The following is a 55,641-nucleotide window of genomic DNA, read 5'->3' as shown; positions in this document are numbered from 1 at the left end:
CGGAGCCATCGGCGATGGCAGCACCGATGACACTGCAAAGATTCAGGCCGCCATCAACTACCTGGGCACCGTGAGAGGCGGCGAACTTTACTTTCCGCCAGGCCGCTACAAGATCAGCGCACAGCTGACGGTTGGTTTCAGCGACATTCGCCTCATCGGCGCTGGTCGAGGCGACTTCCACTACACAGGAACGAGTCCGGTCGCCGCGACGGAGCTCATCTGGGCTGGCGCGGCCAGTGGCGTGATGGTCCGCTTCACGCCGGCAGGCTCCCAATGGTTGTCGGGCTGCGCTCTGGACGGGATCTACTTGAACGGAGGCGCGGGGGTCCAGCGTTGCCTGGAGGTCTATTCGAGTTTCGGTGGCCGCTACATCGTGACCGGCCAAAGCTTTCTCCAGTCGCTGTTTTCGCTCGGCTGCTCGTCCAGCATCACGGAAACCGCGGACAGCATGCAGAACTACATCGAGGTTCGCGGCAGCGCTGCCGGCAATGCGGCGCTCCTGCAATTGACCGGCATCTCGAATGCGAACTCGTGCTTCAACCGCATCGGCATGGTGGATGGCAACTACGAGCATGGCACGGCGATCCAGCTGTACAACTGCGACAACAACGTGTTCGAGCACATCCGCCTCTATCGCCAACCGGGTGCCATGGGCGTGGGCATTGCATTCAACGGCGGCGTGTTCAACCAGGAGGCTCGATCGAACCTGATGATCGATTGCTCACCTGGCGAGGGAGGCGTGGTGGCAAATGGGACGGGGCCTGGCGTAGCGTCCGCGTCCAAGGACAACTACATCTTGCTGTACGACACGCCCAACGCCGCGCCTTTGCCGAGCTATGGCGTCGGTGCATCGCTCTGGTACGGGACTTTCGACAGCAAGTTTCCGTGCGTCATCGCACGTGCCAACTCAGGTGTGTACGGGGTGGGACCGGCCGACGTGTCCTTTCCTTCGGAGGTCCAGGATCTGCAGAACAGCTTCTCCTCCACCGCATTCACCGCACCCAAGCCCGGCAACTATCGGGTGAAGTGGACCCTTGCCCACACGGCGGGAGTCACGCCCAGAGACAAGTGGCTGATCAACATCGTCACGCCCTCCGAGACCGTGGGGTTCATCTATGCGGTGATCGACGCCCGCGACAACAGCGTTTCGAATGAGGCGCTGGTCAGCCTGCGTGCCGGCGAAACGGTTCGGCTGCGAATCTCCAGGGCGGATGGTTCCGGCGTATTTCCGGTGGTAACGGACAACACCTACAACCGCTTCGAAGTGAACTACGTGTCCCAGGGCTTCTGAGCGCGCAAAGGGCCTCACCACGCAGGCGCGCGGCGCCCTTCCTCGACCAGGAATTCCACCAGCGTCGGCAGCGAGGCCCCCATCGACCGACGGGGCTGCGTGCGCATCACATAGCCCCACGAGCCGGGCATGCGCAGGCCCGGCGTCAGCGCCACCAGCCGGCCGCGCGCCAGTTCCTCGTCGACCAGCGGCGCACGCCCCAGCGCGATGCCCACGCCCGCCGCGGCGGCCGCGACCACGGTGCTCAGGCCGCTGAGCACCAGCGGTTCCTGGCTCGCGCTCTCGGGCAGGCCCAATCGGGGACGCCAGGTGCGCCAGTCGGTCTCGGGGCTGTCGATATGCTTCTCCTCGAGCCAGCGGTGGCGCGCGAACACGCGCGGGTCGTCGCGCTCGCCGGGCTCGACCAGCGCGGGGCTGCACACCGGCACCACGGTCTCGGTCATCAGCGGGATGTCGCCGGGCGCCGCGAGGTGCGGGCCCAGCGCGCGCACGTGCAGGAACGCGAGATCGATGTCCTGCGCGTCCCAGGCGGGATCCTGGCTGGCGTGCAGGAACAGCTGGATGTCGATGTCGGGATGCAGCTCGATGAAGCGCCCGATCCGTGGCGCCAGCCACAGCGCCGCCAGCGACGGGTTGGCCGAGATGTTGAGGCTGTTGCGCCGCGTGCCATGGGCACCGGCGCGGGTGTTGCGGCATGCCGTTTCGAGCAGGGTCAAGGCCTGTTGCACCGACACCAGCAGCGCGGCGCCGGCCTCGGTGGTCCGCGCGCGACGCACCGTGCCGCCACGATGCAGCAGGGTCACGCCGAGGTCTTCCTCGAGCGCGCGCAGCTGGTGGCTGATGGCGCTCTTCGTGACATGGAGTTCGGAGGCGGCACGGCTCAGGCTGCCCAGGCGGGCGACGGCTTCGAAGGCGCGCAAGGCAGCCAGTGGTGGCATGGGGCGGGGTGGAGCGGCAAAGGGTGCAATCTATCTCAACCCAGGATTGAAAAACCATCGCTTTCGCCGCCCCGCGCGATGCATGACGATGACGGCCCGACAGGAAGAACTGATCGCACCACCATGTATTTCGATATTCGGCTTTGGCAATTGACAGCGGGCCTGCGCCTGCAGATGGCGGGCGGCATCCTGCTCGGCCTGCTGGCGCTGGCGGCCGGCATCGCGCGCTACGTGTTCCTCGGCCAGTTGCTGGCACGCGTGTTCGACGGCGCGCCCTACGGCGACTGGATCGCACCGGCCGCCTGCGTGGGCGCGATGGTGCTGCTGCGCGCGCTGTTCGACCATCTGCGCACGGTGCAGGCCAACCGCGCCTCGGCCGAGGTGCAGCAGGCGCTGCGCGCGCGGCTCTACGACCGCATCGTGGCACTGGGCCCGGCCTGGTTCGCCAACCAGCGCACCGGCGGCGTGATGTTGACGGTGGTCGATGGCGTGGAGCAGCTGCAGACCTTCTTCGGCCAGTACCTGCCGCAGGTCGTGATCGCGGCCGCGGCGCCGTTCGCCATCTTCGCGGTCATCGCCTTCTGGGACCTGCCGACCGCGCTCGTCTTCCTGGCCGCGGCACTGTTCGCGCTGTTCGGTCCCATGGCCGTCCACATGCTCGACAGCCGCGCGAGCCTGGCGCGCACGCGCTCGCTCAACGAATTCGGCGAGGAGTTCCTCGATGCGATGCAGGGCTTGCCCACGCTGAAGGCCTACGGCCAGGGCAAGGCCTGGGGCGAGCGGCTGGCGGCCCGCGCGCGCAAGCTCTCGGACAACACCTTCTGGGTGCTGTCGGTGAGCCTGCTGACGCGCGGCATCAGCGACCTCGGCGTCGCGCTGGGCGCGGCGCTGGCGCTCACGGTGGGCGCCTGGCGCGTGACGGCCGGCGACATGAGCGTGGAAGCCCTGCTGATCGTGCTGATGGCCGGCACCGAGATCTTCCGTCCGCTGCGCGAGCTGCGCTCCGTGCTGCACCGGGGCATGCTGGGGCAATCGGCCGCGGCGAGCATCCATGCGCTGATGGATGCAAAAGCGCCGACCGCTTCGCCTGAAACACGGTCGAACGCCGCCGGGCCCGCGTATCTCGCGCCCACCATCGAATTCGACGCCGTGGCCTTCTCCTATTCGCCGCAGCGCGCGGCCCACCAGGGCCTGTCGTTCCGCATCGCGGCCGGCGAGCGCGTGGGCATCGTGGGCCCGAGCGGGGCCGGCAAGTCCACCATCGTGCGGCTGCTGCTGCGCGAGTTCGTGCCGCAGTCGGGCACGGTGCGCGTGGGCGGCCACGACGTCAACGGCCTGGCCACGCAAACCCTGCTGGGCCACATGGCGCTGGTGAGCCAGGACATCACGCTGTTCCACGGCACGCTCGACGACAACCTGCGCCTGGGCCGGCCCGATGCCACCCACGAGCAGGTGCGCGCCGCGGCGCGGGCCGCCAACATCGACGACTTCATCATGGCGCTGCCGCAGGGCTACGCCACCCAGGTCGGCGAGCGCGGCCTGCAGCTCTCGGGCGGCCAGCGCCAGCGCGTGGCGATCGCGCGTGCCCTGCTGCGCGACGCGCCGATCCTGATCCTCGACGAGGCGCTGTCCTCGGTCGACACCGAGAACGAGGCGCTGATCCAGCAGGCGCTGGACCGCCTGATGGTCGGGCGCACCACGCTGATCCTCGCGCACCGGCTGGCCAGCATCATCGGCGCCGACCGCTGCCTGGTGCTCGATCAGGGGCGCGTGGTCGAGGAGGGCCGCCATGCGGTGCTGATGCAGCGGCAGGGCCTCTACCACCGCCTGATGCACGAGCAGGCCGTGGGCCTGGCCGGCGCGGCGCCCGCACCCGTCGAAGCGCAGGCCGCATCGGTGCGACGCATTGCCGCGGAAGAGGAGGGCGATCGCGGCCACGCGCTACGCCCGCTCGATGCCGACGCCGAGCAGGTCGGCTGGAAGGCCACGCTCGCCACGCTGCTGTCGGTGGTGCGGCCCTGGCGCGGCACGCTGATCGCCACCATCGTGTTGGGCGTGGCGCGTGTCGCGGCCTTCATCGGCGTCGGCGTGCTCAGCGCACTGGTGGTGGCCGCGATCCGCGACGGCCGCGACACCTCGGCGCTGATCGTCGGCCTGCTGGTCGCGGCGCCGCTGGCCGCGCTGTTCCACTGGCTCGAGTCGTGGCTGGCCCATGCCATGGCCTACCAGTTGCTGGCCGACATGCGCGTGAAGCTCTACGACAAGCTCGAGCGACTGGCGCCGGCCTACCTGCTGCAGCGCCGTTCGGGCGACCTGGTCGCGCTGGCCACGCACGACGTGGAGATGGTCGAGTACTTCTACGCCCACACCATCGCGCCGGCCATCGTCTCGGTGCTGGTGCCGCTGTCGGTGCTGGGTTTCCTCGCGCTCTACAGCTGGCCCGTGGCGCTGGCGCTGCTGCCGTTCCTCGCCTATGCGCTGGTGTCGCCGATCCGGGGCCGCCGCCAGGTCGATGCGCTCGGCGACCGCGCCCGCCATGCGCTGGGCGAGATGAGCGCCCATACCGCCGAGACCATCCAGGGCCTGGCCGACCTGACCGCCTTCCAGGCCACGGGCCGCCGCCGCGCGCAGTTCCTCGAGGTGGCGGACCGCAGCCGCGCGCGGCGCCTGGACATCCTGAACGACCTGTCGCGCCAGACCGCCTGGTTCGAGATCGCGATGGGCCTGGGCGGCCTGGCCGTGGCCGTGGTCGGCGCGCTGCAGGTCGCGAGCGGTGCCTTGCCGGCCGGCATGTTGCCGCTGCTGGTGCTGATCGCGCTCGCCACCTTCCTGCCGGTGTCGGAGATCTCGCAGGTCAGCCGCCAGCTGGCCGACACCATCGCGGCCACGCGCCGCCTGCACGTGGTCGAGAACGAGCCCGAGCCCGTGGTCGACGGCCCGCTGCCGCCGCCGGCCGCGGGCCGCGGCCTGTCGCTGGCCTTCGAGCGCGTCTGCTTCGCCTATCCGGGCAAGGCGCAGGACACCCTGCACGAGCTCGGCTTCGAGGTGCCGGCCGGCGCCACCGTGGCCGTGGTCGGCGCCTCGGGCGCCGGCAAGAGCACCGTGGCCAGCCTGCTGCTGCGCTTCTGGGATCCGCGCCAGGGCCGCGTGAAGCTCGACGGCGTGGACGTGCGCGAGCTGCGGCTCGACGGCCTGCGCGAACGCGTCGCGCTGGTGTCGCAGGACACCTACCTGTTCAACGACACGCTCGAGGCCAACATCCGCCTCGCGCGCCCCGATGCCAGCGGCGAGGAACTGGCGCTCGCGCTCGACCGCGCCGCGCTGACGGACTTCGTGCGCACGCTGCCCGAGGGCCTGGCCACGCGCGTCGGCGAACGCGGGATGCAGTTGTCGGGCGGCCAGCGCCAGCGCATCTCGATCGCGCGCGCCTTCCTCAAGAACGCGCCGGTGCTGATCCTCGACGAGGCCACCTCGCACCTGGACACGCTGTCGGAGCTGCAGGTGCGCGGCGCGCTCGATGCGCTGATGCGGCACCGGACCACGCTCGTGATCGCGCACCGGCTGTCGACCATCCGCGACGCCGACCTGATCCTGGTGCTGGAGCACGGCACGCTGGCGGAGGCCGGCACGCACGACGAGCTGCTGCGCCGGCAGGGGGTGTATGCGAAGCTGGCGAGCCACCAGGGCGCGAGTGCCGAACCATCGCAACGGGCGCGGGCATGAGGGTGCGCGGTCCGGCCCGCGGCGGGCTTCATAAGCCGCGCCTATCGCCCCATCCGATCAAACGATTGGCCTGAAATCGCGCGCTGCGAAACCATCTCCTCCGTGCAGCGATGTGCTGCCGCATCAACCAGGAGATGACTTTGACCAAGATTGTTTGCGTGCTCTACGACGACCCCGTGACGGGCTATCCCACCACCTACGCCCGCGACGACCTGCCGCACCTGGAGCGCTATCCCGACGGACAGACGCTGCCCACGCCGCGGCGCATCGACTTCCAGCCCGGCACCCTGCTGGGCAGCGTCTCGGGCGAGCTGGGCCTGCGCAAGTACCTCGAGGCCAACGGCCACCAGCTCGTGGTCACCTCGAGCAAGGACGGCGCGGACAGCGTGCTCGACCGCGAGCTGCACGACGCCGAGATCGTGATCTCGCAGCCCTTCTGGCCCGCCTACATGACGGCCGAGCGCATCGCGAAGGCACCCAAGCTCAAGATGATCGTGACCGCGGGCATCGGCTCCGACCATACCGACCTGCAGGCCGCGATCGACCGCGGCATCACAGTGGCCGAGGTCACCTACTGCAACAGCAACAGCGTGGCCGAGCACGTGGTGATGATGACGCTGGGCCTGGTGCGCAACTACATCCCTTCGTACAACTGGGTGGTCAAGGGCGGCTGGAACATCGCCGACTGCGTGGCGCGCTCCTACGACCTCGAGGGCATGCAGGTGGGCACGGTGGCCGCCGGGCGCATCGGGCTACGCGTGCTGCGGCTGCTCAAGCCCTTCGACGTGAAGCTGCACTACCTCGACCGCCACCGCCTGCCGGAATCGGTCGAGAAGGAACTCAACCTCACGCACCACACCAGCCTCGAGAGCCTGACCAAGGTCTGCGACGTGGTGACGCTGAACTGCCCGCTGCACCCGGAGACCGAGCACATGATCAATGCCGACAGCCTGAAGAAGTTCAAGCGCGGCGCCTACCTGATCAACACGGCGCGCGGCAAGCTGTGCGACCGCGACGCGATCGCCTCGGCGCTCGAGAGCGGCCAGCTCGCGGGCTATGCGGGCGACGTGTGGTTCCCGCAGCCCGCGCCGGCCGACCATCCGTGGCGCACGATGCCGCACCACGGCATGACGCCGCACATCTCGGGCACCAGCCTGTCGGCGCAGTCGCGCTATGCGGCCGGCACGCGCGAGATCCTCGAGTGCTACTTCGAGAACCGGCCGATCCGCAACGAGTACCTGATCGTGCAGGGCGGCCAGCTCGCGGGCGTGGGCGCGCATTCGTACAGCGCGGGCAATGCCACCGGCGGCTCGGAAGAAGCCGCGCGCTTCAAGAAGTAGCACCTCGTGCTCTCGACGACCGCGGCGCCTCGCAAGGAGGCAGGCGCGCCGCGGCGCGACCGGATCGCCAGCATCCTGCTGGCGGGCCTGGGCGCGTTCGTGGCGCTGGCAACGGTGGGCGCGCTGGCTGCGACCACGCACGACGCCTGGGTGATCGGTTCGTTCGGCGCCAGTTGCGTGCTGCTGTTCGGGTTTCCCGATGTGCCGTTCTCCCGTGCGAAGAACGTGATCGGCGGCCACCTGCTGTCCTCGGCGGTCGGCCTGCTGTTCCTGCACCTGCTGGGGCCGGGCTGGTGGGCCATGGCCGCGGCCGGCGCCTGCGCGGCGATGCTGATGATGGCCACCGACACGGTGCACCCGCCGGCCGGCAGCAACCCGGTCATCATCTTCCTGAGCCAGCCGGGCTGGGACTTCCTCGTGCTGCCGACCCTGGCCGGCGCCTGCGTGCTGGTGCTGCTGAGCCGGCTGTACCGCTTCGCGATCCGCTGCCGGGCCGCGAGACGGGCTGCGTGACCGCCTCGGGCGGCCGCCGCCCGAGGCAGTGTTTCGAAATGGAACAACCGGCCTTTTCACCGCGCGGACGCCGCACCCGATGTATTCTGGCAAGCACAACGCAATCCTGCGACAACGGCTCATCAGGAGACATCGGCATGCGCGACTACCTGCAGTTCTATATCGACGGCCATTGGGTCGACCCCGCCACGGCAAAGAGCATCGACGTGATCAACCCCGCGACCGAGAAGCCGGCCGGCCGCATCTCGATGGGTTCGGCCGCCGATGTCGATCGCGCGGTGCGCGCCGCTCGCGCCGCCTTCGGCGACTATTCGCGGACCAGCGTGCAGGAGCGCATCGCGCTGCTCGAGCGCATCGTGGCCGAATACAAGAAGCGCTATGCCGACATGGCGGCGGCCATCACCGAGGAGATGGGCGCGCCCGCCGCACTGGCCAGGGACGCCCAGGCCGCCATGGGCCTGGCGCACCTGCAGACCGCGCTCGAAGTCCTGAAGACCTACAGGTTCGACGAGGCGCGCGGCACCACCCTGCTGGTCAGGGAGCCGATCGGCGTGTGCGGCTTCATCACGCCCTGGAACTGGCCCGTCAACCAGATCGCCTGCAAGGTGGCGCCGGCGCTCGCGGTGGGCTGCACGATGGTGCTCAAGCCCTCGGAGATCGCGCCGTTCTCGGCGGTGATCTGGACCGAGATCCTGGATGCGGCCCAGGTGCCCGCCGGGGTCTTCAATCTCGTCAATGGCGACGGGCCGACCGTGGGCGCCGCGATCTCCAGCCATCCGGAAGTCGACATGGTGTCGTTCACGGGCTCCACGCGCGCCGGCATCGAGGTGGCGCGCAACGCGGCCCCCACCGTCAAGCGCGTGCACCAGGAGCTCGGCGGCAAGTCGCCGAACATCATCCTCGAGGACGCGGACTTCAAGCGCGCCGTGACGGCCGGCGTGCGCGGCGTGATGGGCAACTCGGGGCAGTCCTGCAATGCGCCCACGCGCATGCTGGTGCCCAATGCGCGCATGGCCGAGGCCCTGGCCATCGCGAAGGAAGCGGCGGAGGCCACCACGGTCGGCGATCCCGCCAGCGGCGCGGCCCTCGGCCCGGTGGTTTCGGCCGCGCAATGGGACAAGATCCAGACCTTGATCCAGAAGGGCATCGACGAAGGCGCCACGGTGGTGGCCGGCGGTCCCGGCAAGCCCGCGGGCCTGGAGACCGGCTACTACGTCAAGCCCACGGTGCTGGCCCAGGTGAACAACCAGATGACGGTGGCGCGCGAGGAGATCTTCGGCCCCGTGCTGACGATCCTCGGCTACGACACGGTCGAGCAGGCCATCGAGATCGGCAACGACACGCCCTACGGGCTCGCCGCTTACGTATCGGGCACGGACCCCGAAGCGACGCGAAAGGTCGCTGCGCGCCTGCGCGCCGGACAGGTGAACATCAACAGCGCGGCCCTGGACCTGAGCGCGCCGTTCGGCGGCTTCAAGCAGTCCGGCAACGGACGCGAATGGGGCGATCACGCGTTCGGCGAATTCCTCGAGGTCAAGGCCATGCTCGGCTTCGCGCCGAAGGCCGCGGCCTGAGCCTGCAGTACCCGGCACACCTGCCCGCGGCATCCACGTGCACAGGGCAGCGGGTGCTTCCCGCCGCGAAATCAAGGAGGAGGCCGAAGGCCGGGGACATTCGCGGAGGGAAGTACCCGCTGTCCTGTGCACGCGCCCCGAACAGCAGGCCGAACCTCACTGCCGTTCCTGAACGAACCCGATGGCGATCGCCACCTCCATCCGCCGCGGCGGCTTCTCGAACGGCGCGCCGGCCTGCGCCGCCCGCATGGCACTCTCGTCGAGCACCGGGTAACCGCTGCTCTTCGCCACCGCGAGCGAGCCCGACAGGATGTTGCCTTCCTCGGTCAGCGTGAAGCGGATCGTCGGCGCGCCGACATAGCCGGCCTCGCGCGCCTCGACCGGATAGACGAGCTTGCCCTGGATCGCCTTGCGCAGGCCCGCGAGGTACTTGCGCAGGGCATCGGCGCCGTCGTCGCGCGCGCGCACGGTCTGCTGCATGCGCTCTTCCTCGGCGGCATTCGCGACCGGCGGCGGCGCGGCCACGGGCGCCTGCGTCGGCGGCTCCGGCGGGGCGCGCACGGGTTCCTCGACGCGCGCCACCTGCACCGGGCTCGGTGCGGCCTGGCGCGGCGCCGGTGCCCGCTCGCGTGTCTCCTTGCGCGCCACCGGCTTCGGCTGCGGCGCCGCAGGAGGAGGCTCGGCCGGCCGCGCCACCTGCTGCTGCTCGACCTGGCGGTTGCTCACCATGCCCAGCAGGTCGACCACCAGCTGCTCGCGCGGTGGTGGCGACGCCTCGGGCCGCGCGCGCACCAGCCACGGCAGCACCAGCGCCGCGTGCAGCAGCACCGAGAGGCCGAGACCGATGGCGAACCTCATCGCGGCGCCGGCTCCGTCTGCACCGCCACCTTGGCGAAGCCCAGCTGCTTGAGCACATCGGCCACGTCGATGAAGCGCTGCAGCTGCACCGTGCGGTCGGCGCGCAGCAGGAAGGGCGTCTGCTTGTCCATCGCGGCGAGCCGGGTCTTGAGCGCGTCGGCATTCAGGGCCTCGCCGCCGAAGTGGATGGTGCCCGCCGCATCGATCACGATGGTCTGCGTCTGCGAGGTGTCCGAAGGGCTCGCGCTGGCCTGCGGCAGGTTGACCGGAATCCGCCCGCTCGCGATGAAGCTCGAGGTCGTCAGCACGATGGTGAGCAGCACCAGCATGATGTCGACGAAGGGGAGCATGTTCATGCTGTCAATCGGCTTTTCGGTCACGCGCGATCTCCCATTCGAGGATCAACACCTGCACCTTGCGCAGCAGCGTGTTGTAGAGCACCACCGACACCAGCGCCACCCCCAGGCCCACGGCCGTGGCCTTCAGCGCGAGCGCGAGGCCGACCATGATCTTCCCGGTGTCGATGGAGGCGTCCTGCCCCATGTTGTAGAAGGTCAGCATGATCCCGAACACCGTGCCCAGCAGGCCCAGGTAGGGCGCGTTGCTCGCCACCGAGGCGATGACGAAGAGCTTGCGCGTGAGCAGCAGCTCGAGCGACTTGATGTCGCGGATCGCGTGCGTGTCGACGCGGCTGTAGAGCCAGGCGCGTTCGATGCCGATCGCGACGACGAAGACGCTCAGCACCACCAGCAGTCCGATGACGCCGTAGTCGATGGCGCCGGCGAGCCAGTTCATGTTCATTCCGTGGTCCTCCTCGATGCTTCAGAACAGCACGCCGGCCTGCACCAGCACGCGCGTGCGGCCCTCGCGCGCGATCTCCTGCGGGCGTGACCCGATGGCGCGCGCGACCTGCAGCCGCCCGAACAGCGCGCCGTAGCGCGCCTGGTAGCCGATGCCCACGTCCGACAGGCGCACGCCGTTGCGCGTCGTGTAGTCGGCGTTCTGCAGCCAGGCGCGGCCGAGGTCGGCGAAGACGCCCACCGAATGCGTGAGCCCCTCGGGCGCCGGCAGCGCATAACGCACTTCGGCATTGAGCAGGTAGCCGTTGTCGCCGCTTACCCACTCGCGGTACGCCTTCACGCCGTTGGGGCCCGAGATGCTCATCTGCTCGCTGCCATCGAGGTTCTTGTTGCGCAGCGCCTTCTGCAGGCTCAGCGCGCTGCTCGCGGTCCAGCCCTTGGCGAATTCCACGTTGGCGGCGAGCCGCAGGTTCAGGTGCGCGAAGTCGCCGGCCGTGTTGGCGCCGGCCCGGTTGAGCGCCGCCTGCGCGGGGTTGTCGATGTCGAGGTGGCCGTAGCTGAATCCGGCGACGACGCTGGTGTAGCCCGGTCGGCCCAGCAGTTGGCCCCAGCGCTCGTGCTGCACGGCGAAGGTCGCGGCCCGGGTGGTCTTGCGGTCGACGCTCTCGACGGCACCCACCTCGTCGCGCAGATGGCGCTGCGCGAGGTTCAGGCTCAGCGACAGGTTCTGCTCGCGGCTGCGCAGCAGCGGATAGCTCAAGGTGGCTTCGACCGTGCGTGCCCGGCCCCTGGCCTCGAGGTCCTCGTAGTCGCCGCCCAGGTGGTAGGTGGTGCGCGCGGCGGCCAGTTCCAGGCGCAGGCCGCTCGCGGTCAGCGGAAAGCCGTAGGCCACGCGGCCGTTGTCGAGGCCGCCGCCCTCGGTGCCCATCAGGTTGAGGCTCAGCCGGTCGGCGATGCCGAAGGGCGAGTTGATGTCGAGCCCCGCGCTCAGGCGGTTCTTGCCCGTGTAGAGCGAGCCCTGGTTGTCGCCCAGTACATAGCCGCTGAAGCGCTTGCGCTCGCCCACCTCGACATCGAAGTCCGAGGTGCCCGGGGCTTCGCCGGGCGAGATCGTGAGGCGGGGCAGGGTGGCGCCGGGCATGTCGCCGACCAGCAGCATCGCGCGCTCGAGCTGCGCGCGCGAGACTGGCTGGCCCGCCTGCAAGGGCGCGAACGCATCGGCCACGGTCGTCTCGTGCACCAGCGAGCGGTTTTTGAGCGTGAGCTTGCCGTAGCTGCCGATCAGGACCCGGACCGTCAGCGTGCCGGCGCTCGCGTCCTGCCGCGGCACGTAGGCGCGCGCCACGAGGTAGCCGCGGTCGCGCAGCAGCGCCGTGATCCGGCCCGCGGCCTGCTCGATCTCGGCCATCGACAGCGCGCGGCCGCGGTAGGGATCGAGCGCGGCCCGCAGCTCGGCGGGCGGAATCTCGTCGGCGCCCTCGACCTTGAAGTCGCGCACCGTCAGCGTCTCGCCGGCCGGCAGGGCGAGCGGCCGCTCGGGCTGCTCCACGATCACCGGCGCGGGCGGTTGGCGCGGGGTGCCCAGCGGACGCGGCGGCTGGGCTTCGCGCAGCGCATCGCCGCTGCCGTAATTGGGGATGGGCGCCACCTGGGCATGGCCACTGGTGGCGAGCGAGCAGAGCACGGAGAAGGCGGCGAGCGCGGGATGCGCCCGGCGTGAGGACGAGACGGGACGAAGGGGGTTCATGTCGCAACGGGAACGAAAAGGAGAAGGGGGAGGCGGGACCGGCCATGCCGTCCCGCCGCGGGGCGGCGATGTCAGCGCGGCGGCGCCGCGGGCGCCTTGGCGCCTTCGTCCTCGAGTTCGAACACCTTGCCGTCGATCTCGATGCGTTCCACGTTGGCGGAGAAGCTGCGCCGATCGGCGAAGACGATGTTGTCGGCCAGTGCCGCGGCCCGTTGCGTGAATCCCGCTGTCGTCTGGGTCGCGGGGCGTTCCGGTTGGCGCTGGGCCTCCGAGGTTGCGGCGGCCGCGAGACGCGAACCCGTTTGCGCGCGTTCCTGCAGCGCCGCCGCGCGCGCGGCGGCTTGCGCGGCGGCGACGGCGGCCGCCTGCGCTTCGGCGGCGGCCTGTGCCGCGGCCTCGCTCGATGCTCGGGCGGCCGCCTCCGCCGCGGCTTGCGCTGCCGCGGCCGCGCGGGCCGCCGCCTCGGCCGCGGCCTGGGCCGCTGCTTCGGCCGCCGCATCGCGGTAGGTGCTGTTGGTGATGGTGCCCGAACCCGTGTTGTTCCCGATCAGGCGACCCGTGGTGTCGTTGCCGTGGATCACCGACCCGGTGGCGTGCGAGTTGTCGATGTCGCCGCCCTGCATGCGGCCCACCAGTCCGCCGGTGAAGTCGTAGTCGGCGCCGCCCGTCACGTTGCCGCTGGCACGCGAGTTGAGGATCGAGCCACCGTCCATCTGCCCGACCAGGCCACCGGCCGCGTAGGAGCCGAACACGTTGCCGCTCGAAAAGGAATCCGTGATGAGGCCCGCGTTGCCGCCGACCAGGCCGCCCGCGATCTCGCCCCTGACGTTGCCCGTGGCATGCGATCCGGAGATGGCGCCGCTGTTCGAACCGACCAGGCCGCCCACGCCCGCGCTGACCGGCCCGCCGTTGACGTCGCCCGTGGCATAGGAATTGGTGATGCTCGCATCGGGCCCTCCGTTGCTGCCGACCAGCCCGCCCGCCGAAGCACCCGAGGCCGTGACGGTGCCGCTGGCATGCGATCCCGAGATGGTGCTGCCGTTGTTCCAGCCGACCAGGCCTCCGATGTTCTGGGAAGCGTTGCTCGCGCCGCCTGTCACGTTGCCGCTGGCGTAGGAGTCGACGATGCGTGCCCCGCCGAGGTTCTGCCCGGCCAGGCCACCGACGTTGGAGTCGCCGCCCTTCACGTTGCCCGTGGCATGGCTGTTGGTCACCACCGCCGTGGCGCCGCTGTTGATGCCGACGAGGCCCCCGACCGAACTCGTGTTGTCCGACACCGACACGTTGCCCGTGGCGTGGGAGTCCTCGATCGCGCCGTTGAGATTGCCGCCGACCAGTCCGCCGATGTTTCCGTTGAGCAGGCCGGTGCTGGTGTCGGTGACCACCGAGACGTCTCCGGTGGCGCTGGAGCGAAGAATCTTGTAGGTCGCGCCGAAGTTCCTGCCCACCAGTCCGCCGATGTAGCTGAAGCCCCCCGCGTAGCGTGTCGATGCCGTCACGGCAGCGGTCGAGAAGGAGTCCGAGACGATGCCGTTGCCGACGATGAACTCCCCGGTTTCGAGGTTGAAGCCGCTCCCGTTGTAGCCCACCAGGCCACCCACGTTGACGACGCCCTGCACCTTTCCGGTGACGTAGGCGCGGCTGATGGCGCCGCCGAAGTTCTCCCCGACCAGTCCGCCGACCCGGCCATAGCCGCTGACGTCGACGCCGAGCAGGCCGATGTCGCGGATCGCGCTGCCGACCTGCGCCGTGCCGACCAGTCCGACCGGCGTCTGCAGATAGTCGTCGTGCACCGGCTCGATGATCCTCAGGTTGCTGATGGTGTGGCCCAGGCCCGCCAGCGTGCCCGACAGCGAAGACACGACGGCGCTGCCGTAGGTCTTGCCCGCCGCATCGAGATTGCCCGCGAGCGCATAGCGGCCCGCCGCCACACCGCCCGCATCGTCGATCTTCTCCAGGTCACTCATGCTGTGGATCAGCGTGTAGGCCTGCCCGTTCATCGCGAGCGTCGCGTCGGCACCGCTCAGCGTGACCGACGCGCCCTGGCCCCCATCGATGCGGTAGTCGCCGCCGTAGTTCAGCTTCAGCCCCGCGCGCGCACCCGTCGCCGCGATCGGCGCATCGATGCGCACGTCGTTGGCCGCGGTCAGCGTGAGCGCGGTGTTGGCCGACCAGTTCACGGCCTGTTCGATGTACAGATGGCCATCGGCGCCGTTCCCGCCCGTCGATGAGATCGCCACGTTGTTGCGGCCCAGTTGCCTGCCGAGCTGGGCACCGCTGATGTTCGCGCCAGCGCCGACGGTGAAGGCATCGGAAGCCAGCGTCCATGTGCCGGTGTCGCCGTTCGCGGCCTGGGTCGTGACAACGGCGTCGTCCGACACGCGCACGCTGCGGCCCGAGGTCTCGACGGTTCCGCCGCCGCCGGTCGCGGGCGAGGAGGCATCGAGCGTTCCGCCCACGTCGACCGTGCCGCCATCGGCGCGCAAGGCGATGCGGCCCTTGAGATCGTCCATCGTGCGCGCCTGCACGATGCCGGTGTTGTTGACCTGGCTGCCCAGCAGATCGTCGGCCGCCTTCGCTGTCAGGATCACCGTGCCGCCGTCGGCCTGGATCGCGCCCTTGTTCTCGACCAGCGCGCCGAGCGTGCCTTCGTCGATGCTGAGGCTCACCAGCGAATCGCCATTGAAGTTGAGGCTGATCTTCTCGCCGCTGCCCAGCGCCACCGTGCCCTTGGTGGCGACGATCACGCCCTGGTTCGACACCGAGCGCCCGAGCAGCGCTACATAGCCGCCCTGAGCCGCGGTGAGCGTGCCCATGTTGATGACCGAGCCGCTGCCGCCATTGCCGCGGAAAACGAAGCGCCCGGCATCGAAGTCCGCGTCGCTGATGTCCAGCGTGCTGGCCACGAGGCCGGCCGTGTTCACGCTGCTGCCACGGGTGAAAAGCACGCCATTGGAATTGACCAGGAAGACCTTGCCATTGGCATTGAGCGCGCCCTCGATCACGCTGCGTTCATTGCCCACGACGCGGTTGAGCGTGATCGCCGAGGCATTGGGCTGGTTGAAATTGACGGTTTCGCCGGCGGCGATGCCGAAGCCCTGCCAGTTGATGCTCGCGCGCTGCGTGCTCTGGTCGATCCGCGTCACGCTGCCAATCTGGCCGATGGTGGCACTGCCGCTGGTGACCGTGCCGCCCTGCGGCGCGGCCATTCCCGGGAATGAATAAGAACAAAGCAATGCGTAAATCGCCGCGCATACTTTCGAATTCAATTCGAAGTGGGGTCTTCTGGATTTTTTCGTGAGTCGCTTCATTCGTTCACCTGTCTCGTTATATTTCTGAGAGTATAGCGTCCGTGATTTTTTTGGCGCAATAGAACGTTTTTAGCTCGCATATGACATCAATTCGATGTTCATGCATTACTCGAATGCTATGCAACCTATATGCAGCTCTATATAGCGATAAAGACTCACGGACAACCATTCATTCAATTCTTCGAGGAGATAACGTGAAAAGACTTCCGGTCAAGAAAATTGCATTGAGCGTGTCGGCATCGGTGCTGATGCTGGGTACATCCGCCACCTGGGCGCAGTCGATCACCGTGGCGGTGGCCGCGAATTTCCAGGGCGCGATGGTCCAGCTCGTCAATGCCTTCGGTGCCTCGGGCCTGCCGTTCTCGGGCAGCAGCTTCACCGTGACCTATGGCGCGACGGGCGATTTCCAGACGGCGATCAACACCGCGCTGGCCGCGCCCGGCGGCACCACGCCCTACGACCTGTTCTTCGCGGCCGACGACACCACGCCGGCCGCCCTGCGCACCGGCCATCCCACCGTGGTGCAGGTGCCGTTCCGCTATGCCGAGGGCAAGTTGATCCTGTGGTCCAAGTACGGTCCGAACGTGAGCACCAGCGGTTCGAGCGGCTTCACCAATCCCGCGAGCTACGCCTACGCGAACGGCCAGGTCGCGATCGCCAACCCGGTCACCGCGCCGTACGGCACCGCCGCGCAGCAGGTGCTCAGCCGCGTCAACGCGATCACCTACCCGGGCGGTGCCTACGACGCCAAGTTCGCGCAGTACACGACCATCGGCACCACCTACACGGCGGTGAATGCGAGCACCAGCGCCACGACCTATCCCAATGTCGGCTTCGTCGCCAAGTCCCAGCTGTGCGACAGCAGCACCGGCGCCATCCGCACGCCGCTGACCGGCACCTACTTCGAGTACACGCCGGCCACGGTCAACGGCAACCCGCCGCATGACCGCCTGCTGCAGGACGCCGTGGCGATCCGCGGCCGCGCGGGCTCGACCAACGCCGCGGTCGACGCCTTCATCGCCTACGTGGGCAGCACGGCCGGTCGCGCGATCATCCTGAAGAACTGCTACATCTAGGGCAGGAGCATCGCCGGCGGTGTTCGATCGGGCATCGCTGTATTTTGTAAGATACAGCGATTGCCCCGATCCAGGCAGACGGATACCGCCGATGACCATGATGCTTCCCGAATTGCTCCGATCCGCCGTCACCGAGGCGGGGTTGCCGTTGGCGGCCCTGCGGCGCGCACGCTCGCTGTCGCAGCGCGCGGTCCGGCAGATCGCGTCCGGCATCCGGCCCGGCCCGGCATGACGCATGCGCAGGCCACGGCCCTGGCGGCGACGACGCTGCAGGCGCTGGAGATGGAGCGCAACTGGCATCCGGTCGCGATCCGCTTCGGCGAGGACACGCTCAAGACCGCCAGGGACGCATCCGACCCGGGCCGCGTGCTCGGCGAACAGGACATCTTCTTCATCGACATCGGCCCCGTGTGGGAAGGCCACGAGGGCGACGCCGGCGAGACCTTCGTGGTCGGCGGGGATCCCCAGATGGAGGACTGCGCGAGAACCGTGCGAGCGATCTGGCATGAAGTGGGTTCGCGCCTGCGCACCGAGGGCCTCGATGGCGAGACGCTGTATGCGTACGCGACGCAGCGTGCGCAGGCGAGGGGATGGCGCCTCAACCTGGGCCTCCACGGGCACCGTGTCGGCGACTTCCCGCCTGCGATTCCCGCGGCCGGGCGCGATCCGGGACTCTGGGTGCTGGAGATCCAGATCGCGCATCCGACGCGCCCGTTCGGCGCGTTCTACAAGGACCTGCTCATCGCGGACGAAGTGGTGCACGAAGCCATCTGCTAGCGCGGCCCGCCCGATGACGTCCACCCTTCCCACGCCCCCGAGGCGGCGACTCGAAGCCAGCGCGGACACGGTCCTGTCGCTGATCCAGGCGCAGGCCTTCGAACACGCGCTGCGGGCGTTGAATGCGGCGGTTCCGCACCGCTTCACCGCCATCTTCAAGCTGCAGGGCGACGAGGTCAGGAACGTGCTGCTGATCGACAAGCTCGGGCAGCCCCGGCCCGAACGCTTCGCCGTCTTCCCGCTCGCGGACAGCTTCTGCCGGTTCGTGCTGCGCGACGCCTTCCTTCATGTCGAGGACTCCACCCGGGAGGCCCTGCTGGACGGCAGTCCCTACCAGGGCGTGATCCGCGCCTACCACGCCGTCGCGTTGACGCTGCTCGATGCGCGGGTGGTCGGGACGCTGAGCCACTTCGACACCGTGCCGCGCAAGCTCGACGACGGGCATTTCGGCCTGCTCGTGCTGGCCGCCCGCGCGCTTCCCGAATACCTGGTGGATGCGGACATCTGGGACTGATTCAGCCGAAGGTGAAGGCGAAGGCCTCCACGCCCGGATCGAGGAACTCGATCTCGAAGCGCCGGTCGGCCACCGCGCCGCGCTGGCGCACCAGCTGGTAGAGACGCTGGCCGTCGACCACGCCTTTGCCCTGCGCGTCGATGTCGATGCCGTGGTCCTCGCCCGGCGGCTTGCCGTCGATGGTCACCTTGATGCGCACGGGATGTCCCGGCGCCGTCGATCCGAGCACCAGGTGCAGGTCGCGCGCATGGAAGCGGTAGGCGATGCGCCCCCGCGCCTTGTCGAGCACCGCGCTTTGCCCGCCCACGGTCCAGTTGCCGCCGAGCGCCCACTGGTTGGCCTCGAGCCGGGACGGCGCCGTGTAGGCGTGCGCCTTGCCACGGACCGGACCGCCGGGCGAGACGAAGTTCTCGGCGCGGTCGTAGCCGATGTAGGTCTCGGGCGATCTCGGGTTAGCGCTGTCCGCCGCGGCCTGCGCACCCTGCGCCTCGACCTGGACGAGGCCGCCCGGCATCGTGCCCCGGCCCGCTTCGGCCAGCAGCTGCCGGATCACCTGCTCCGACTCGTCGTAGGCACCTTCGCCGAAGTGGTGATGGCGGATGCGTCCCCGCGCGTCGATGAAGTAGTGCGCGGGCCAGTACTCGTTCTTGAAGGCGCGCCAGATCGCATAGTCGTTGTCGACCGCCACCGGGTAGTCGAGCTTCAGGTCCTTCACGGCCTTGCGCACATTGTCGAGCTTCTTCTCGAACGCGAACTCCGGTGCATGCACGCCGATCACCACCAGGCCCTCGTCCTTGTACTTCTCGGCCCAGGCGCGCACGTAGGGCAGGGCGCGCAGGCAGTTGATGCACGAGTAGGTCCAGAAGTCGACCAGCACCACCTTGCCGCGCAGGGCCTCCATGCTCAGCGGCGGCGAGTTGAGCCATTGCACGGCGCCGTCGAGCGAGGGGGCGGGACCTTCGGCCGGCAGCGCCGAGGCGGATGTGCCTTCGGCCCGCATCGCGGCGTTCGCGGCCATCATCGCGTTGGAGCCCGCCATCATCACGGTGGAATCGGGCCCGGTCGTCGCCAGCGGCGCTTCATCGCCGGACGGCGCGGCCTCCCTGGGCCGCACCCTGTCGATCAGCGCCTGCTCGACCGACGAGGTACCCGCCAGCGAGAGCTGCGCCAGCACACCGGTGTCCAGCCCCAGCGCGATCGCCGCCACGCCGCACAGCAGGGCCGCGCCGATGCCGCGGCGGATCCATTCGCCCGCGCCCAGCGACTGCTTCATGGCCTTGAACAGGCGACCGCCCGCCAGCAGCGCGCCGGCCAGCGAAGTGGCGGCGCCCGCCGCATAGGCCAGCAGCAGCAGCGAGGTCCGGACGCTGGCACCGCCGAGCGCGGCGCCGGTCAGCACCAGCCCGAGGATCGGGCCCGCGCAGGGCGCCCACAGCAGGCCCGTGGCGACGCCGAGCAGCAGGGAGGTGCCGAAGGCGGAGCGCGGCGCGCCGTCAGCGCCGGCCTCGGCCGAGGCGGACAGCCGCTCGCCCCAGCCCACGAGCGGCCGCGCGAGCCGCTCGGACAGCCCCGGCAGCAGCAGCGCCAGGCCGAACAGCGCCATCAGCACGATCGCGACCATGCGCCCGTACTGGTTCGCCTGCACGGCCCAGCCGCCGCCGACCGCGGCGAGCGAGGCCACGCCGGCGAAGGTCAGCGCCATGCCGATCAGCAGCGGCAGCCCGTTGCTCATGAACGGCCGGTCGCCGCGCGCGAACACGAAGGGCAGCACCGGCAGAATGCAGGGGCTCAGGATGGTCAGGACCCCGCCCAGGTAGGCGACGACGAACAGCAGCATGGTGGAGGGCCAGGGTGCGGGGAATCGGGATCAGGCGGCGCCGGGCGCGAACTTCATCGCCAGGCCGTTCATGCAATAGCGCAGGCCCGTGGGCTTGGGGCCATCGTCGAACACATGGCCCAGGTGGCCGCCGCAACGGCGGCAGTGCACCGAGGTGCGCGTCATGCCGAAGGAGCTGTCGCTCTTCTCGCCGACGGCATTCGGCAGCGGCTGCCAGAAGCTGGGCCACCCGGTCTTGCTGTCGAACTTCGTCTTCGAGGAGAAGAGCTCCAGCGCGCAGCCCGCGCAGGCGAAGCGGCCCTCCCGGTGTTCGTCGTTGAGCGGGCTGCTGTAGGGCCGCTCGGTCCCGTCCTGCCGCAGCACCGCGTACTGGTTCGGCGTGAGCAGCTTGCGCCATTCGGCGTCGGTTCGGGTGACCTCGAACTTGGCCGGTTCCGCGGCGTGCGTGGCGCCGGTGTGCCAGCCCCAGGCAGCGGCCACCGCGGCCGCCAGTGTCGAGGCCGAGGCCCCGAGGAAGAAACGACGATCCGGACGATGGGTCATGACAACTCCTGGACGATGAGCGGCGGATGCCGCCCTCGATATGTACTCGTGAATATAACGAAGCAGATGCGGGGCGCCAGGTTGGCGCAACGCCGCCGCTTCGAACGCTAGTTCGGTTGCCAGGGGCAAATGGTTACGCCCCCGGGCATCCACTTCGCCCGGCCGCCCGGGCCTACCCCTTGAGTTCTTCGCCGATCTGGCGCCGCATCTCGTCGGCCAGCGGATGCAGCACGTTCGCCTCGTTCGCCCCCACCACGCCATAGCCCAGCCCGCGGTCGGCCCAGGCATAGCCCGCGTGCGGGCCGTCGATCCGCTTCATGGTCGGCGTGTCCTGGTCGACGGCCATCGGCCGCACCATCAGCGCGAGCCGCGTGGCCCGCGCATCCTGGTAGATGAAGAGGCCGGCCGGGCCGTGCTCGGTCATGACCAGGCGGCCGCCCACGAAGCCGTAGCCCGCGGCCGCGAGATCGGGGATCGCGACCTGGCGTCCCAGGCGCGACGAGACCCAGCCGACGAGCTCCGCGCGCTGCGCGGGACCCATCTCCACGGGCCGGCTGGCGTCGGAGGCATAGGTCTCGTAGCCGCGCGCCGCTTCGCGCCCCAGCGCGAAGATGCCGCCGGCCTCGTTCGCCTGCACCCCGCGCAGCGACCATCCCGCGCCGCCGCCCACGCCGAGCGCGAGCACCAGCGCCGCGGCCATGCCCCACGGCCATCGGCGCGAAGGCGTGCGCCCGACATCGCGCGCCTGCCGGTCGTGCTCCGCCACCATGCGCGCGAGATTGAGCGACGGCGGCAGCGGCTCCTCGGCGATGGGCGCCAGCGCCTCGCGCAGTTCGCGCCGGTGCCGCGCATGGGCCTCGACCTCGCGTGCCGCCTCGGCATGCTGCCGCAGGTAGTCCTGCACCTGGGCATGGCGGCGCGGGTCGAGCACGCCGTCGACGTAGGCATGCAGGTCTTCTTCGAGGATGGGGCGGGCGTCGGGTGGATCGACGTTCATTTGAGTCTCCGCAGGTGGGGGCGTGCCGAATGCTCGGCATGCGACGGATCGGCCGGTGGCATGGCCTCGACGCCGTCGAGCATGCGATGCAGCCGCTGGCGCGCGCGGGCCAGGCGCGACATGACGGTGCCCACCGGAATGCCGAGCGCCGCGGCGGCTTCGGCATAGGACAGGTCCTCCACGGCGACCAGCAGCAGCACCGCGCGCTGGTCTTCCGAGAGTCCGTCGATCGCGCGCATCAGCTCGTGATGCCGCACGCGATGCTCCTGCTGCGCGGGCATGCCCAGCGCCTCTTCGTCGATCTTGTCGATCTCGTCGATGGCCAGGTGCAGGCCGCGGCGCGACTGCTGGCGCATGCGCTGCACCGCGAGGTTGTGCAGGATCGCGAAGACCCAGGACCGCGTGTCCTCGGCCTCGCGCCGCTGGGCCCAGCGCGCGATCACGCGCTCCAGGCAGTCCTGCACCAGTTCGTCGGCCGATTCGCGGTCCCGCAGCAGCGCGCGCGCATAGCGCCGCAGGGCGGGAATCATCGGCTCGACGAGCAGGATCAGGTCGCTCATGGATGCGCGTGGCGGTGGATCGCGAAAGGGCCCGGCGCCATCAGAGGTCCTGGACCTGCACCGGGGCCGCGGGCTTGCCGCCGACCTGCGGCGCGATCACCAGGTAGCGCCGAGTATCGCCCGCGGCGCCGTCCTTCACCTGCTGGCGGATCGGTCCGATGGCATTCACGATGGCGGCGCCCGCCGGGTTGGTCATGAAGCTGGCGAGCGGCTGCAGCGTGCCGCTGCCGTCGGGCTTGTCGGCCAGCGCGAGCACATAGGGCTGCTTCGGCTCCAGGCCGGTGGCCGAAGCCTGCAGCACCTGCAGCAGGCCCTGGTCGAAGAGGGCCACGCTGGTGGGCGCGCCAGCCGCGGCCGCCTGCCTGCGCGGCCCGGCCGCCACCAGCGAGAGGTGGGCGACCTGGCCCGCCAGTCCCGGCGGCTGCAGGCCCTGCATGCCGTCGCCCGCATCGGCCGGCACCGCGTTCGGCACATAGGCGATCGCCTGCGGCGCCTGGCCGATGGGCACGTTCGCGACCACGGTGTGGGTGGCCGTGTCGATCGCGGCCAGCGCATCGGCGTTCTCGAGTCCCACGTAGATGCGCTTGCCGTCGCCCGAGGGCCACACGCCGTGCGGCAGCTTGCCGACGGGAATGGTCGCGACCTGCGAGAAGTCGTCGGTGCGGAACACCTTGACCTGGTTGAGGCCGCCCACGGTCACGTAGGCGAAGCTGCCCTTGGCGGTGGTGGCGAAGTTCACGTGGTTGGTGATCGGCCCCGTGTCGAAGGCCTTGATCGGCGCGAACGGCGGCTTCGCATCGAACACCATCGTGCGGCCGATGTCCTTGAGCGTGAGCCAGACCTGCTTGCCGTCGGGCGTGGCGGCGATATTGGGGCAGAACGGGCTGTCCTGCTTCATGCGGCCCACGACCTGCTTGCTGGCCGTGTCGATCACCACGGTCTCGGGATTGAACGAGGAGCAGATGTAGCCGTACTTGCCGTCGGGCGAGAAGATCTGCATGCCCGGGCCGTTGGGCGTGGCGATGCGCGTCTTCTCCTCGAAGGTGGCGGCGTCGAGCACCGCCACATGGCTCTCGCCGCGCACCGTGACCCACACCTCCTTGCCGTCGGGCGTGTAGAAGGCCTCGTGCGGCGAGCGGCCCACGTAGGTGGTGTGCTTCACCGCATTGGTCGCGGTGTCGATGAAGCTCACCGAGTTCGAGCCGATCGACACCACCGCGAGCGTGCGGTGGTCGGGCGAGAAGCCCATGCCGTGCACCAGCACCTGGCCGCGGTACAGCGGACTGAAGTTGCCGGGCGCCGGATCGCCGAGGCGGATCACGCCCAGCAACCTGTTGTCGACGGGATCGGTGACCGACACCGTGTTGGAGAACTGCTCGGCCGCGTACACGCGGTCGCGGTGGCTCATGGGGATGTCGGCCTCGGCGGCGGCGCGCGGCGCCTGGCCGGCCTGCGCGCAGGCGGCCGAGGCCAGCAGCGCGAGGGCCGTCAGCCAGCGGGGGAAGCGGGGGGAGGGGCGGTTCTTCATGCGTGCTCCAGGAAAAAGATGGCGTGGGCCCGGCGTCCCTCAGGGACGAACGGGCTGCGTGGGTGCGGGCGTGGAAGGCGGCAGCGGCTGGTCGAGCGCCAGGCGCATGGCGGCGATCTCCTGCTGCTGCTCGACGATGATTTCCTGCGCGATGCGGCGCAGCTGCTCGTTGCCGCCGTGGCGCAGCTCGGCCTGCGCCATGTCGATCGCGCCCTGGTGGTGCGCGATCATCATCTCGGCGAAGTCGCGGTCGACGTTGCCCGAGGGCTTGATGTCCATGCCGGCCATCATCCGGGCCATGGCCGCGTCGTTCTCGGCGGCGAATCCCGCCTGCGCCGGATCGCGGGAGCTGCAGACGTCCATCAGCCGGGCCATCAGGCCGGCATCGCCCGCCATGCCGGGCGATGGCCCGCGCAGGGCGCCGAAGGCGGCCGCCGCGCCCGCGAGGGCCACGGCGCCGAGGGCCAGGACGCGGGCTCGCCGCGGGCGGAAGGAAGGGGTCGTCTGCATCGTTCGTCCTCGAAGAAGAGGGGCTGTTGCAGACGTAGACGCCGCCGCGCGCGGCTTATTCCATGCGATGCGATATTTCTTCGGGCCCGCCTTCGGCCATCTCCGACGCCACGCAGTGCGCCACGAAACGCTGCAGGTTGCCCGACAGCCGCTTGCGGGCGTGGTGCACGAGGTAGAAACGGCGCGCGAGTTTCGGCAGATCGGTCTTCAGCACGACCAGGCGGCCCAGCGTGACCAGGTCCTCGACCGCGCAGCGCGACAGGCAGGCCAGGCCCAGGCCCTCGACCGCGGCCTGCTTGATCGCCTCGGTGCTGCCGAACTGCATCTCCTCGCGCAGATGGTGCAGCTTCGGCAGCAGCGCCTGCTCGACGGTCTCGCGCGTGCCCGAGCCGACTTCGCGCAGCAGCCAGGACGCCTGGCGCAAGGCCTCGAGCGGCACGCCCGCGCCGCTCCCCGCGGGTGGCGGCGCGCTCGAGGGCGCGCAGACGATCACGAGCTCGTCCTCGAGCCAGGGTTGCACGCGCAGGTCCGGTTCGTGGCAGGGCCCTTCGATCAGGCCGATGTCCACGTCGAGCCGCGCCACGGCCGCCGCGACCTCGCGCGTGTTGCCGATCCGCACGTCCACGCTGACGGCCGGCCAGGTGCGCCGGTAGCTCGCCACCAGCGCGGGCAGCAGGTAGTTGCCGATCGTGGTGCTGGCGCCGACCCGCAGCCGGATCGCCGGTGCCTCCACGGTGCCGCCCACCGGCCCCATGCCGAACTGGGCCTCGATGTCCTGGACGTCGTCGAGCGCCGCCCGCGCGCGCGGCAGCAGTGCCCGCCCCACGTCGTTGAGCACCAGCCGCTTGCCGACCCGGTCGAACAGCCGGGAGGACAGCAGCCCCTCGAGTTCGTTGAGCGCGCCGCTGATGGCGGACTGGGACAGCGCGATGCGGGCCCCGGCCGCCGTCGTGGTGCCCGTTTCCGCGACGGCGATGAAGATCTGGAGTTGGCGCAAGGTCAGGCGCATGGGCCTCTTTATATCTGTTCGACAGATTGTTTATAGCGAAACTATCTGTTTGCCGGTTATGCAAGCGGCGGCCAAAGTTCGCTTCATGCCTCCCGAAGCCGACCTCCTGGCGCGTTCCGCCAGCACCGCATCTCCCCCGTCGCATTCCGCCGCGAGCACCGGCAGTCCGCCCTGGCGCGCCTGGCTGCCCGGCCTGGCGTTGACCGCCGCCATCGCGGCGCTCGCGATGCAACTGGGTCGGCAGGACTGGTTCCAGGCCCGCGGCATCAGCGCCCTCACGCTCGCGATCGTGCTGGGCATGCTGGTCGGCAACACGGTCTACGGGCGTGTCGCGCCTGTCGCCGCCGCCGGCGTGGGGCTCTCCAAGACCCGCCTGCTGCGGCTGGGCATCGTCCTGTACGGCGTGCGGCTGACCTTCCAGGACATCGGCAACGTGGGCTGGGCCGGCTTCGCGATCGACGCGCTGGTGCTGTGCAGCACCTTCGGCATCGCCTGCGTCCTCGGCACGCGCGTCTTCGGCCTCGACCCGAAGACCGCCATGCTGATCGGCGCCGGCAGCTCGATCTGCGGCGCCGCCGCGGTGATGGCCACCGAGCCCGTGGTGCGCGGGAAGGCGGAGCAGGTCGCCGTGGCCGTGGCGACGGTCGTCGTGTTCGGCACCGTGGCCATCTTCCTCTACCCGATGCTCTACCGGCTCGAAGCCGTGCATGCCCTGGTGCCGATGACGCAGTCCGGCTACGGGCTGTTCGTCGGCTCGACGGTCCACGAGGTGGCGCAGGTCGTGGCCGCCGGACGGGCCGTCGGCGAGCAGGCCGCCGACACGGCCGTGATCGCGAAGATGGTCCGCGTCATGATGCTGGCGCCGTTCCTCATCGTCCTCTCGGCGTGGCTCTCGCGCCGCCCGGGCGGGTCCGACATGGCCGGCACCCAGGGCACGAGCGGCATCGTCATTCCGTGGTTCGCGCTCGGCTTCGTCGCGGTGGCCGGTTTCAACTCGCTCGCGCTGCTGCCGCCCGCGGCCATCGACCGGATCGTCGACATCGACACGGTCCTGCTCTCGATGGCCATGGCCGGCCTCGGCCTCACGACCCACGTGTCGGCGATCCGCAAGGCGGGCGCCAGGCCCCTGGCGCTGGCGGCGCTCCTGTTCGCCTGGCTCGTGGTCGGCGGCCTCGCGATCAACGCGGGCGTGGCACGGCTCTGGAGCTGAGCCGCGGCGCGGCGCGCTTCCGAAGGCGCATCACAGGGGATAGCGTGGCGCGGCGTCCTTGACCGTCATCCACTGCCACTGGGTGAACTCCTCCCAGTTAGCGGGCCCGCCGATGCTGGTGCCGTTGCCCGAGGCGCCGACGCCACCGAAGGGATTGACCACCTCGTCGTTGACCGTCTGGTCGTTGATGTGCAGCAGGCCCACGCGCAGTTGCTCGCCGATCGCCATGGCCCGGCCCACCGATCTCGAGATGATGGCGGCCGAGAGCCCGAAGTCGGTCTGGTTCGCGAGCCGCACCGCTTCCTCGTCGCTGTCGAAGGGCGTGATCGAGGCGACCGGGCCGAAGATCTCCTCCTCGAACGCCGCCATGCCCGGCTTCACGCCCGACAGCACCGTGGCGCCGAAGAACAGCCCCTTCGCCTCGCCGCCCGCGGCGAGCTTCGCGCCCTGCGCGACCGAGCGATGGACGATGTCGCTCGCATGGTCCACCTGGCCCTGGTTGATCAGCGGGCCCATCGCGACCTGTCCGCTCGCGGGATCGCCGACCGGCAGGTTGTTCGCCTTCTCCGCCATGCGCCGGGTGAACTCGTCCGCGATCTTCGAATGAACGAGCACGCGCCCGGCCGACATGCAGATCTGCCCCTGGTGCAGGTAGACGCCCCAGGTCGTGTTCGCGATGGCGAGGTCCATGTCCGCGTCGTCGAGCACGATCAGCGAGTTCTTGCCGCCGAGCTCGAGCGACAGCTTCTTCAGGTGCTCGCCGGCCACCTTGCCGACGCGACGGCCGGCGGCGGTCGAACCGGTGAACTGGATCATCCCGACGTTCGGGTCCTTGCACAGCGCCTCGCCGGCATCGCCGCCACCGGGCAGCACGTGGAGCACGCCGGCGGGCAGGCCCGCGTCCTCGAACAGCCGGGCGATGCTGAAGCCGCCGCACACCGAGGTCCGCGGATCGGGCTTGAGCACCACCGCGTTGCCGACCGCGAGCGCCGGCGCCACGGCTCGCATGGCCAGATACAGCGGAAAGTTGAATGGCGAGATCACGCTCACCACGCCGATGGGACGGCGGCGCGCGATGCTGAGCCGCCCGGGCTCCGAAGGCAGCACCTGGCCCTGGGCCTGCGACGGCATCGCGCTGGCCTCGTGCAAGGCCTTGATGGTGACCGCGAGCTCGAACTCCGCCTTGGGCCGGATCGAGCCGCTCTCGCGCACCAGCCAGTCGACGATCTCCTCGCGGTTCGCGCCGGCGAGTTCGGCGGCCTTGCGCAGCACGGCCGCGCGCTGGTCGTAGGGCGTGGCGGCCCAGGCGGCCTGGGCCGCGCGTGCATCGGCGGATGCCGAGGCGATGTCGTCGGGCGATGCGATCGCCACGGCGCCGAGGGTGCGGCCGGTGGCCGGCTCGATCACGTCGCTCGATTTTCCGAGGGCCCGCCAGCCGCGGCTGAAGGCCTTGCTGTTCCAGGTCGTCGACGCCAGCCATGGGCCGGCGGCATCGGGGGTGGTGGTCATGGGGAAGGTCCTTCCTGGATGAGGATCGGGGATCGGGCAGGCGCCGGCAAGGCGACGCCTGGAAGAGGGTGCGTCAAATCATTGAGCAGCACCCCGAGCTTCGCTCTAGGAGATTCCCCCATACCGTCGGCCACCATATCTCTATATTCAAAAGAATATAGCGACGGCCGATTTCTTCAGCCGGTCGCGACGACGGGCCGCATCAGCCCGATGGCCTCGCGCGCCAGCGCATCGATCGAATCGGTCAGCACCACATCGAACTCGCCGCGCCGGGCCGCCGGCACGGCCAGCGGCAGCTCGGTGCAACCGAGCACCACCGCGCGGGCGCCTTGCCGCGCGAGCGCACGAATGCCTTCGGCCACGGGCGCGAAAGCCTCGTCGATGCGGTTGGCCTTCACGGCCGCGATCGCGGGCACGCACAGGCGCCGCACCTCCTCGGTGGAGGGTTCGATGGGCTGGTAGCCCGCGTCACGCAGGTGGCGCTGGTACAGCCCCATCGCGATGGTCGCGGGCGTGCCGAGGATGCCGACCTTGCCTTCGGTCACGCCCTGGCGGCGCAGGTCTGCCACCACGGCCTCGACGATATGCAGCAGCCGGGTCGGGCTCGCGGCCTGCAGCTGGTCGAACCACAGATGGGCGGTGTTGCACGGGATGGCGATGCAGTCGGCGCCTCCGGTCACCAGCGTGTCGATGCCGCGCAGCATGCCGGGCAGCGGGCTCGGCCCCTGGCCGAGGAAGGCCGAGGAGCGATCGGGAATGGCGGGGTCGTTGCACAACAGCACCGGGATGTGCTGCTGGTCGTTGTCGGCCGGCGTGAGCTGCACCATGCGCAGCGCGAAGGCGGCGCCGGCCAACGGGCCCATGCCGCCGAGCACGCCCAGCCGCCGCGGTGCGCTCATCACGTGGCGGCTCCGTCGCGCCAGGCCCGCGCGAGCCGGGCCGAGAGTTCGGCCGCCGCCTCGCAGGGATCGATCACGGGCACGCCCGCCGCGGCTTCGAGCGGGGCGCGCAGCTCGGCCATGCCGGCGCAGCCGAGCAGCACCACGTCGGCGCCATCCTCGTCGACCAGCAGGCGCGCCGCCGCGATCATCGGCGCCAGCGCATGGGCGGCGTCGCCCGACAGGTGCACCGGCAGGTCGAGCGGCCGTTCGGCCACGACGCGCTCGCGCACGCCCAGCGCCTCCCAGTAGCGCAGGTGGCGCGGGATGGCGGCACTCGCGATGGCGATCACGCCCACGCGCGCGCCGCGCGCCATGGCGGCACGCATGCCGGCCTCGCCCAGGCCGACGACCGGCCGCTCGCTGCGCGTGCGCGCGGCGGCGATGCCGGGGTCGCTGAAGCAGGCCAGCACGAAGGCATCGGCCTCGGCGGCATGCGCGGCCACATCGTCGGCCGCGAGGCGCGCGCCCAGCTCGAAGTCGTCCTGCGTGACGATGCCGGGCGGGCCGTCGTGCGCGGTGACGCAATCGAAGTCGCATTGCGCGGGCGGCACGGTGGCGCGGAAGGCGCGTGCCACGGCCTCGGTCACCGAGACGCTGCTGTTCGGGTTCAGCACGCGCACGCGCGGCAGGGTGGCGTGCGTGTTCATGCCTTGTCCTCCCCGAGGCCGATCAGCGCCTTCAGCACACGGCCGTGCGGGCGCTGCGCGGGCGCCACCGGGGCTCGGCGCGCGAGGTCCGGCGCGCCGCGGCGCAGGTACTGGCCGCTGCCGCGCTCGGCATGCAGCGCGCCATCCTCGATCACCACGCGCCCGCGGCTCACGACCACCTCGGGCCAGCCCTGGATGGTCCGGCCCTCGTAGGGCGTGTAGCCGGCGTTGTCGTGCAGCATCGCGGCGCTGATGGTGGTCTCGCGCTCGGCGTTCCACACCGCGATGTCGGCGTCGGCGCCCAGCGCGATCGCGCCCTTGCGCGGCGCCAGGCCGTAGAGCCGGGCGTGGTTGGTGGCGGTGAGCGCCACGAACTGGTGGATGTCGATGCGCCCCTTAAGGAAGCCTTCGCTGAACAGCAGCGGCAGGCGCAGCTCGATGCCGGGCACGCCGTTGGCCATTTCCTTGAAGGTGGTGGCGTCGCCCTTGGGCAGCTTGCCGGTCTCGTCGAAGCGGTAGGGCGCGTGGTCCGACGAGTAGGTGGCCAGGGTGCCGTCGATCAGGCCGCGCCAGATGGCTTCCTGCGCATCGGCATCGCGCGCGGGCGGCGAGCAGCAGAACATCGCGCCCTCGAGGCCCGGGCGGTCCATGTCGTCCGCCGTCAAGAACAGGTACTGCGGGCAGCTCTCGGCCAGCACGTTGGCACCCAGGGTCTGGGCCTGGCGGATCACTTCCACGGTGTCGCCGCCGGCCACGTGCACCAGCAGCAGCGGCACGTCGACCAGCCGCGCCAGCGCGATGGCGCGGTAGGCGGCCTCGGTCTCGGCCAGCGGGTCGTGCGCCACGCCATGGAACTTCGGCGCGGTGTGGCCGCGGTCGATCAGGCGCTGCGCGATCCAGCGGATCATGTCGTTGTTCTCGGCATGCACCATCACGAGTGCGCCCTCGGCCCGCGCCAGCGCGAGCACCTCGAGCAACTGGTAGTCCTCGAGCTTCATGCGGTCGTAGGTCATGTAGACCTTGAGCGAGGTGATGCCGTCGCGGATGGCCGCGGGCAGGTCGGTCGAGAGCGTGGCGTCGTCGGGGTTGGCCAGGATCAGGTGGAAGCCGTAGTCGATCACCGCCTTCTCGGCCGCGCGTTGGCTGTAGTCGGCCAGCACCTCGGGCACCGACATCTCGCGGTGCTGCGCCGCGAAGGGAAGGATGGTGGTGGTGCCGCCGAAAGCAGCCGACACGGTGGCCGAGTAGAAGTCGTCGGCGCACATCATGCCCATGCCCGAGCGCTGCTCGACGTGGCAATGGCTGTCGATGCCGCCCGGCAGCACCCAGCGGCCGGTGGCGTCCACGTCGCGGCGGCCCGGCGGCAGCGAGCCGCCGATGGCGGCGATGCGGCCGTCGCGCACGCCGAGGTCGCCCTCGACCACGCGGCCGTCGGTGACGATGCGCCCGCCGCGGATCGTGAGGTCGAAGGGTTCTTCGCCGATCAGCGAAGCGATGGTGGTGTCCATGAGGGGTTCCGTGCGCGCGTTCAGACCAGCGGCTCGCCCGCGCCCGTGCGCTCGACGATCAGGCGGTAGTGCTCGGGGCGGCGGTGCTTGGCGAAGTTGAACACGTGCTGGCGGAAGTACTCGCCCAGCGACATGTCGGCCTTCACGCAGATCACCTCGTCGTCTTCCGTGAGCGAGCGCGCCACGATCTCGCCCGTGGGCGCGACGATGGCCGAGCTGCCGATCATGTGGTGGCCGTCTTCCGAGCCGCACTTGGCGGCCGCCGCCACCCAGATGCCGTTCTGGTAGGCATTGGCCTGCAGCGACACCAGGTGCGTGGTGGTGCGCAGGTGCACCGGCTCGTTCCAGTGGATGTTGAGCGAGGGCGTGTTGTAGCCCAGCACCACCACCTCGGCGCTCTGCAGCGCCATCACGCGGTAGGTCTCGGGCCAGCGCCGGTCGTTGCACAGGCACATGCCGAAGCGCGTGCCCATGGTGTCGAAGACGCGGAAGCCCAGGTCGCCGACCTCGAAGAACTTCTTCTCCAGGTGCTGGAACGGCGCCTCGGGCTTGTGCTCGGAATGGCCGGGCAGGTGGATCTTGCGGTACTTGCCGACGATGGCGCCCGCGCGGTCCACGATGATCGCGGTGTTGTAGCGCGTGCCCTCGGGCGTCAGTTCGGCATAGCCGAGGTAGAAGCCCAGGCCGAGCTTCTTCGCCTCGTCGAACAGCGGCTGCACCTGCGCATTGGGCATGGCCGGCTCGAAGAAGCGGGCCTCGGCCTCGGCCTCATCCATCCAGTAGCGCGGAAAGAAGGTGGTGAGCGCGAGCTCGGGGAACACGACCATCTCGGCACCGCGACCCTTGGCGTCGCGCATCAGCTCGACCATGCGGCGCACGACCGCCTCGCGGGTGTCCGCCAGATGTACCGGGCCCATCTGGGCGACGGCCAGGCCCAGGGTACGTTTGCTTGTCATCATTGCTTCCTCAATCAGCGTTGGTGGTTGTAGTGGACAGGCGCCTCAGGCGGCCTTGGGGTTGGGTCGGCGCTGGCGTTTCTCCAGCCGCCCCAGCAGCACGACCAGCGGCCACAGCAGCGCGAGATAGATCAGCGCGGCCAGCACGATGGGCGTGGGGTTGTAGAGCATCGATTGCGCGGAGCGCGCGGCATACAGCATCTCGGGCACCGACACCACGCTGGCGATGGTGGTGAGCTTCACCACCTCGATCATGTTGCTCACGAGGTCGGGGAACACGTTGCGCACCGCCTGCGGGATCTCCACGAACAGCAGGCTGGCCGGGCGGCCCATGCCGGTGGACAGCGCGGCCTCGCGCTGGCCGCGCGGCACCGACTCCAGGCCCGCGCGCAGGATCTCGCCGAAGTAGCTCGAGTTGTTGAGCATGAAGCCCAGCGCCACGCAGGCCATCGGCGAGAGCTCCATGCCGAGGTAGGGCAGGCCGGTGTAGAGGAAGATCAGCAGCACCAGCGGCGGGAAGGCGCGGAAGAAGTCGATGTAGACCACGAGCAGCGCGCGCACCAGCCGGTTGCGGATCACGAAGCCGGCCAGCGCCAGCACCATGCCGGCCGCCAGCCCGAGCGGGATCACCCAGGCCGACAGCAGCAGCGTGTTGAGCAGGCCCTGCAGGATGTAGGGCCCGACCTCGCGCACCACGCCGAGGTTGAAGAAGTACTGGAGGATGAGTTCCATGGAGGGCTCCGTTCGGCGGCGTCAGTGGCGGCCCGCGCCGTGGCGCCGCTCGATGTAGCGCCCGGCGACCACCACGGGCAGGAAGATCACGAGGTAGCCCAGCGCGCCCATCATCAGCGGCGTGGGATTGCCCGCGAAGCTGGTGGCCGAGGTGGCCTGGTTCAGGATCTCGTTGAGCGCGGCCACCGAGCCGTAGGCCGTGCCCTTGGTGATGGCGATCACGCGGTTGGTCAGCGGCGCCACCATCAGCCGGCACGACTGCGGCAGCAGCACGTGCACCATGGCCTGCGTGTGGCTCAGGCCGGTGGAACGCGCGGCCTCCATCACGCCGCGCGGCTGCGACTCGATGCCGGCCCAGAACACTTCCTCCGAAAAGGCCGCGAGCACCAGCGTCAGGGCCAGCCAGGTCGAGGCGAAGGCGCCGAGCGACACGCCCAGGAAGGGCAGCGCGTAATAGAGCAGGATGATCAGCACCAGCGGCGGCAGCGCGCGCAGGATGTCGACCAGCGTCGACACCAGCAGCGGCAGCCCGCGCACCGGCAGGCTGCGCAGGTAGGCCAGCACGATGCCCAGCGCCAGGCCGGCGGCGATCACGGCCAGGCCCAGCTCGATCGTCACGCGCGCGCCGTCCAGCACCTGGGGCAGGTAGCGCGCGGCGATGTCGCCGTTGAAGAAGGTGAAGACGAGCTTGTCGAACTGCATGCGGCGCTTCCGGTCGGTCGCTCAGAGCGCGCGGCTGCCGATGCTGGCGATGAAGGCCGCGGTGCGCGCATGCACCGGCGCCTCGAACACCTGCGCGGGCGAGCCCTGCTCGACGATGACGCCGCCGTCCATGAACACCACGCGGTCGGACGCCGCCTTGGCGAAGCCCATCTCGTGCGTCACCACCACCATGGTCATGCCGTCGGCGCGCAGCTCGCGCATCACCTGCAGCACGCCGCCGACCATCTCGGGGTCGAGCGCGCTGGTCGGCTCGTCGAACAGCACCAGCGCGGGCTTCAGCGCGATCGAGCGCGCGATGCCCACGCGCTGCTGCTGGCCACCCGACAGCTGGGTGGGGCGCACGCGCGCCTTGTGTTCCATGCCGACGCGCGCGAGCGCCTCCATGGCGCTGTGCTCGGCCGCGTCGCGCGCCATCTTCTTGACCTTGCGCAGCGCCAGCGTCACGTTGCCCAGCACGTCGAGGTGCGGGTAGAGGTTGAAGGCCTGGAACACCATGCCCACGCGCTCGCGCAACCGGTTCAGGTTGGCGCCGCGCGCATAGATGTCATGTCCTTCCACGCGCACCTCGCCGCGGCTGGCGTCCTCCATGCGGTTGCAGCAGCGCAGCAGCGTGCTCTTGCCCGAGCCCGAGGGCCCGATCACCGAGACCAGCTCGCCCGCCTGCACGTCGAGGTCGATGCCGTTGAGCACGGGAACGCTGCCAAAGGATTTGTGCAGGTTGCGGACTTGCAGGAGCGGGGAAGACGTCACGGCGATGCTCGGCTTGTGGGGGACTGGGTGAACGGGAAGGGCAGGGACGCGCTTACTTGCAGACCGGCTTGGCGCTCGTGGCCTCGTAGCCGAACAGGCCCGGGATGCCGTGGCCGGCCGGCGAGACCACCGTGGCCGAGTCGGCCGCCGGCTCGGCGCCGAACCACTTCGTGTGCAGCTTCTGCAGCGAGCCGTCGAGCTTCATGCACTTGAGCACGTTGCTCACCTGGTCGCGCCCGGCCTTGTCGTCGATGCGGAACGGAATGGCCCAGACCGAGCCGGTCTTGATGACGAAGGTGGTCTTGATCGCCGGCGTGCTCTTCACGGCCCAGGCCGAGGGCGTGACGCCCGCCAGGTTGGCGTCGCCGCGGCCCGAGATCACGGCCTGCACCGCGTCGGCGTTGGTGCCGTAGACGGCGATCTCGTAGCCGTACTGCGCCTGGTTGTTGCGCGCCCATTCCTCGGGGCCCGAGCCCTTGTTCACGGCGATGGTCTTGCCCTTGAGGTCTTCCAGGCGCTGGATGTCGTTGCGATCCTTCTTCACGACCAGCGTGAAGTTGTTCTCGAGGTAGCCCTCGGTGAAGAGCACGGACTTCGCGCGTTCGGGCGACACCGTGGTCGGCGCCATCAGGAAGTCGAACTTGCCCGCGTTGAGCGCGGGGATCAGCGCCGAGTACTGCGCGCCCTCGATCTCGATGCGGCGGCCGAGACGCTTGGCGATCTCCTCGCCGAGCTCGACGTTGAAGCCCTGATAGCCGCCGCTGAGCTTGGGGAAGGCATGCGGCGGGAAGTTGGGATCGACGCCGGTGCGCAGCGGCGCGGGCTGGGCGGCGGCGCCACCCGCGATGAGGGCGAAGGCCAGCGGCGCCAGCAGGGACTTGAGGTGACGGAACATGGGCTTTTCTCCAGAAATAGTCGCGGTCGGAACGGCGGGGTTCGCGGGGTGCGAACTGCATCGCCGTGGTGTGCGGCGGCCATGCGACGAATTATTTCGAGCGGGAAAAGCGGCGTCGATTGATGCTTTGTGCGGCGTCCTTGCGCGTGGGTTAACACCTGGCCTCGGGCTGGTGCACCATGCTGGCGCACGCCTACATGCGGTGCGAATCGCATGCTATTGGGGCATTCCCTGGCCCGCGGCGGCGGGCCCGCCGGTCAGTCCTCCTGCACCTGCGGCGCGGCGAGCCCGCGCTGCATCAGCACGCTGCGCAGGGTGCGCGCGAAGGCTTCGGCGGCCGGCGAGAGCGGGTCGGTGCGCAGGTGCACGAGGTGCGCGACCAGCGGCTCGATGCCTTCCACCGGCAGGATGCGAAAGCGCGCGTCGGGCCAGGCCTGCAGCGAGAACTCGTCGACCAGCGCGATGCCCGCGCCCAGGTGCGTGAGCGCGCAAGCGTTCTGCGGCGAACCCACCTCGAGCATGGTGCGCGGCACGTTCTCCTGCGAGGCGAAGAAGTGGCGCACCAGTTCGCCGAAGGGCGTGCCGCGCGGGTACGACATCAGGTCGTAGGGCAGCAGGTCCTGCGCGCCGACCGCGTTGCGCGCGGCCAGCGGATGCGTGCGCGGACAGATGCACACGATGCGGCAGCGCGCGACCGGCATCGTGATGAGGTTCGGATGGTCCACCGCCTCGAGCGAGATGCCGAGGTCGAAATGCCGGCTCAGCAGGCGCTCGCGCAGCAGGTCCTGGTTGAGGCACTTGAAATGCACGCGCGTCTCGGGGTTGGCCTGGTGGTAGTGCGCGATCGCCATCGGCACCAGCATGTGGCCGATGCCCGGGCTCGACACCACGCTGATCAGGCCCGAGCGGCGCGCCGAGAGCTCGTGCGTGAGGTCGCTGATGCGCTGCACGCCCTGGTAGACGTCCTCGACCTCGTGGTACAGGCGCCGCGCCTCGGCCGTGGGCGACAGCCGGCCCTTGATGCGCATGAAGAGCGGAAAGTTGAGCTGGGTCTCGGTGTGCGAGAGCACCCGGCTCACGGCGGGAACGGACACATGCAGCAGGCGGGCGGCATCGCTCACGGAGCCGGTGGCCATGATGGCCCGGAACACTTCGATTTGGCGCAGATTCATGGCGCGGAACTTTAGCGCTACATCGCGCCGCCCCTGGAACCGCGCCGCGGCCGGCTACTCCTGCAGCGCCGCCTGCGTGTGCTCGATGTGCTTCTCGAGCAGTTCCACCGCCAGCGGGATGTTCTTGGCGATGCAGGCCTTGAGGATCTGCGAATGCTCGGACTGCGAGGACTTGCGCCCCACCTTATGCGACTGCAGGGCGCGCAGGTGGCGCGCGATGCCGCGCACGCTTTCCTCGATCATCCTGAGCAGCTTGTCGCGCCCGCAGGGGCGGTAGAGCGTCAGGTGGAACTCGAGGTTGAGGTCGGCCCACTCTTGCGGCGATTCGCTGCCGTCGTAGCGCGCGATGATCTCGCGCGCGGCGCGGTGGTCGGCGGGGCGCAGGTGCGGGATCGCGAGCTTGAGCGCGCGGGTCTCGAGCGCGATGCGGATGTCGAGCGCCTCGACCAGGTCCTTGATCGACTGCGACGCGACGGTCGAGCCCGCGTGGGCGCGGTGCTCGATCAAGCCCTCGGCCTCGAGCCGCTTCAAGGCCTCGCGCACGGGGATGCGGCTGACGCCGAAGCGCTCGGCCAGCGCCTGCTGCTTGAGCTGCACGCCGATCCCCAGTTCGCCGCTCAGGATCAGTTGCCGCAAGGATTCCGTGACGGAATCGGCCGAGAGGATCTGCTCGCCGGTCGGTGCCTGGGCCACCATTCGAACTCCCTTGTTGTCTTCGCCATGAACTGCGGGGATTCTACGGAAGATCCCATTTCGGATCCCTCGGACGAGGGGGCCGGGACATCCTGTATAGCCGGCGGCCGCGGCAGCGGTTAAAAATGAGATCCTGAATTGGATCCAATATGGAACGCTTCTTGCTCGCCGTTTTTCCTGAAGTTCGGAAGGGGCCTGCCAGGCGACGAATGTGTGCGTTGCGCCCCACATTGGATCCAATCCTGAATTCAATCATGGAGCCATTTGTAGGTATTTGCCCTTGATTTGCCCTCGTGCCCGTTGCGGTGGAAGCGAATGGCTGCCTAACATCTGTACCTGTCTATACATCAGTAGACAAAGCCCAATCATCTTTCTGGAGAGTTCATGTCCGAGTCGAGTTATCTGAGCGGCGCCTGCGTTTGGTCGGGTGCCGAGATGGGCCAAAACGATCGGTGGGTCAAACAGTTTCCCGCCGTCGTTCTGGATCAAATCGATACTGCGTTGCAAAAGACCGAGGGCCTCGACTGGCGCCGGATCGACCGCCAGAACTTCCCGCTGCCCGATGCCAAGGCCTTCTTCGACGAGGTGCGAGAAGAACTCGAGAACGGCTCGGGCATGGTCAAGATCCGCGGCCTCGAGGTGGGGCGCTACCAGCAGGAAGAGCTGCGCCGCATCTGGTACGCGCTGGGCGCGCACCTGGGCACGCCGATGTTCCAGAACTACCGCGGCGAGGTGATGCGCGAGATCAAGGACGAGGGGATGGGCGTCGGCGCCAAGCTCTACGGCGCGACCGTCGACGAGCATGGCAAGCAGTTCCTCTCGTCGGGCGCGCGCACGCTGTCGCCGGGACAGCTGCGCTTCCACACCGACCGCTGCGACGTGGTCGGGCTGCTGTGCGTGCGCCAGGCTTCCGAAGGCGGCGTCAGCAAGCTCGCGAGCAGCGCGACGGTCTACAACCGCATCCTCGAGCGCCGGCCCGACCTGCATGCGCTGCTGTGCCAGCCGATTCCGCGCAGCCGCTTCGGCGAGGAAGCCGGTGGCGAGCACGTGGCCTACGACCTGCCGATCTTCGGCGTGCGCGACGGCAAGCTCACGAGCCACTTCTCGCTGACCTACATCGAGAATGCGCAGATGCTGCCCGGCGTGCGCAAGCTCGGCGAGGCCGAGCACGAAGCCATCCAGTTGCTGATGCAGGTGGCCGAGGAGGAATGCTTCGAGATGCGCTTCGCGCCCGGCGACATCCAGCTGCTCAACAACCACGTGATCTACCACGGCCGCACCGCCTTCAAGGACAACGTGCAGACCGGCGAGGACCGCATGCTCATGCGCCTGTGGCTCTCGGTGCCCAATTCGCGCGCGCTGCCGCCCGACCATGCCGTGCTGTGGGGCGATGTCGGTTCGGGCAAGCCGCACGGCGGCATCGCGCAGCCCGCGGCGGCGCTGCCCGCCTGAACCCGCGCCCTGGCCGGCGCCCGGCCAGGCCCTGGATCCCTGTCTTCGCCGCAGGACCTCCTTTGCAAGGGGGTGCTGCCTTCTGCAACTTGCGTGCGTTCTCGCTGGAGGTTCCCATGAATGGATGGATGCGATGGCTGGCCGTGGCTTTCATGGTCTGCACGGCCGGTGCCGCGTCGGCGCAGGACTGGCCGAGCCGGCCGATCCGCTTCGTCGTGCCCTGGCCGCCCGGCGGACTCAACGACACCATCGCCCGCGCGTTCAACGACCGCGTCGGGCAGGCGCTGGGGCAGCCGGTGGTGCTGGACTTCAAGCCCGGTGCCGCGGGCCGCATCGGCGTGTCGGACGTGGCGCGCTCCGCGCCCGACGGCTACACCGTCGGCATGGGCAACCTCGGGCCGCTGACGATCCATCCGGTGCTCTACAAGCAGATGCCCTACGACGTGAAGAAGGACCTGCTGCCGATCGCGATGTTCGCCGCCTCGCCGCTGGTGCTGGTGGTGCCCGTCACTTCGCAGTTCAAGTCGGCGCGCGACCTGGTCGAGGCGGCGCGCGCGAAGCCCGGTGCCTACAACTTCGCCTCGGTGGGACTCGGCAGCCCCGCGCACCTGACCTTCGAGCTCGTGAACGCCAAGGCCGGCATCCAGATCGTCCACGTGCCCTACAAGGGCACCAACGAAGCCCTGCCCGCGGTCATCGCGGGCGACGTGCACGCCACCTTCGACACGCTGTCGAGCCTGCAGCCCTTCATCAAGGCCGGCAAGCTGCGGCCGCTGGCCGTCACCACGGCCGAGCGCGTCGCGCAGTTCCCCGACGTGCCGACGCTCAAGGAGCTCGGCCTGCTCGACGACCCCGTGCTGTCCTGGTATGCGCTGATCGCGCCGGCGCGCACGCCCGCCGCGATCGCCGCGAAGCTGTACAAGGCCTATGGCGATGCCGCTCAGACCCCGGAGATCCAGAAGCTGCTGGCCGCGCAGGGACTGATCTACCTGCCGATGTCCTCGGCCGAATTCCAGGCCGGCATCGACAAGGAGACCGCCCGCTGGGGCCGGATCATTCAAGACCACCGCATCGAAGTCACGCCCTGAACGCCACGCACACCGCCGCCCGGACCGCTTTTTTCCCTCGATTCCAACCAACCCAACGGAGCCCCGACATGACATCCCCCAAGCGCCAGCGAACCACGTCCCACGCCAGGCCCATCGCCTCGGTACTCGCAGCCCTCCTCGTGAGCGCCGCCTCGTTCGCGGCTTCCGCGGCGCCGGACTACGGCAAGTGCGAAGTCACGGGCCAGCGCGGCTCGGTGAAGCTCGAGACCGTGGTGCCGGGCGCGCTGTCCGTGCGGCCCGTGCTGCCGTCGCCGGGCTGGTGGAACGGCGACTCGATCGACACCATCAAGGACGGCTTCGAATACTGCATGGCCGCCAACATGGCCTACCGCGCCGGCCTCGACAAGGTGGTGGTGGTGAACCGCTCGTTCGCGCAGATCCTCACGGGCCAGGCGCAGGGCTTCGACATCGCGCTGAGCCAGATCACCATCACCGACGAGCGCAAGAAGGTGGTGAACTTCACCGAACCCTACTTCAGCTCGGACCAGGGCATCCTCGTGAAGGCCGGCGTCAAGGTCGACAAGGAGAGCATCAGGAAGCTGCGCCTCGGCGTGAAGCAGGGCACCACCATCCTTGGCTACCTCGCCGACAACGTCAAGCCGGTGGAACAGCCCAAGGTCTTCGCCGAGGCGGCCCCGATGTACGCGGCGCTGGCGGCCGGCCAGGTCGACGCCGTGCTCTACGACACGCCCAACCTGCTGGCGCGCGCCAAGCAGTCGAACGGCCTGTTTGAGGTGGTCGGCCGCTACGACACGGGCGAGCGCTGGGGCGGCCTCGTCAACAAGGACTCGCAGAACATGGCGACCTTCAACAAGCTGATCGACGAGATGAAGCGCGACGGCACCTTCGCCCGCCTGGCGAACCAGTACCTGACGCCCAGCCTCGGCGCCGATCCCACCAAAGTGCCCGTCTTCTATCCCTGAGACCCGACCATGAACAGTGCAACCCAGCAATCCGCCGGCCTGCCTTCGCCCGTCGCGGGGCAGGAGCGCCGCCTGAACATCGGAGGCATGCCGAAGGTGCCGCTGATGCTCTTCCTCTTCGCGCTGGCGGGCGTGATCCTGGTCGTCGCGGCCAGCTGGTACACCCTGCAGTCCCTGCGCGAGGCCCTGCGGGGCAGCGCCTGGGACGGCTGGTGGATCACGGCCGGGGCCGGGGTCCTCGCGCTCGCGTCGCTGGCCGTGGTCCGGCCGCTCGCGCGCGCCTTCCAGCGCTGCCGCGGCGTGCGCGCGGCGGCGGGCCGCATGGACATCGTGGCGGCGCGCATCGAGCGCTCCGACGCCTGCGTGCAGAGCTGGATCGCGCTCGGCCACACGCTGGCGCAGTTCCTCGTGGTGCTGGGCTTCCAGTTCCTGCTGGCCAACAACCAGGCGGTCGCCAAGACCTTCTTCCTGGTGCCGCTGATCGTGAAGACCTTCCCGCTGGTCCTCGATGCGTTCTGGGTCAACGTGAAGATCTTCCTGATCGCCGAGGTGCTGGTGCTGGTCTGGGGCCTGATCGTGGCGCTCGCGATGTTCGCGCCCGGGGCTGCCGGCAAGCCACTGCGCTTCATCGCCACGGCCTATGTCGACGTGTTCCGCTCGATTCCCGCGGTGCTGGTGATCTACCTGGTCGGCTTCGGCCTGCCGTTGACGGGCGTGCCCATCCTCAAGGACCTGTCGCTCACGACCTATGTGGTGATCGCGCTGACCCTGACGGTCGGTGCCTACGTGGCCGAGATCTACCGCGCGGGCATCCAGAGCGTGCACTGGAGCCAGACGGCCGCCTCCCGGTCGCTCGGGCTGTCGCACATGCAGACGCTGCGCTTCGTGGTCGTGCCGCAGGGCGTGCGCCAGATCATTCCGCCGCTGCTCAATGCCTTCATCGCGCTGCAGAAGGACACCGCGCTGGTCAACGTGGTCGGGGTGGTCGACTCCTTCAACCAATCGATGATCGTGGCCTCCAACTACTACAACCTGTCGGCCGCGACCACCGTCGCGCTGCTCTTCATCGTCATCTCCATCCCGCAGACGCGCTTCGTGGAGCGCATGGCCCGCCGCGATCGCGCCCGCATGCGCGCTGGCAACGCATAAACCGAGTCCCCACACATGTCCTTCATCGAGATCAGGGAAATTTCGAAGTCCTACGGCGAGCTGCCGGTGCTCAACCGGCTGGCGATGGCGGTCGAGGAGCACCAGGTGGTGAGCCTGATCGGTCCCTCGGGCTCCGGCAAGTCGACGCTGCTGCGCTGCATCAACGGGCTGGAGCCCATCGACGCGGGCGAGATCCGCGTGCACGGCGACCGCATCACCGGGCCGGGCGTCGACGTCAACTCGCTGCGGCGCGACATCGGCATCGTGTTCCAGGGCTACAACCTGTTCCCGCACATGACCGTGCTGCAGAACGTGACGCTGGCGCCGATCCAGGTGCTCAAGCAGTCGAGGGAAGAGGCCGAGGACCGCGCGATGGCACTGCTCAAGCGCTTCAGCCTCGCGCACAAGGCCAGGGAATATCCCGACCGCATGTCGGGCGGCCAGCAGCAGCGCGTGGCGATCGTGCGCGCGCTGGCCATGGACCCGATGGTGCTGCTGCTCGACGAGATCACCTCGGCGCTCGATCCCGAGCTGGTGTCGGAGGTGCTCAACATCGTGCGCGACCTCGCCAACGAAGGCATGACCATGCTGCTGGCCACGCACGAGATGGGCTTCGCGCGCGAGGTCTCGTCCAAGGTCTGCTTCCTGTGCGACGGCGTCGTCTGCGAGGAAGGGCCGCCCGAGCAGATCTTCGGCGACCCGCGGCAGGACCGGACCCGTTCGTTCCTGCGCAGCATCAAAGAGGCGAAGCGCATCTAGATGAGCGACCGAAGCGCCCGCCGGCCGCGCCGCGACGCTCCGGACGAGGAGGGCGGCCGTGGCATGCTCGAGGGAATGACGACGACCCTGCACGAGCGAATCAAGGCCCATGTGACGCAGGGCATCCTCGACGGCACCTGGCAGCCGGGCCAGCGGCTGCCTTCGGAGCTGGAGCTGGTCACGCAGTTCGGCGTCTCGCGCATGACCGTCAACAAGGCGTTGCGCGAGCTCGCGAACGCGGGCCGGATCGTTCGCGTGGCGGGGGTCGGCACCTTCGTGGCGGAGAAGAAGCCGCAGTCCACCCTGCTGCAGATCGCCAACATCGCGAGCGAGATCCGGGCCCGCGGCCACGAGCACCGGTGGCGCGGCCTGTCGCGCGAGCGCGTGGCGGCCGCGCCCGACATCGCGGCCTGGCTCAACATGCTGCCGGGGCAGTCGATCTTCCGGCTGCAGAGCGTGCACCTCGAGAACGGCGTGCCCGTGCAGCTCGAGGACCGCTACGTCAACCCGAAGATGGCGCCGGCCTTCCTCGACCAGGATTTCTCGGACATCACGCCGGGCGAATACCTGCTCTCGCTGGTGCAGGCCGATCTGGTCGAGCATGTGGTCGATGCCGTCATGCCGACGGCGGAGCAGGCGCGCATCCTCGAGATGAAGCCCACCGAGCCCTGCCTGCAGCTGACGCGGCGCACCTGGCTGCGCGAGGTGCCCGTGACCTGGGTGCGCTGCCTGAACCCGGCCTCGCGCTACAGCCTGGGCAGCCGGTTCCGGCCCTCGCCCTGAAGCCCGCCGGACCGGGACACGCGATGCGACTCGACGAACAGGTGCAGGCGTGGCTCACGCGCACGCCCGGGCTGATCGAGACCCTGTTCGACCGGTTGCCCGACGTGCTGTTCTACGTCAAGGACCAGCAGGGCCGCTACCTCTGGGCCAACCAGACGCTGATCGACCGCGCCGGCCTGCAGGACGGCGAGAGCGTGGCGGGCAAGACCGCGGACCAGCTGTTCCCGGCCTCCGGCCTCAGCACGGTGGCGCAGGACCTCGAGGTCATCGACAGCGGCCGGCCGATGCGCGAGCTGTTGCGCATGTACCAGACCTGGCGCGGCGACCGCTACTGGTGCCTGAGCTCCAAGTTCCCGCTGCTCGATGCCGACGGCCGCATCGTCGGCCTGGCCGGGCTGTCGCGCGACCTGCCGCGCCCCAACGAGCGCCATCACAGCTACCGGCGGCTGCGGCGCTTCCTGGATTTCATCGACGCGGGCCTCGACGGACCGGTGCTGATCGCCGAGGCGGCCGCCCATGCCTCGGTGTCGATGGACACGCTGGCGCGCCTGGTGCTCGAGGTCTTCCACGTGACGCCCAAGCAGTTGCTGATGAAGAAGCGCATCGACAAGGCCTGCCAGCTGCTCGAGGAGACGCCGGCCTCGATCACGGAGGTGTCGGCCGCCTGCGGCTATGCCGACCACAGCGCCTTCTCGCGCCAGTTCAAGGTGGCGACGAACATGACGCCGGCGCAGTACCGCGCCTCGCGCCGCGACTATGCAGAAAACCGCAACCCGGCGCGCCGTGCGTTCTAGCTGCGCCTGAGCCCGGCGCTCAGAATTCGCGGCATGAACTGCCTGATCGTTTATGCCCACCCCGAACCCGCATCGTTCAACGGCGCACTGAAGGACGTCGCTGTTCGAGAGCTCGAGCGCATGGGCCATTCGGTGGTCGTCAGCGATCTCTACCGCATGGGCTGGAACCCGGCGCTGGGCCCGGCCGATTTCGAGGGCGGGCGCGCGAACGCCGACTATCTCGATCTCTCGCGAGAGCAGGAACATGCCTTCGCGGCCGGCACGCAGCACCCCGCGGTGGCGGCCGAGCAGGCGAAGCTGGCGGCGGCCGACTTCGTGCTGCTGCAGTTCCCGCTGTGGTGGTTCTCGATGCCCGCCATCCTCAAGGGCTGGGTCGACCGCGTGCTGAGCCGCGGCTTCGCCTACTCGGCGGGGCGAAAGTACGAGACCGGGCATTTCAGGGGCAAGCGCGCGATGCTCAGCATCACGACCGGCACGGCCTCCACGCTCTACGAGCCGAACGGCATCGACGGCGATCTCCATCACGTGCTCTGGCCGATCCACAACGGCATCCTGGCCTATACGGGCTTCACGGTGCTGCCGCCCTTCGCCGCCTGGATGCCCGCGCGGCTGTCGCCGCGGGAGCGCCAGGCCTGCCTCGATGCCCATGCCGAGCGCCTGCGCGGCATCGAGCGCATCGAGCCGCTGTTCTTCCATCCCTGGAGCGACTACGACGAATCGCAGCGGCTCAAGCCGGGCGTGGTGGCGCGCTCGGGCGTGCAGTGGAATCCGCGCGCCGGCCAGAGTTTCGAGGACTCGGCGTCGGCCAATGCCTGAGCGTACTGTGCAGGAAACCCGCATGTCCTCCGCCCAATCACCGCGCGTCGACATCGTCGGCGGCGCCATCATCGGCAGCTTCTGCGCCTGGTCGCTGCGCCAGGCCGGCTTCGCGGGACCGATCACCGTGGTCGAGAAGGATGCCTCGTACCAGTTCTCGTCGACGGCGCTGTCCGCGGCCTCGATACGCACCCAGTTCGGCACGGCCGCGAACATCCGGATGAGCCTCTACGGCGCCCGGATGTTCCGCGACATCAAGGCCGTGTTCGGCGACGAGGCAGACATCGGCTACCGCGAGCGCGGCTACCTGATCCTCGGCGGCCACGACCAGGTCACGCAGCGGCTGGAAGCCGTGCGCATGCAGCGCAGCCATGGCGCCGACATCCGGGTGCTCGATCCCGGCGAGCTGGCCGCGCGCTATCCGGGCGTGGACTTCGGCGACGTGGGCATCGGAACGCTGGGCGTGCAGCACGAAGGCTGGTTCGATGCCTGGAGCCTGCTGTCCGAGGTGCGCCGCGCGGCGCGTCGGCTGGGCGTGGACTACGTGGAGGCGACGGCCAGCGGCTTCCGTACCGACGGAGCGCGCGTGAGCGGCGTCGAGCTGTCGAACGGCGAAGTGCTGGCCTGCGACTTCTGCGTGCTGGCCGCGGGCGCGCTCTCGGGCCGCCTGGCCGCCTTGCTGGACATCGCGCTGCCGGTGGTGCCGAAGAAGCGCACCGTGTTCTCGTTCAAGACGCCGTTCAAGGCGAGCGAGCTTCCGATGCTGTTCGATTCGAGCGGCATCTGGGTCCGGCCCGAAGGGGAGGGCTTCATCGGCGGCATCCAGCCCCCGGCCGAGATCGACGGGGACGCCGACGGCGACTTCGAACCGCACCACGACCTGATGGAGTCGCTGTTCTGGCCCCTGCTCGCCAAGCGCATCCCGGCCATGGAAGAACTGCGCCTGCAACGCGCCTGGGCCGGCCACTACGAGGTCAACACGCTCGACCACAACGGCGTCGTCGGTCCGCATGACGAGCTCGGCAACCTGATCTTCGCGACCGGCTTCTCGGGCCATGGCGTGATGCACGCGCCGGCGGTCGGCCGCGGCGTGGCCGAGCTGATCACGACGGGCGCGTTCCGCAGCATCGACATGAGTCCCCTGGGCTGGGCGCGCATCCGCAGCGCCACGCCCTTGTTCGAATCCATCGTTTACTGAAAAGGAGATCGCCATGAGACTGGCAGGCAAGGTGGCAGTGGTGACGGGCGCCGCGCGCGGCATCGGGCGCGCGACGGCGGAACGGCTTCTGGCCGAGGGCGCGAAGGTGGTCGTGTCGGACATCGACGCCCAGACCCTCGAGAAGACGGCCGCCGAGATCGGCCCGGCCGCCAACGTCTTCGCGGTGCGCGCCGACGTCTCGAAGAAGAGCGAGGTGGTCGGCCTGGTCGAGGCGGCGGTCCGGCATTTCGGCAGCCTCGACATCATGGTGAACAACGCCGGCATCGCGCCGGTGGTGGAGTTCCTCGATGTCACCGAGGAGATGCTCGACCGCGTGCTCGACGTCAATCTCAAGGGCGCTTTCTACGGCACCCAGGCGGCGGGCCGCGAGATGGTCGCGCGCGGCAAGGGCGGCGTGATCATCAACATGTCCTCGATCAACTCGGGGCTGGCCAATCCCAACGTCGCGCCGTACGCGATCTCCAAGGGCGGCATGAACCAGGTGACCTCGACCGCGGCGGTGGCCTTCGCGCCGCACGGCATCCGCGTGGTCGGCGTCGGGCCCGGGACCATCATGACCGACATGGTGGCCGGCGCCTTCGTGCAGAGCGCGGGCAACCATGCCATCCTCTCGCGCACGCCGCTGGGCCGCTATGGCCAGCCCTCCGAGATCGCCTCGGTGGTCGCCTTCCTGGCCAGCGACGATGCCTCCTACATCACCGGCGAAACCATGTACGTGGACGGTGGCCGGCGCGTGCTGAACTACGTGGTCCCGGTCAAGGGCTGAGCGATGGCGCATCCCTTCGCCAAGCTGCATCACCTCTGCATCGTGGTGCACGACATCGACCGGACGCAGGCCTATTACGAGGCTATCGGCATCGGCCCCTGGACCGAATACCCGCCGCTGGCCGAATACGAGGAACTCGAGGCGCCCAGCAAGCCCGGCTTCCTCGCGCTCAAGTACCGCGTGTGCAACCTGCCGACCGTGCAGCTCCAGCTGTGCCAGCCCGGCGACGAGCCGACGCCGCAGCGGCTGCACCTGGACAGCAAGGGCGAGGGCGTGTTCCACGTCGGCTTCGAGGTGCCGGACGCCGATGCCGCGCAGGCGCAGGCCACGGCGCTGGGCTTGCCAGTGCTGATGCGCGGGCGCCGCGCGAACCGCACGGGCTTCACCTACTACGACAGCGCCGACGGCGCGGGCGTCACGCTGCTCACGCGGGCGACCCACCATCCGGGCAAATAGCAGCGAGGAGCGGGCCATGCGGATCGATCTGAATTCCGACCTGGGCGAGGGCTATGGCCCGTGGACGATGGGCGACGACGCGCAGATCCTCGACTGCGTGACCAGCGCCAACATCGCCTGCGGCGGCCATGCGGGCGATGCGGAAACCATGTACCGCACCCTGCGTCTGGCGGCGGAGCGCGGCGTGAACGCCGGCGCCCATCCGGGCTACAACGACCGCGAGGGCTTCGGACGGCGCGTGATACCGATGCCGCCCGCCGAGATCGGCCGCATGGTCGTGGCGCAGGTCGGCGCTCTGGTGGCGATGGCCCGGCTCGCGGGCACCGCGGTGCGCTACGTCAAGCCGCATGGCGCGCTCGGCAATCTCGCGGCCGCGGACATGGGCGTGGCCCAGGCCATCGTTTCGGCGCTCGAAAAGATCGGCCCCGCGCTCGCGATCCTCGCCATCTCGGGCACCTGCCTCGAGCGGGCCGCGCGCGCACAGGGGCTGCGCGCCTTCTCGGAGATCTTCGCCGACCGTGCCTACCAGCCCAATGGCCAGTTGGTGCCGCGCGGCCAGCCGGGCGCGGTCCTGCACGATGCCGAGGCGGCCGCGGACCGGCTGATCGGCTTCGTGCGAACCGGGAAGATGCCGGTGCAGGGCGCCGACCCCATCGCCTTGAAGGCCGACTCGGTCTGCGTCCATGGCGACAACGCCGAATCGGTCGAGATGGCGCGGCACATCCGCCAGCGGCTGACGGCCGAAGGGATCGTGCTGGCCCCGTTCCTCGGATAGCCGCCGGTATGTCGACGCCGGAATGGCCGCGCTATGTGCCGGTCGCGGACCACTCGCTGCTGGTGTCCTTCGCCGATGCGATCGCCGACCCGGCCAGCGCCGCGGTGCTCGCGCTCGACCGGGCCCTGGCCCATGCGCCGCCCGAGGGCCTGCTCGAATGCATCCCGGCCTTCGTCAGCCTGTTGATCGTCTTCGATCCCCTGGTCACCGATCACGCGCGGATCCGGGAGGCGGCCGAGACGCTGCAGCGCGATCCGCCGGCCGGCCCGCCGGCGGGAGAAGCGCGCGAGGTCGAGGTCTGCTACGACGACGACTTCGCGCCCGACCTCGAAGCGGTGGCACGGGCTTGTGGCCTGGGCATCGACGCGGTGATCGACCTCCACCTGCGCGGCGACTACCGGGTGCGCATGTACGGCTTCGCGCCGGGCTATGCCTACATGTCGGGCGTGCCGCCGCGGATCCAGGTGCCGCGCAAGCCCTCGGCCCTGCGCGACATCGCCGCGGGCAGCGTGCTGATCGCGGGGCCGCAGTGCCTCGTCACCACGCTGCAGATGCCCACGGGCTGGTCGATCGTCGGCCGCTCGCCCACGCGCATCCTGACGCGCGACGACAGCGCGCCCTTTCTCTTCGGCGTGGGCGACCGCGTGAAGTTCAAGCGCATCGGCCGCGCGCAATACGAAGCCAGGCTGGAGAACGAAAGCCATGGCTGAAGCCAGGCTGCGCGTGCGCGCCTGCGGCCCGCTGGTCACGTACCAGGACGGCGGCCGACCGGGCATGCTGCGCTTCGGCGTGCCCGCCTCGGGCCCGATGGACCGGCTCGCGCATGCCGCGGCCCATGTCGCGCTCGGAAACCCGGCGGATGCCACCGCGATCGAGATCTCGCTGGGCGGACTGGAGCTGCTGTGCGAAGCGGGCGAGGTGAGCTGCGGCATCGCCGGCGGCGAGTTCCAGGCCCGCCATTCGGGCGCGGCGACGGGTTCGTGGTGCGTGCGAACGCTGCGCGCGGGCGACACGCTGTCGATTCGTCCGGGCCGCTGGGGCAGTTGGGCCTACCTGGCTTTCAGCGGCGAGCCGGTGTGCGAGCGCTGGGCCGGGCACAGCGCCACGCATTCGGCATCGGGTCTCGGCGGCGGCAGCTTGGTGCCGGGCGCCGAGATCGTGTTGCGCAATACGCAGGTCGTGCAAGAACGCGAGGGAGACCGCATAGCGCCCGCGCTGGCCGATCCGCGCCCGCTCGTGCGCGTCGTGCTGGGGCCGCAGACCGACAGCTTCGAGGCCGCCTCCGTCGCTGCGTTCCTCGAAGCGGGCTTCTCCGTCACGTCCGCCCGCGACCGCATGGGCATGCGCCTCGCGGGGCCGACGCTGGCCTTGAAGGATGCCTTGTCCATTCCCTCCGAGCCGATCGTGCGCGGCTCCATCCAGGTCGGTGGCGACGGCGTGGCCTCGGTGCTGCTGGCCGACCACCAGACCACCGGCGGCTATCCGAAGATCGCCACCGTCCTGTCCTGCGACCTCGATGGCCTGTCGCAGCTCCGGCCCGGCGACGGGCTGGGCTTCCAGGCCGTGGACCCTGCAGAGGCGATCCGGCTGGTGCGCCTGGAAGCGCCGCCGAGAAGCCGCTTCCTGCAGGCGATGGCCCAACCGCCGGGCAGCCTGCCGGACCGCCTGATGGCCGAGAACCTGATCAGCGGCGTCGTGCTGGCATAGCGCGCCTCATGCGCCGAGCCAGCGGCCCTCGGGCCAGGCACCGGCATCGATCGCGCGCCGCGCCTCCCGCGTGAGCACGTCGACCGCGCAGCGCACATGCCGCGCGATCGGCCGGTTGACGGGCAGGGCCAGCACGACGGTCCGGCGGATGCCGGGATCGGCCAGCGGCGCGCCCCTGAGCTTCTGCGTGCGCAGGTCCTCCGCGACCGCGATCGGCGGCAGGATGGTCAGGCCATGGCCGCCGAGCACCAGGCTTCTCTGCACGCTCAGCGCATTGGTCTCGGCCGACAGGTCGAGCGTCACCTGGGCCACGGCGCAGGCATGCTCGACCAGCGTGCGGATGCCATGCGGCGCGCTCGGCAGCACCAGCTTGTGGCCCGCGAGTTCGGCCAGCGCCACCGGCCGGTCGGGCCGCAGCTTGCTGCTCTTCGGGCCGATGACCCACAGCGCCTCCTCGATCAGCGGCGTGGTCTGGATGTTGGGCGAGCGCTCCGCGCCATAGAGCAGCGCGGCATCGACCTCGCCCGATTCGAGCCAGCGCAGCAGCGTGCCCGCGTAGCCCATCGCGATGCGCACGCGGATGCCCGGGTAGTCGGCCGCCAGCGTCGCCACCAGCGGGCTCGAGAGGATGTCGATGGTGCTCGGCAGCAGCCCCAAGGTGACCAGCCCGCCGATGCTGTTGTCGACGGTGCCGATCTCGGCCCGGGCCCGGTCCAGCTCGAGCAGCGCGCGGCGCGCATAGCCGACGAGCGCCAGCCCCGCATCGGTCAGCACCATGCCGTGGCGCTCGCGTTCGAACAGGGGCGCGCCGATGTCCTCCTCGAGCAGGCGGATCTGCCGCGACACCGCGGGCTGCACGAGGTGCAGCACCTCGGCCGCGCGCGTGACGTTGCCGGTCTCGACCACCGTGAGAAAGGCGCGCAGTTGCTTCAGGTCCATGTGGTTGCCTCCATGCGCAAACGTGATCGTGGAATCTCGAATTTCTATTTCACATTCTCAGGCATCAAATTCTATGATTTCTGGCACTTTCACACCCTAAGACAACCCATGAACCAGACCACCCAGGCCGCCCCCGACTGGCAGCAGGCCGCCTTCCGCGTGCTCAAGGCGGGCGGCGTGAGGCAGATCGCCTACGTGCCCGACGCCGGCCATTCGCATGTGATCCGCAGCGCCATCGCCGACCCCGACATTGAGGACGTGGTGCTGACCACCGAGGAGGAGGGCGTGGCGCTGGTGAGCGGCGCCTGGCTCGGCGGACAGCGCGCCGTGCTGCTGATGCAGAGCAGCGGCGTGGGCAACTGCGTGAACATGTTCTCGCTGCTGCAGGCCGCGGACTTCCCGTTCTTCACGCTCGTGACCATGCGTGGCGAATACGCCGAGTTCAATCCCTGGCAGGGTCCGATGGGCAAGGCCACGCAGGCCGCGCTCGAGCTCATGGGCATCCACGTGCTGCGCGCCTCGAAGCCCGAGGAGGTCGAGGAGATCGTCAGCGCGGGCTTCGATGCCGCCTTCGAGGCCGGCGAGAAGGTCGCCGTGCTGCTGGGACAGGAACTGATCGGCCGCAAGAAGTGGGAGCGCAAGTGATGAACACGAAGACCCCGGCGCAGCGCGCCGACCGCCGCGAATTCGTGGCCAAGCTGATCGCCGCCATTCCCGATGCCCTGATCGTCACGGGCCTGGGCTCGGCCTCCTACGACGTGTTCGCCAGCGGCGACCGCGAGCGCAACTACTACCTGTGGGGCGCCATGGGCGGCGCCGCCTCGCTGGGGCTGGGCCTGGCGCTCGCGCAGCGCGACAAGTCGGTGGTCGTCATCACCGGCGACGGCGAGCAGCTGATGGGCATCGGCAGCCTCGGCACCATCGGCGTCAAGCAGCCGAAGAACCTCAGCATCGTGATGCTGGACAACGGCCATTTCGGCGAGACCGGCATGCAGCGCAGCCACTCGAGCCTGGGCGCCGATCTGGTGGCGGTGGCCAGGGGCTTCGGCATCGCCGATGCGTTCTCCGTGAGCAGCATCGATGCGTGCGAGGACCTGGCCGAGCGCATCAACGCCCGGCGGCAAACCACCTTCGCGCAGGTGTTCATCGATGCCAACGAGCCGCCGCGCGCACTGCCGCCGCGAGACGGCTCGTACATCAAGAACCGCTTCCGCGCCGCGCTGGGCTTCGCGCCTTTCTGACGGGCGAGCCATGCAACGCTATTCATTGCACATCGGCGGCGAGGCCTGCGAGCCGCACGGCGGCACCTGGTTCGAGACCCAGAACCCCTTCACCGGCGAGAGCTGGGCGCAGATCCCGCGCGGCGACGCGCGGGACGTCGACCGGGCCGTGCGCGCCGCGCACCAGGCGCTGACCAGCGGGCCCTGGTCGGAACTGACCGCGACGCAGCGCGGCGCGCTGATGCGCAGGCTCGGCGACCTGATCGCGCGCGACGCGGCCCGGCTGGCCGCCACCGAGGTCCGCGACAACGGCAAGCTGCTCGCGGAGATGCGCGGCCAGCTCGACTACCTCCCGCAGTGGTTCTATTACTACGGCGGCCTGGCCGACAAGGTGCAGGGCAGCACGCTGCCGCTCGACAAGAAGGGCTACTTCGCCTTCACGCGCCACGAGCCCGTGGGCGTGGTGGCCGCCATCACGCCCTGGAACTCGCCGTTGCTGCTGCTGGCCTGGAAGCTGGCGCCGGCGCTGGCGGCGGGTTGCACCGTGGTGGCCAAGCCCTCCGAGTTCACCTCGGCCTCGACGCTCGAGTTCGCGCAGCTGTTCGAGGAGGCCGGCTTTCCTCCGGGCGTGTTCAACGTGGTGACGGGCTTCGGTGCCGAGGTCGGCACGCCGCTGGTCGAGCATCCGCTGGTGGCCAAGATCAGCTTCACGGGCTCGGATTCGACCGGCCGCCTGATCAACGAGCGGGCCGGGCGCCTCTTGAAGCACACGGCCATGGAGCTGGGCGGCAAGTCGCCCAACGTGGTGTTCGAGGACGCCGACCTCGAGCAGGCCGCGTTCGGCGCGATTTCGGGCATCTTCGCCGCCACCGGCCAGACCTGCATCGCCGGCTCGCGCCTGCTGGTGCAGGCCAGCATCCACGACGCCTTCGTCGAGCGCCTGCTGGCGGTGGCGCGCACCGCGCGCATGGGCGACCCGATGAGCGCCGACACCCAGGTCGGCCCGGTCACCACACCGCCGCAGTACCGCAAGGTGCTCGAGTACATCGACATCGCGCGCGCCGAGGGCGCGACCGCCGTGCTGGGCGGCGCCAAGGGCACGGGCCCGGAGTGCGGCACGGGCTGGTTCGTGCAGCCCACCATCTTCACGGGCGTGCCAACGGCATGCGCATCGCCCAGGAGGAGGTGTTCGGTCCCGTGCTGTCGGTGATCCGCTTCAAGGACGAGGCCGACGCGCTGCGCATCGCCAACGACGTGCGCTTCGGCCTCGCGGCGGCGGTGTGGACGCAGGACATCGGCCGCGCGATGCGCATGTCCGAGAAGCTGCAGGCCGGCACGGTGTGGATCAACACCTACCGCGCCGTGAGCTTCATGGCCCCGTTCGGCGGCTACAAGGACTCGGGCCTGGGCCGCGAGAACGGCATCGACGCGGTCCGCGAGTACCTGCAGACCAAGTCGGTGTGGATCAACGCCGGCGCGGCGACGGGCAATTCCTTTGTCATGCGCTGAGGGCGTTGACGGCGCCGAGGCTCACAGGAACAGGAACGCCGCCGCGGCCACGGCGGTGGGCCCCAGCGCACCCAGCAGCAGACCGCCCGCGCCGATGGTCTCGTCGGCGAAGCCGCGCTTGAGCAGCGCGACGCCCGCGGGATTGGGCGCGTTGGCGATCACCGTCAGGCCGCCGCCGGCCACGGCGCCCGCCACCAGCATGTACTTCGATTCGTCCGAGATGCCGACGATCAGCGAGCCCAGGTATGTGAGGGCGGCGTTGTCGGTGACGGCGGTGAGGCCCAGCGCGCCGAGGAACAGCGCGACGGGTGCGAGCTCCGAGACGATGGGCTGCAGCCACCACTGCTGCATGCCGCCCAGCACGACCAGGCCCGCGAGAAAGAAGCCGACCAGCAGCGCCTCCTTCACGATCAGCGGGCTCTGGTGGCGCTCGTAGGCCTGGGTGAAGCCGAGGAACATCAGGAACAGGCCGAGGAACACCACGGGATGGTGGGCGAACAGCACCACGCCCGCGAGCAGGCCCAGGTGCACCGCGACCACCGGCAGCGGAACGCGCGCTTCGGGCGCCGCGCCCGCGTCGCCCCTCGCGGACTTCAGATGCCCGCGCAGCACCCAGGTGGCGACGGTGGCGTTCAGCAGCACCGCGAGCGCGGCCTTCCAGCCGAAGCTCGCGAGCATGAAGGCGCTGTCCCATTGCCAAGTGGTCGCCACCATCAGCACCGGCGGCGCGGCATAGGAGGTCAGCGTGCCACCGATCGAGATGTTGACGAACAGCACGCCCAGCGCCAGGTACTTCACGGCTTCCGGCACGCGCGGCCGGAAGATCTGGGGCGCGAGCATCAATGCGGCGATGGTCATGGCGGCCGGCTCGGTGATCAGCGAGCCGAGCAGCGGCACCGCCGCGACGCCCAGCCATGCGCGCGCGACCGGCGTGGGCACGGGCGCGATGCGCGCGAGGGCATCGACCAGCGACATCGCCGTGCGCAGCACGGGGCGCGAGGCCGCGATCACCATCACCACGAAGACGAACAGCGGCTCGGTGTAGTTGCGCGACTCGGCGTAGTCGAGCGCGGTGCCGCCGCCGGCGAGCAGCGCCATCGAGACCACCAGCACGATGGCCCAGAAGCCGAACACGACCTCGACTTCACCGAGCAGGTGGAACAGGCCGGCGTGGCGTGGATAGCGGTGGGAGAGGCGCTCGAACTGCTTGGCGCTGAAGGTGTGGAGCAGGGCGACGGCAAAGATGGCCGCCGCGATCCACTGGATCGGGGTGTGGGACATGGAATTCCTCGACGAGGCGAAACCGCGAGGCGGCCCGACCTGCGCAAATCCTGGAATGCCTGAAACGGCAGCCCACCCGGGAGGAATTTTACCCGATGGGTTCGGGCCGCCGCTCAGATGAACGGCACGCCGCCCGTCACCGGAATCGTCGCCCCCGAGATGTAGCTGCCTTCGTCGGAGGCCAGCAGCACGTAGACGGCCTGCAACTCGCGCGGCTGGCCCGGGCGCTTCATGGGCGTCTGCGTGCCGAACTCCCTGACGTTGCCGGCCGGCAGGGTCGAGGGAATCAGGGGCGTCCAGAAGGGGCCGGGCGCCACGCAGTTCACGCGAATGCCCTTGTCGGCGAGCAGTTGCGCCATGCCGCCCGACAGGTTCTGGATCGCGCCCTTGGTCGCGGCATAGGCCACGAGCGTGGCGTTGGGCTTGTCGGCGTTGACCGAGGCGGTGCTGATGATCGAGCTGCCGGGCTTCATATGGGGCACCGCAGCCTTGCAGAGATAGAAATTCGCGTAGACGTTGGTGCGGAAGGTGCGGTCGAACTCTCCGGCGCTGATCTCCTCGAGCGACTTGTGCGACATCTGGAAGGCGGCGTTGTTCACCAGCACGTCGATGCGCCCGAAGTGTTCGAGCGTGCTGGCCACAAGAGCCTGGCACTGCGCCTCCTCGCGGATGTCGCCGGGTGCGAGCACGCAGCGGCGACCGGCGCCCTCGACCAGGCCGCGGGTGACCTGGGCATCGGATTCTTCCTGGGCCAGGTAGGAGATCACCACGTCCGCGCCTTCGCGGGCGAAGGCCAGCGCGA

Annotated in this window: 53 protein-coding genes and 1 pseudogene (1 of these 54 only partly in view); 27 read left to right on the top strand and 27 right to left on the bottom strand. The window is 69.6% G+C overall.

Translation table 11 applies throughout. The annotated features are described in order from the left end of the window. A protein-coding gene (locus tag AC1HIL_RS32270; RefSeq protein WP_479669216.1) for a glycosyl hydrolase family 28-related protein crosses the window boundary here: on the top strand, positions 1-1,291 show its 3' portion. 104 nt of this gene lie to the left of the window's left edge; the window shows 1,291 of its 1,395 coding nt (coding positions 105-1,395); its start codon lies beyond the left edge, outside the window; the stop codon is at positions 1,289-1,291. 14 nt (positions 1,292-1,305) lie between these two features. Here AC1HIL_RS32270 and AC1HIL_RS32265 read toward each other — a convergent pair whose 3' ends face one another. Beyond that, entirely contained in the window at positions 1,306-2,229 is a 924-nt protein-coding gene (locus tag AC1HIL_RS32265) for a LysR substrate-binding domain-containing protein (protein ID WP_479669217.1), read from the bottom strand. Positions 2,230-2,352: 123 nt separating this feature from the next. Between AC1HIL_RS32265 and AC1HIL_RS32260 the strand changes: the two genes are divergently transcribed. From AC1HIL_RS32260 to AC1HIL_RS32245, 4 genes are all read left to right on the top strand, one after another. Then, positions 2,353-5,952: an ABC transporter ATP-binding protein/permease gene (locus AC1HIL_RS32260; RefSeq protein ID WP_479669218.1), complete on the top strand. Its 3,600-nt coding sequence runs from the start codon at positions 2,353-2,355 to the stop codon at positions 5,950-5,952. 140 nt (positions 5,953-6,092) lie between these two features. Further along, on the top strand, positions 6,093-7,292 hold the full coding sequence (locus AC1HIL_RS32255) for an NAD-dependent formate dehydrogenase (RefSeq protein ID WP_479669219.1): 1,200 nt from the start codon (positions 6,093-6,095) through the stop codon (positions 7,290-7,292). 6 nt (positions 7,293-7,298) lie between these two features. Continuing rightward, on the top strand, positions 7,299-7,805 hold the full coding sequence (locus AC1HIL_RS32250) for an HPP family protein (RefSeq protein ID WP_261213181.1): 507 nt from the start codon (positions 7,299-7,301) through the stop codon (positions 7,803-7,805). A 137-nt stretch (positions 7,806-7,942) separates the two neighbouring features. Continuing rightward, on the top strand, positions 7,943-9,379 hold the full coding sequence (locus AC1HIL_RS32245; protein ID WP_057589816.1) for an aldehyde dehydrogenase family protein: 1,437 nt from the start codon (positions 7,943-7,945) through the stop codon (positions 9,377-9,379). A 156-nt stretch (positions 9,380-9,535) separates the two neighbouring features. Here AC1HIL_RS32245 and AC1HIL_RS32240 read toward each other — a convergent pair whose 3' ends face one another. The 5 genes from AC1HIL_RS32240 to AC1HIL_RS32220 all read right to left on the bottom strand — a co-directional run bounded on the left by AC1HIL_RS32240 (position 9,536) and on the right by AC1HIL_RS32220 (position 15,993). Beyond that, complete coding sequence (locus AC1HIL_RS32240) at positions 9,536-10,237, bottom strand: TonB family protein (RefSeq protein WP_479669220.1); 702 nt, start codon at positions 10,235-10,237, stop codon at positions 9,536-9,538. After that, the gene (locus AC1HIL_RS32235) at positions 10,234-10,593 is read right to left on the bottom strand and encodes an ExbD/TolR family protein (RefSeq protein WP_261213176.1); all 360 of its coding nucleotides are present in this window, start codon (positions 10,591-10,593) and stop codon (positions 10,234-10,236) included. Before AC1HIL_RS32235 ends, AC1HIL_RS32240 begins: the two co-directional genes overlap by 4 nt. A 4-nt stretch (positions 10,594-10,597) precedes the next feature. Further along, the gene (exbB, locus tag AC1HIL_RS32230) at positions 10,598-11,038 is read right to left on the bottom strand and encodes a TonB-system energizer ExbB (protein WP_479669221.1); all 441 of its coding nucleotides are present in this window, start codon (positions 11,036-11,038) and stop codon (positions 10,598-10,600) included. Positions 11,039-11,059: 21 nt separating this feature from the next. Continuing rightward, entirely contained in the window at positions 11,060-12,784 is a 1,725-nt protein-coding gene (locus AC1HIL_RS32225) for a ShlB/FhaC/HecB family hemolysin secretion/activation protein (RefSeq protein ID WP_479669223.1), read from the bottom strand. A 71-nt stretch (positions 12,785-12,855) separates the two neighbouring features. Beyond that, entirely contained in the window at positions 12,856-15,993 is a 3,138-nt protein-coding gene (locus tag AC1HIL_RS32220; protein ID WP_479669224.1) for a GLUG motif-containing protein, read from the bottom strand. A gap of 296 nt (positions 15,994-16,289) precedes the next feature. Between AC1HIL_RS32220 and AC1HIL_RS32215 the strand changes: the two genes are divergently transcribed. The 4 genes from AC1HIL_RS32215 to AC1HIL_RS32200 all read left to right on the top strand — a co-directional run bounded on the left by AC1HIL_RS32215 (position 16,290) and on the right by AC1HIL_RS32200 (position 18,462). Further along, positions 16,290-17,171, top strand: coding sequence for a substrate-binding domain-containing protein (locus tag AC1HIL_RS32215; RefSeq protein ID WP_413765403.1), 882 nt, complete (start codon positions 16,290-16,292; stop codon positions 17,169-17,171). A 91-nt stretch (positions 17,172-17,262) separates the two neighbouring features. Beyond that, entirely contained in the window at positions 17,263-17,403 is a 141-nt protein-coding gene (locus tag AC1HIL_RS32210; RefSeq protein WP_479669225.1) for a hypothetical protein, read from the top strand. Further along, on the top strand, positions 17,400-17,948 hold the full coding sequence (locus AC1HIL_RS32205) for a M24 family metallopeptidase (protein WP_479669226.1): 549 nt from the start codon (positions 17,400-17,402) through the stop codon (positions 17,946-17,948). The genes AC1HIL_RS32210 and AC1HIL_RS32205 overlap by 4 nt, the downstream gene beginning before the upstream one ends. A 13-nt stretch (positions 17,949-17,961) precedes the next feature. Then, complete coding sequence (locus tag AC1HIL_RS32200) at positions 17,962-18,462, top strand: guanylate cyclase (RefSeq protein ID WP_261213167.1); 501 nt, start codon at positions 17,962-17,964, stop codon at positions 18,460-18,462. A 1-nt stretch (position 18,463) separates the two neighbouring features. Here the strand turns inward: AC1HIL_RS32200 and AC1HIL_RS32195 are convergent, their stop codons facing one another. The 7 genes from AC1HIL_RS32195 to AC1HIL_RS32165 form a co-directional block, all read right to left on the bottom strand. Beyond that, entirely contained in the window at positions 18,464-20,299 is a 1,836-nt protein-coding gene (locus AC1HIL_RS32195) for a cytochrome c biogenesis protein DipZ (RefSeq protein ID WP_479669227.1), read from the bottom strand. Between the two features lie 30 nt (positions 20,300-20,329). After that, a complete protein-coding gene (gene msrB / locus AC1HIL_RS32190) occupies positions 20,330-20,842 on the bottom strand; it encodes a peptide-methionine (R)-S-oxide reductase MsrB (RefSeq protein WP_479669228.1) in 513 nt (170 codons plus the stop codon). Positions 20,843-21,014: 172 nt separating this feature from the next. After that, positions 21,015-21,839 carry an anti-sigma factor family protein gene (locus tag AC1HIL_RS32185; RefSeq protein WP_057593070.1) on the bottom strand — a complete coding sequence of 275 codons (825 nt, stop codon included), beginning with the start codon at positions 21,837-21,839 and terminating at the stop codon, positions 21,015-21,017. Next, entirely contained in the window at positions 21,836-22,399 is a 564-nt protein-coding gene (locus AC1HIL_RS32180; protein ID WP_057593069.1) for an RNA polymerase sigma factor, read from the bottom strand. Before AC1HIL_RS32180 ends, AC1HIL_RS32185 begins: the two co-directional genes overlap by 4 nt. Positions 22,400-22,439: 40 nt before the next feature. Further along, a complete protein-coding gene (locus tag AC1HIL_RS32175; protein ID WP_261213160.1) occupies positions 22,440-23,927 on the bottom strand; it encodes a YncE family protein in 1,488 nt (495 codons plus the stop codon). A gap of 39 nt (positions 23,928-23,966) precedes the next feature. Beyond that, on the bottom strand, positions 23,967-24,302 hold the full coding sequence (locus AC1HIL_RS32170) for a DUF305 domain-containing protein (protein ID WP_261213313.1): 336 nt from the start codon (positions 24,300-24,302) through the stop codon (positions 23,967-23,969). A gap of 190 nt (positions 24,303-24,492) precedes the next feature. Further along, positions 24,493-25,446: a LysR family transcriptional regulator gene (locus AC1HIL_RS32165; RefSeq protein ID WP_261213158.1), complete on the bottom strand. Its 954-nt coding sequence runs from the start codon at positions 25,444-25,446 to the stop codon at positions 24,493-24,495. Between the two features lie 85 nt (positions 25,447-25,531). On the opposite strand from AC1HIL_RS32165, the gene AC1HIL_RS32160 reads away from it, so the two are divergent. Continuing rightward, positions 25,532-26,656 carry a YeiH family protein gene (locus AC1HIL_RS32160; protein WP_082321801.1) on the top strand — a complete coding sequence of 375 codons (1,125 nt, stop codon included), beginning with the start codon at positions 25,532-25,534 and terminating at the stop codon, positions 26,654-26,656. Positions 26,657-26,686: 30 nt separating this feature from the next. Here AC1HIL_RS32160 and AC1HIL_RS32155 read toward each other — a convergent pair whose 3' ends face one another. The 11 genes from AC1HIL_RS32155 to AC1HIL_RS32105 form a co-directional block, all read right to left on the bottom strand. Further along, a complete protein-coding gene (locus tag AC1HIL_RS32155) occupies positions 26,687-28,165 on the bottom strand; it encodes a benzaldehyde dehydrogenase (RefSeq protein WP_479669229.1) in 1,479 nt (492 codons plus the stop codon). 176 nt (positions 28,166-28,341) lie between these two features. Continuing rightward, the gene (gene cuyB, locus AC1HIL_RS32150) at positions 28,342-29,064 is read right to left on the bottom strand and encodes a cysteate racemase (RefSeq protein ID WP_479669230.1); all 723 of its coding nucleotides are present in this window, start codon (positions 29,062-29,064) and stop codon (positions 28,342-28,344) included. Further along, positions 29,064-29,753 (bottom strand): aspartate/glutamate racemase family protein, encoded by a 690-nt coding sequence (locus tag AC1HIL_RS32145; RefSeq protein WP_479669231.1) that lies wholly within the window; start codon positions 29,751-29,753, stop codon positions 29,064-29,066. Before AC1HIL_RS32145 ends, cuyB begins: the two co-directional genes overlap by 1 nt. Beyond that, positions 29,750-31,261, bottom strand: coding sequence for a dihydropyrimidinase (gene hydA / locus AC1HIL_RS32140; protein WP_479669232.1), 1,512 nt, complete (start codon positions 31,259-31,261; stop codon positions 29,750-29,752). Before hydA ends, AC1HIL_RS32145 begins: the two co-directional genes overlap by 4 nt. A gap of 20 nt (positions 31,262-31,281) precedes the next feature. Next, the gene (locus AC1HIL_RS32135) at positions 31,282-32,217 is read right to left on the bottom strand and encodes an N-carbamoyl-D-amino-acid hydrolase (protein ID WP_057593079.1); all 936 of its coding nucleotides are present in this window, start codon (positions 32,215-32,217) and stop codon (positions 31,282-31,284) included. Between the two features lie 45 nt (positions 32,218-32,262). Next, positions 32,263-32,949, bottom strand: a complete 687-nt coding sequence (locus AC1HIL_RS32130; protein ID WP_057593062.1) for an amino acid ABC transporter permease — start codon at positions 32,947-32,949, stop codon at positions 32,263-32,265. 21 nt (positions 32,950-32,970) lie between these two features. Continuing rightward, positions 32,971-33,651, bottom strand: a complete 681-nt coding sequence (locus AC1HIL_RS32125) for an amino acid ABC transporter permease (RefSeq protein WP_261213147.1) — start codon at positions 33,649-33,651, stop codon at positions 32,971-32,973. A 21-nt stretch (positions 33,652-33,672) separates the two neighbouring features. After that, positions 33,673-34,422, bottom strand: coding sequence for an amino acid ABC transporter ATP-binding protein (locus tag AC1HIL_RS32120; protein WP_057593060.1), 750 nt, complete (start codon positions 34,420-34,422; stop codon positions 33,673-33,675). A 52-nt stretch (positions 34,423-34,474) separates the two neighbouring features. Then, on the bottom strand, positions 34,475-35,317 hold the full coding sequence (locus AC1HIL_RS32115) for a transporter substrate-binding domain-containing protein (protein ID WP_261213144.1): 843 nt from the start codon (positions 35,315-35,317) through the stop codon (positions 34,475-34,477). A 257-nt stretch (positions 35,318-35,574) separates the two neighbouring features. After that, positions 35,575-36,489 carry a LysR family transcriptional regulator gene (locus AC1HIL_RS32110; protein ID WP_057593058.1) on the bottom strand — a complete coding sequence of 305 codons (915 nt, stop codon included), beginning with the start codon at positions 36,487-36,489 and terminating at the stop codon, positions 35,575-35,577. A gap of 54 nt (positions 36,490-36,543) precedes the next feature. Beyond that, a complete protein-coding gene (locus AC1HIL_RS32105; protein ID WP_057593057.1) occupies positions 36,544-37,185 on the bottom strand; it encodes a GntR family transcriptional regulator in 642 nt (213 codons plus the stop codon). 498 nt (positions 37,186-37,683) lie between these two features. On the opposite strand from AC1HIL_RS32105, the gene AC1HIL_RS32100 reads away from it, so the two are divergent. The 14 genes from AC1HIL_RS32100 to AC1HIL_RS32035 all read left to right on the top strand — a co-directional run bounded on the left by AC1HIL_RS32100 (position 37,684) and on the right by AC1HIL_RS32035 (position 49,890). Further along, positions 37,684-38,634 (top strand): TauD/TfdA family dioxygenase, encoded by a 951-nt coding sequence (locus AC1HIL_RS32100; RefSeq protein ID WP_261213141.1) that lies wholly within the window; start codon positions 37,684-37,686, stop codon positions 38,632-38,634. Between the two features lie 116 nt (positions 38,635-38,750). Then, positions 38,751-39,722 (top strand): Bug family tripartite tricarboxylate transporter substrate binding protein, encoded by a 972-nt coding sequence (locus tag AC1HIL_RS32095; protein WP_057593078.1) that lies wholly within the window; start codon positions 38,751-38,753, stop codon positions 39,720-39,722. Positions 39,723-39,790: 68 nt separating this feature from the next. Continuing rightward, the gene (locus AC1HIL_RS32090; protein ID WP_479669233.1) at positions 39,791-40,666 is read left to right on the top strand and encodes an ABC transporter substrate-binding protein; all 876 of its coding nucleotides are present in this window, start codon (positions 39,791-39,793) and stop codon (positions 40,664-40,666) included. Between the two features lie 9 nt (positions 40,667-40,675). Beyond that, positions 40,676-41,815: an amino acid ABC transporter permease gene (locus AC1HIL_RS32085; protein WP_479669234.1), complete on the top strand. Its 1,140-nt coding sequence runs from the start codon at positions 40,676-40,678 to the stop codon at positions 41,813-41,815. Between the two features lie 15 nt (positions 41,816-41,830). Then, entirely contained in the window at positions 41,831-42,574 is a 744-nt protein-coding gene (locus AC1HIL_RS32080) for an amino acid ABC transporter ATP-binding protein (protein ID WP_057593053.1), read from the top strand. A 63-nt stretch (positions 42,575-42,637) separates the two neighbouring features. Beyond that, complete coding sequence (gene hutC / locus AC1HIL_RS32075) at positions 42,638-43,357, top strand: histidine utilization repressor (RefSeq protein WP_057593077.1); 720 nt, start codon at positions 42,638-42,640, stop codon at positions 43,355-43,357. A gap of 23 nt (positions 43,358-43,380) precedes the next feature. Further along, positions 43,381-44,151: an AraC family transcriptional regulator gene (locus AC1HIL_RS32070; RefSeq protein WP_479669235.1), complete on the top strand. Its 771-nt coding sequence runs from the start codon at positions 43,381-43,383 to the stop codon at positions 44,149-44,151. A gap of 33 nt (positions 44,152-44,184) precedes the next feature. Beyond that, positions 44,185-44,967: an NAD(P)H-dependent oxidoreductase gene (locus tag AC1HIL_RS32065; RefSeq protein WP_422099044.1), complete on the top strand. Its 783-nt coding sequence runs from the start codon at positions 44,185-44,187 to the stop codon at positions 44,965-44,967. 22 nt (positions 44,968-44,989) lie between these two features. After that, complete coding sequence (locus AC1HIL_RS32060; RefSeq protein WP_479669236.1) at positions 44,990-46,165, top strand: NAD(P)/FAD-dependent oxidoreductase; 1,176 nt, start codon at positions 44,990-44,992, stop codon at positions 46,163-46,165. A 13-nt stretch (positions 46,166-46,178) separates the two neighbouring features. Then, a complete protein-coding gene (locus tag AC1HIL_RS32055; RefSeq protein WP_479669237.1) occupies positions 46,179-46,952 on the top strand; it encodes an SDR family NAD(P)-dependent oxidoreductase in 774 nt (257 codons plus the stop codon). Positions 46,953-46,955: 3 nt separating this feature from the next. Then, positions 46,956-47,408, top strand: coding sequence for a VOC family protein (locus AC1HIL_RS32050; protein ID WP_479669238.1), 453 nt, complete (start codon positions 46,956-46,958; stop codon positions 47,406-47,408). 16 nt (positions 47,409-47,424) lie between these two features. Continuing rightward, positions 47,425-48,183, top strand: a complete 759-nt coding sequence (locus AC1HIL_RS32045) for a LamB/YcsF family protein (protein WP_479669239.1) — start codon at positions 47,425-47,427, stop codon at positions 48,181-48,183. A gap of 8 nt (positions 48,184-48,191) precedes the next feature. Continuing rightward, the gene (locus tag AC1HIL_RS32040; protein ID WP_479669240.1) at positions 48,192-48,893 is read left to right on the top strand and encodes a 5-oxoprolinase subunit B family protein; all 702 of its coding nucleotides are present in this window, start codon (positions 48,192-48,194) and stop codon (positions 48,891-48,893) included. Continuing rightward, positions 48,886-49,890, top strand: coding sequence for a 5-oxoprolinase subunit C family protein (locus tag AC1HIL_RS32035; RefSeq protein ID WP_479669241.1), 1,005 nt, complete (start codon positions 48,886-48,888; stop codon positions 49,888-49,890). The genes AC1HIL_RS32040 and AC1HIL_RS32035 overlap by 8 nt, the downstream gene beginning before the upstream one ends. A 6-nt stretch (positions 49,891-49,896) precedes the next feature. Here the strand turns inward: AC1HIL_RS32035 and AC1HIL_RS32030 are convergent, their stop codons facing one another. Then, positions 49,897-50,829 carry a LysR family transcriptional regulator gene (locus AC1HIL_RS32030; RefSeq protein WP_479669242.1) on the bottom strand — a complete coding sequence of 311 codons (933 nt, stop codon included), beginning with the start codon at positions 50,827-50,829 and terminating at the stop codon, positions 49,897-49,899. 108 nt (positions 50,830-50,937) lie between these two features. Between AC1HIL_RS32030 and AC1HIL_RS32025 the strand changes: the two genes are divergently transcribed. From AC1HIL_RS32025 to AC1HIL_RS32015, 3 genes and pseudogenes are all read left to right on the top strand, one after another. Next, a complete protein-coding gene (locus AC1HIL_RS32025; RefSeq protein WP_057593044.1) occupies positions 50,938-51,474 on the top strand; it encodes a thiamine pyrophosphate-binding protein in 537 nt (178 codons plus the stop codon). Beyond that, positions 51,474-52,070, top strand: coding sequence for a thiamine pyrophosphate-dependent enzyme (locus AC1HIL_RS32020; protein ID WP_479669243.1), 597 nt, complete (start codon positions 51,474-51,476; stop codon positions 52,068-52,070). The genes AC1HIL_RS32025 and AC1HIL_RS32020 overlap by 1 nt, the downstream gene beginning before the upstream one ends. Positions 52,071-52,080: 10 nt before the next feature. Then, positions 52,081-53,558, top strand: a pseudogene (locus AC1HIL_RS32015) (aldehyde dehydrogenase). A gap of 21 nt (positions 53,559-53,579) precedes the next feature. Here the strand turns inward: AC1HIL_RS32015 and AC1HIL_RS32010 are convergent. Further along, positions 53,580-54,839, bottom strand: a complete 1,260-nt coding sequence (locus AC1HIL_RS32010; protein WP_479669244.1) for a putative Na+/H+ antiporter — start codon at positions 54,837-54,839, stop codon at positions 53,580-53,582. Positions 54,840-54,952: 113 nt separating this feature from the next. Continuing rightward, positions 54,953-55,641: SDR family oxidoreductase (locus AC1HIL_RS32005; RefSeq protein ID WP_479672796.1), on the bottom strand; the 689-nt coding region annotated here is incomplete at its 5' end.

This window comes from Variovorax sp. ISS6 (genome assembly GCF_056523145.1).
The sequence above is the reverse complement of the archived record's forward strand: the minus strand, read 5'-3'. Positions and strand labels throughout refer to the sequence as shown.

Bases quoted from the DNA above. Each gene is read 5' to 3' on its own strand.
- AC1HIL_RS32220 (WP_479669224.1), bottom strand. From the start codon at position 15,993: ATGGCCGCGCCGCAGGGCGGCACGGTCACCAGCGGCAGTGCCACCATC.
- AC1HIL_RS32180 (WP_057593069.1), bottom strand. From the start codon at position 22,399: ATGAGCGACCTGATCCTGCTCGTCGAGCCGATGATTCCCGCCCTGCGG.
- AC1HIL_RS32165 (WP_261213158.1), bottom strand. From the start codon at position 25,446: ATGCGCCTGACCTTGCGCCAACTCCAGATCTTCATCGCCGTCGCGGAA.
- AC1HIL_RS32105 (WP_057593057.1), bottom strand. From the start codon at position 37,185: ATGGTGGCCCAGGCACCGACCGGCGAGCAGATCCTCTCGGCCGATTCC.
- AC1HIL_RS32030 (WP_479669242.1), bottom strand. From the start codon at position 50,829: ATGGACCTGAAGCAACTGCGCGCCTTTCTCACGGTGGTCGAGACCGGC.
- AC1HIL_RS32080 (WP_057593053.1), top strand. From the start codon at position 41,831: ATGTCCTTCATCGAGATCAGGGAAATTTCGAAGTCCTACGGCGAGCTG.
- AC1HIL_RS32265 (WP_479669217.1), bottom strand. From the start codon at position 2,229: ATGCCACCACTGGCTGCCTTGCGCGCCTTCGAAGCCGTCGCCCGCCTG.
- hydA (WP_479669232.1), bottom strand. From the start codon at position 31,261: ATGGACACCACCATCGCTTCGCTGATCGGCGAAGAACCCTTCGACCTC.
- AC1HIL_RS32085 (WP_479669234.1), top strand. From the start codon at position 40,676: ATGAACAGTGCAACCCAGCAATCCGCCGGCCTGCCTTCGCCCGTCGCG.
- AC1HIL_RS32115 (WP_261213144.1), bottom strand. From the start codon at position 35,317: ATGTTCCGTCACCTCAAGTCCCTGCTGGCGCCGCTGGCCTTCGCCCTC.
- AC1HIL_RS32045 (WP_479669239.1), top strand. From the start codon at position 47,425: ATGCGGATCGATCTGAATTCCGACCTGGGCGAGGGCTATGGCCCGTGG.
- AC1HIL_RS32050 (WP_479669238.1), top strand. From the start codon at position 46,956: ATGGCGCATCCCTTCGCCAAGCTGCATCACCTCTGCATCGTGGTGCAC.
- AC1HIL_RS32060 (WP_479669236.1), top strand. From the start codon at position 44,990: ATGTCCTCCGCCCAATCACCGCGCGTCGACATCGTCGGCGGCGCCATC.
- AC1HIL_RS32090 (WP_479669233.1), top strand. From the start codon at position 39,791: ATGACATCCCCCAAGCGCCAGCGAACCACGTCCCACGCCAGGCCCATC.
- AC1HIL_RS32225 (WP_479669223.1), bottom strand. From the start codon at position 12,784: ATGAACCCCCTTCGTCCCGTCTCGTCCTCACGCCGGGCGCATCCCGCG.
- msrB (WP_479669228.1), bottom strand. From the start codon at position 20,842: ATGACCCATCGTCCGGATCGTCGTTTCTTCCTCGGGGCCTCGGCCTCG.
- AC1HIL_RS32245 (WP_057589816.1), top strand. From the start codon at position 7,943: ATGCGCGACTACCTGCAGTTCTATATCGACGGCCATTGGGTCGACCCC.
- AC1HIL_RS32035 (WP_479669241.1), top strand. From the start codon at position 48,886: ATGGCTGAAGCCAGGCTGCGCGTGCGCGCCTGCGGCCCGCTGGTCACG.
- AC1HIL_RS32125 (WP_261213147.1), bottom strand. From the start codon at position 33,651: ATGCAGTTCGACAAGCTCGTCTTCACCTTCTTCAACGGCGACATCGCC.
- AC1HIL_RS32155 (WP_479669229.1), bottom strand. From the start codon at position 28,165: ATGACCACCACCCCCGATGCCGCCGGCCCATGGCTGGCGTCGACGACC.
- AC1HIL_RS32010 (WP_479669244.1), bottom strand. From the start codon at position 54,839: ATGTCCCACACCCCGATCCAGTGGATCGCGGCGGCCATCTTTGCCGTC.
- AC1HIL_RS32235 (WP_261213176.1), bottom strand. From the start codon at position 10,593: ATGAACATGCTCCCCTTCGTCGACATCATGCTGGTGCTGCTCACCATC.
- cuyB (WP_479669230.1), bottom strand. From the start codon at position 29,064: ATGAGCGCACCGCGGCGGCTGGGCGTGCTCGGCGGCATGGGCCCGTTG.
- AC1HIL_RS32200 (WP_261213167.1), top strand. From the start codon at position 17,962: ATGACGTCCACCCTTCCCACGCCCCCGAGGCGGCGACTCGAAGCCAGC.
- AC1HIL_RS32110 (WP_057593058.1), bottom strand. From the start codon at position 36,489: ATGAATCTGCGCCAAATCGAAGTGTTCCGGGCCATCATGGCCACCGGC.
- AC1HIL_RS32145 (WP_479669231.1), bottom strand. From the start codon at position 29,753: ATGAACACGCACGCCACCCTGCCGCGCGTGCGCGTGCTGAACCCGAAC.
- AC1HIL_RS32135 (WP_057593079.1), bottom strand. From the start codon at position 32,217: ATGACAAGCAAACGTACCCTGGGCCTGGCCGTCGCCCAGATGGGCCCG.
- exbB (WP_479669221.1), bottom strand. From the start codon at position 11,038: ATGAACATGAACTGGCTCGCCGGCGCCATCGACTACGGCGTCATCGGA.
- AC1HIL_RS32055 (WP_479669237.1), top strand. From the start codon at position 46,179: ATGAGACTGGCAGGCAAGGTGGCAGTGGTGACGGGCGCCGCGCGCGGC.
- AC1HIL_RS32020 (WP_479669243.1), top strand. From the start codon at position 51,474: ATGAACACGAAGACCCCGGCGCAGCGCGCCGACCGCCGCGAATTCGTG.
- AC1HIL_RS32040 (WP_479669240.1), top strand. From the start codon at position 48,192: ATGTCGACGCCGGAATGGCCGCGCTATGTGCCGGTCGCGGACCACTCG.
- hutC (WP_057593077.1), top strand. From the start codon at position 42,638: ATGCTCGAGGGAATGACGACGACCCTGCACGAGCGAATCAAGGCCCAT.
- AC1HIL_RS32195 (WP_479669227.1), bottom strand. From the start codon at position 20,299: ATGCTGCTGTTCGTCGTCGCCTACCTGGGCGGGGTCCTGACCATCCTG.
- AC1HIL_RS32170 (WP_261213313.1), bottom strand. From the start codon at position 24,302: ATGGCCCGGCTGATGGACGTCTGCAGCTCCCGCGATCCGGCGCAGGCG.
- AC1HIL_RS32175 (WP_261213160.1), bottom strand. From the start codon at position 23,927: ATGAAGAACCGCCCCTCCCCCCGCTTCCCCCGCTGGCTGACGGCCCTC.
- AC1HIL_RS32210 (WP_479669225.1), top strand. From the start codon at position 17,263: ATGACCATGATGCTTCCCGAATTGCTCCGATCCGCCGTCACCGAGGCG.
- AC1HIL_RS32095 (WP_057593078.1), top strand. From the start codon at position 38,751: ATGAATGGATGGATGCGATGGCTGGCCGTGGCTTTCATGGTCTGCACG.
- AC1HIL_RS32185 (WP_057593070.1), bottom strand. From the start codon at position 21,839: ATGAACGTCGATCCACCCGACGCCCGCCCCATCCTCGAAGAAGACCTG.
- AC1HIL_RS32130 (WP_057593062.1), bottom strand. From the start codon at position 32,949: ATGGAACTCATCCTCCAGTACTTCTTCAACCTCGGCGTGGTGCGCGAG.
- AC1HIL_RS32260 (WP_479669218.1), top strand. From the start codon at position 2,353: ATGTATTTCGATATTCGGCTTTGGCAATTGACAGCGGGCCTGCGCCTG.
- AC1HIL_RS32240 (WP_479669220.1), bottom strand. From the start codon at position 10,237: ATGAGGTTCGCCATCGGTCTCGGCCTCTCGGTGCTGCTGCACGCGGCG.
- AC1HIL_RS32070 (WP_479669235.1), top strand. From the start codon at position 43,381: ATGCGACTCGACGAACAGGTGCAGGCGTGGCTCACGCGCACGCCCGGG.
- AC1HIL_RS32160 (WP_082321801.1), top strand. From the start codon at position 25,532: ATGCCTCCCGAAGCCGACCTCCTGGCGCGTTCCGCCAGCACCGCATCT.
- AC1HIL_RS32205 (WP_479669226.1), top strand. From the start codon at position 17,400: ATGACGCATGCGCAGGCCACGGCCCTGGCGGCGACGACGCTGCAGGCG.
- AC1HIL_RS32025 (WP_057593044.1), top strand. From the start codon at position 50,938: ATGAACCAGACCACCCAGGCCGCCCCCGACTGGCAGCAGGCCGCCTTC.
- AC1HIL_RS32065 (WP_422099044.1), top strand. From the start codon at position 44,185: ATGAACTGCCTGATCGTTTATGCCCACCCCGAACCCGCATCGTTCAAC.